General features: G+C 40.9%; 39 protein-coding genes and 1 tRNA gene (1 of these 40 cut by a window edge). 17 read left to right on the forward strand and 23 right to left on the reverse strand.

What is annotated here, in order from left to right; all coding sequences use genetic code 11:
• The 6 genes from B2W36_RS12730 to panB form a co-directional block, all read right to left on the reverse strand.
• On the reverse strand, positions 1–1084 hold the 5' portion of the coding sequence (locus B2W36_RS12730) for a TolC family protein (protein ID WP_293884506.1). The gene continues 218 nt to the left of window position 1, outside the view; 1084 of the gene's 1302 nt are visible here — the first part of the coding sequence; its start codon is at positions 1082–1084; the stop codon falls past the left edge of the window.
• A gap of 6 nt (positions 1085–1090) precedes the next feature.
• Positions 1091–4174 (reverse strand): efflux RND transporter permease subunit, encoded by a 3084-nt coding sequence (locus tag B2W36_RS12735; RefSeq protein WP_293888021.1) that lies wholly within the window; start codon positions 4172–4174, stop codon positions 1091–1093.
• A 6-nt stretch (positions 4175–4180) separates the two neighbouring features.
• A complete protein-coding gene (locus tag B2W36_RS12740; RefSeq protein ID WP_293888023.1) occupies positions 4181–5242 on the reverse strand; it encodes an efflux RND transporter periplasmic adaptor subunit in 1062 nt (353 codons plus the stop codon).
• Between the two features lie 185 nt (positions 5243–5427).
• Entirely contained in the window at positions 5428–5580 is a 153-nt protein-coding gene (locus tag B2W36_RS12745) for a 30S ribosomal protein THX (protein WP_209581011.1), read from the reverse strand.
• 80 nt (positions 5581–5660) lie between these two features.
• Entirely contained in the window at positions 5661–6218 is a 558-nt protein-coding gene (locus B2W36_RS12750; protein WP_293888025.1) for a hypothetical protein, read from the reverse strand.
• A gap of 54 nt (positions 6219–6272) precedes the next feature.
• Positions 6273–7088 carry a 3-methyl-2-oxobutanoate hydroxymethyltransferase gene (gene panB / locus B2W36_RS12755; protein ID WP_209581004.1) on the reverse strand — a complete coding sequence of 272 codons (816 nt, stop codon included), beginning with the start codon at positions 7086–7088 and terminating at the stop codon, positions 6273–6275.
• An 83-nt stretch (positions 7089–7171) separates the two neighbouring features.
• Here panB and B2W36_RS12760 point away from each other — a divergent pair, with 83 nt between their 5' ends.
• From B2W36_RS12760 to B2W36_RS12785, 6 genes are read left to right on the forward strand one after another with little or no spacing between them, the layout of a single operon-like run.
• The gene (locus tag B2W36_RS12760) at positions 7172–7915 is read left to right on the forward strand and encodes an RluA family pseudouridine synthase (RefSeq protein ID WP_293888027.1); all 744 of its coding nucleotides are present in this window, start codon (positions 7172–7174) and stop codon (positions 7913–7915) included.
• A 15-nt stretch (positions 7916–7930) separates the two neighbouring features.
• Positions 7931–8521 (forward strand): TlpA family protein disulfide reductase, encoded by a 591-nt coding sequence (locus tag B2W36_RS12765; RefSeq protein ID WP_293888029.1) that lies wholly within the window; start codon positions 7931–7933, stop codon positions 8519–8521.
• 24 nt (positions 8522–8545) lie between these two features.
• A complete protein-coding gene (pyrF, locus tag B2W36_RS12770; protein WP_293888031.1) occupies positions 8546–9382 on the forward strand; it encodes an orotidine-5'-phosphate decarboxylase in 837 nt (278 codons plus the stop codon).
• 42 nt (positions 9383–9424) lie between these two features.
• Complete coding sequence (gene guaA / locus B2W36_RS12775) at positions 9425–10975, forward strand: glutamine-hydrolyzing GMP synthase (protein ID WP_293888033.1); 1551 nt, start codon at positions 9425–9427, stop codon at positions 10973–10975.
• Entirely contained in the window at positions 10932–12215 is a 1284-nt protein-coding gene (locus B2W36_RS12780; protein WP_293888035.1) for an ABC transporter substrate-binding protein, read from the forward strand. The genes guaA and B2W36_RS12780 overlap by 44 nt, the downstream gene beginning before the upstream one ends.
• A gap of 7 nt (positions 12216–12222) precedes the next feature.
• On the forward strand, positions 12223–13398 hold the full coding sequence (locus B2W36_RS12785) for an RsmB/NOP family class I SAM-dependent RNA methyltransferase (RefSeq protein WP_293888036.1): 1176 nt from the start codon (positions 12223–12225) through the stop codon (positions 13396–13398).
• Positions 13399–13487: 89 nt separating this feature from the next.
• Here B2W36_RS12785 and B2W36_RS12790 read toward each other — a convergent pair whose 3' ends face one another.
• Entirely contained in the window at positions 13488–13961 is a 474-nt protein-coding gene (locus B2W36_RS12790) for a universal stress protein (RefSeq protein WP_293888038.1), read from the reverse strand.
• Between the two features lie 72 nt (positions 13962–14033).
• On the opposite strand from B2W36_RS12790, the gene B2W36_RS12795 reads away from it, so the two are divergent.
• Positions 14034–14807, forward strand: coding sequence for a C40 family peptidase (locus B2W36_RS12795; RefSeq protein ID WP_293884518.1), 774 nt, complete (start codon positions 14034–14036; stop codon positions 14805–14807).
• A gap of 60 nt (positions 14808–14867) precedes the next feature.
• On the opposite strand, the gene B2W36_RS12800 is transcribed toward B2W36_RS12795, so the two are convergent.
• The 6 genes from B2W36_RS12800 to B2W36_RS12825 all read right to left on the reverse strand — a co-directional run bounded on the left by B2W36_RS12800 (position 14868) and on the right by B2W36_RS12825 (position 19644).
• Positions 14868–15506, reverse strand: a complete 639-nt coding sequence (locus B2W36_RS12800; protein WP_293884519.1) for an outer membrane beta-barrel protein — start codon at positions 15504–15506, stop codon at positions 14868–14870.
• Between the two features lie 310 nt (positions 15507–15816).
• Positions 15817–16971, reverse strand: a complete 1155-nt coding sequence (dnaJ, locus tag B2W36_RS12805; RefSeq protein ID WP_209580978.1) for a molecular chaperone DnaJ — start codon at positions 16969–16971, stop codon at positions 15817–15819.
• A gap of 10 nt (positions 16972–16981) precedes the next feature.
• A complete protein-coding gene (locus B2W36_RS12810) occupies positions 16982–17533 on the reverse strand; it encodes a nucleotide exchange factor GrpE (protein WP_209580974.1) in 552 nt (183 codons plus the stop codon).
• A gap of 152 nt (positions 17534–17685) precedes the next feature.
• Positions 17686–18366 (reverse strand): cell division ATP-binding protein FtsE, encoded by a 681-nt coding sequence (locus tag B2W36_RS12815; protein ID WP_209580971.1) that lies wholly within the window; start codon positions 18364–18366, stop codon positions 17686–17688.
• Positions 18367–18371: 5 nt separating this feature from the next.
• Positions 18372–18575, reverse strand: a complete 204-nt coding sequence (locus B2W36_RS12820; protein WP_209580968.1) for a fructose-6-phosphate aldolase — start codon at positions 18573–18575, stop codon at positions 18372–18374.
• 55 nt (positions 18576–18630) lie between these two features.
• On the reverse strand, positions 18631–19644 hold the full coding sequence (locus B2W36_RS12825; protein WP_293884520.1) for an acyl-CoA reductase: 1014 nt from the start codon (positions 19642–19644) through the stop codon (positions 18631–18633).
• A gap of 156 nt (positions 19645–19800) precedes the next feature.
• Between B2W36_RS12825 and B2W36_RS12830 the strand changes: the two genes are divergently transcribed.
• On the forward strand, positions 19801–20151 hold the full coding sequence (locus B2W36_RS12830; RefSeq protein ID WP_209580961.1) for a 4Fe-4S dicluster domain-containing protein: 351 nt from the start codon (positions 19801–19803) through the stop codon (positions 20149–20151).
• Between the two features lie 176 nt (positions 20152–20327).
• A complete protein-coding gene (locus tag B2W36_RS12835; RefSeq protein ID WP_209580958.1) occupies positions 20328–21764 on the forward strand; it encodes a dicarboxylate/amino acid:cation symporter in 1437 nt (478 codons plus the stop codon).
• A 78-nt stretch (positions 21765–21842) separates the two neighbouring features.
• Here the strand turns inward: B2W36_RS12835 and B2W36_RS12840 are convergent, their stop codons facing one another.
• The 8 genes from B2W36_RS12840 to B2W36_RS12875 all read right to left on the reverse strand — a co-directional run bounded on the left by B2W36_RS12840 (position 21843) and on the right by B2W36_RS12875 (position 28574).
• Complete coding sequence (locus B2W36_RS12840) at positions 21843–22229, reverse strand: YchJ family protein (RefSeq protein ID WP_293888039.1); 387 nt, start codon at positions 22227–22229, stop codon at positions 21843–21845.
• 11 nt (positions 22230–22240) lie between these two features.
• Entirely contained in the window at positions 22241–23053 is an 813-nt protein-coding gene (gene metQ, locus B2W36_RS12845) for a methionine ABC transporter substrate-binding lipoprotein MetQ (RefSeq protein WP_209580954.1), read from the reverse strand.
• Between the two features lie 15 nt (positions 23054–23068).
• On the reverse strand, positions 23069–23722 hold the full coding sequence (gene metI, locus B2W36_RS12850; protein WP_293888040.1) for a methionine ABC transporter permease MetI: 654 nt from the start codon (positions 23720–23722) through the stop codon (positions 23069–23071).
• Positions 23715–24734 (reverse strand): methionine ABC transporter ATP-binding protein, encoded by a 1020-nt coding sequence (locus tag B2W36_RS12855; protein WP_293884522.1) that lies wholly within the window; start codon positions 24732–24734, stop codon positions 23715–23717. Before B2W36_RS12855 ends, metI begins: the two co-directional genes overlap by 8 nt.
• A gap of 102 nt (positions 24735–24836) precedes the next feature.
• Complete coding sequence (locus B2W36_RS12860) at positions 24837–25697, reverse strand: fumarylacetoacetate hydrolase family protein (RefSeq protein WP_293884523.1); 861 nt, start codon at positions 25695–25697, stop codon at positions 24837–24839.
• A 58-nt stretch (positions 25698–25755) separates the two neighbouring features.
• Complete coding sequence (locus B2W36_RS12865) at positions 25756–26688, reverse strand: TIGR01777 family oxidoreductase (RefSeq protein WP_293888041.1); 933 nt, start codon at positions 26686–26688, stop codon at positions 25756–25758.
• Between the two features lie 221 nt (positions 26689–26909).
• Entirely contained in the window at positions 26910–27776 is an 867-nt protein-coding gene (locus B2W36_RS12870) for a hypothetical protein (protein WP_293888042.1), read from the reverse strand.
• A gap of 138 nt (positions 27777–27914) precedes the next feature.
• The gene (locus B2W36_RS12875; protein WP_293888044.1) at positions 27915–28574 is read right to left on the reverse strand and encodes a DUF6266 family protein; all 660 of its coding nucleotides are present in this window, start codon (positions 28572–28574) and stop codon (positions 27915–27917) included.
• Between the two features lie 660 nt (positions 28575–29234).
• Between B2W36_RS12875 and B2W36_RS12880 the strand changes: the two genes are divergently transcribed.
• From B2W36_RS12880 to B2W36_RS12895, 4 genes are all read left to right on the forward strand, one after another.
• Positions 29235–32288, forward strand: coding sequence for a SusC/RagA family TonB-linked outer membrane protein (locus tag B2W36_RS12880; RefSeq protein WP_293888045.1), 3054 nt, complete (start codon positions 29235–29237; stop codon positions 32286–32288).
• Between the two features lie 69 nt (positions 32289–32357).
• Entirely contained in the window at positions 32358–33827 is a 1470-nt protein-coding gene (locus tag B2W36_RS12885; RefSeq protein WP_293888046.1) for a RagB/SusD family nutrient uptake outer membrane protein, read from the forward strand.
• Positions 33828–33850: 23 nt separating this feature from the next.
• Entirely contained in the window at positions 33851–35443 is a 1593-nt protein-coding gene (locus B2W36_RS12890; protein ID WP_293888048.1) for an arylsulfatase, read from the forward strand.
• Between the two features lie 17 nt (positions 35444–35460).
• Positions 35461–37077 carry an arylsulfatase gene (locus B2W36_RS12895; protein WP_293884530.1) on the forward strand — a complete coding sequence of 539 codons (1617 nt, stop codon included), beginning with the start codon at positions 35461–35463 and terminating at the stop codon, positions 37075–37077.
• Between the two features lie 55 nt (positions 37078–37132).
• Here B2W36_RS12895 and B2W36_RS12900 read toward each other — a convergent pair.
• Together B2W36_RS12900 and B2W36_RS12905 are read right to left on the reverse strand one after the other, a co-directional pair.
• Positions 37133–37219, reverse strand: a tRNA-Ser gene (locus tag B2W36_RS12900).
• A 127-nt stretch (positions 37220–37346) separates the two neighbouring features.
• The gene (locus tag B2W36_RS12905; protein WP_293884531.1) at positions 37347–39464 is read right to left on the reverse strand and encodes an HD family phosphohydrolase; all 2118 of its coding nucleotides are present in this window, start codon (positions 39462–39464) and stop codon (positions 37347–37349) included.
• A 150-nt stretch (positions 39465–39614) separates the two neighbouring features.
• On the opposite strand from B2W36_RS12905, the gene rpe reads away from it, so the two are divergent.
• From rpe to B2W36_RS12925, 4 genes are all read left to right on the forward strand, one after another.
• Complete coding sequence (rpe, locus tag B2W36_RS12910; protein ID WP_293888049.1) at positions 39615–40295, forward strand: ribulose-phosphate 3-epimerase; 681 nt, start codon at positions 39615–39617, stop codon at positions 40293–40295.
• 357 nt (positions 40296–40652) lie between these two features.
• Complete coding sequence (locus B2W36_RS12915) at positions 40653–43415, forward strand: bifunctional aconitate hydratase 2/2-methylisocitrate dehydratase (RefSeq protein WP_293888050.1); 2763 nt, start codon at positions 40653–40655, stop codon at positions 43413–43415.
• Between the two features lie 48 nt (positions 43416–43463).
• Entirely contained in the window at positions 43464–45731 is a 2268-nt protein-coding gene (locus tag B2W36_RS12920; protein ID WP_293888051.1) for an aconitate hydratase, read from the forward strand.
• Positions 45732–45896: 165 nt separating this feature from the next.
• Positions 45897–46769: a hypothetical protein gene (locus tag B2W36_RS12925; RefSeq protein WP_293884532.1), complete on the forward strand. Its 873-nt coding sequence runs from the start codon at positions 45897–45899 to the stop codon at positions 46767–46769.
• The last annotated feature ends 48 nt before the right edge of the window (positions 46770–46817 follow it).

Genomic DNA, 46817 nt, shown 5'->3' on the forward strand with positions numbered 1-46817 from the left:
TGGTAATGTAGGTTTGAAACAAAGTCCTTACCTGAGCCTGTATATCTTGTTTTTGCTGTTTTATCTGTATTTCAGAACTTTTGATCTGAAATTTGGCGATACGTTCGTTTCTGTTTTGCAAAAAGCCATTGAAGATGTTAAGGGATGCTGATACACCGTAGGTGAGACCTCTATTTTTGTTTTCTGTAGAGAAACCAAGTGAGGAGTGAGATTCGTTCCAATTATACCCACTATTTAAACCAATTTTAGGGTAACGTTCGGCTTTCACTGCCTTTAGGTTGAGTTCGGCGACACGATTGTTGATGATGGCAAGCTGAATTTGAGGATTTTGTTGATCAGCAATTTCGATGAGATTACCCAGTTTAAGATCCGTATCCAGTTTCATTTCATCTTCAACTTCAAAGTCTAGGCTCAAATCTCTAGTCATCAATTGGTTGAGGTAAGTTTTGGTGTTTTTAAAGCTTTCGAGTTGCCTGAGTAGGTTTGTCTGATCGGTATTCAGGTCGACTTTGGCATTCAGCAGATCGAGCTTTGAACCTTTTCCGATCTGTAGGCGATTTTCGGCCAGAGTAACCCGATATTGAGAAAGTGTAATGGTTGTATCTAAAGCGTCAATCAATCGTTTTTGCTGTACAAGATTATAATAGGTGGCCATGACTTCACTGAGTTGTGTAATGACCTCATATCTAATCTCCGCCTCACCCTGACGCTGTATCTCTTTAAATCGATCCCTACGCGCAAACATACCCAATCCGTCAAATATCGTCCAGTTTAAGTTAACGCCATACGACATATTGTCATTTTTAGCATTGGAAACCTGCTGTACTTGTCCATCGGCCCTAACCTGTCGTGAATTCTGAACCGAATTGCTTCTGTTAAATGTGCCGGTTACTGCGGGAAGCATACCAGCGCTTCCCAAACTGGTATTCTCGATATCAATGTTGTTGTCATTTTTAGCCAAAAGAATATTGAAGTTATTGCTCAACGTTGTTTTTAGCGCATCTTCCAAGGTCAATATCTCTTGGGCACGAGCTTGAAACATGATGGAGCAAAGCCATATTAGTAGGGTGAAATTTCTCTTCATGTTTAATTATTCGTAGCTTTTAATGTTATCAAATTCTGGTCTATGCTTTTTTTGTCGTGACCACATATAGTAGATGGCCGGGATGATGAATAAGGTCAGAATAAGCGAAAATATGGTACCCCCGACGATTACTACCCCCATTCCAATTCTGCTGGTCGAAGCAGCACCGAGCGACATCGCAATTGGCAATGCACCGAGTGCGATGGCCAAACTGGTCATTAAAATTGGTCTAAGGCGCGATTCGACTGCATGCATGATTGCCTCAAATTTTTCCATTCCTTCTTCTCGCATCTGGTTGGCAAATTCGACAATCAGAATACCATTTTTGGTGACGAGGCCGATTAGCATGATTGTCCCAATTTGACTGAATATATTCCAGGTTTGGTCAAATAACCACAAACTGATCAGGGCGCCGGCTACAGCCATCGGTACCGTAAGGATAATGATAAATGGGTCGAGAAAGCTTTCAAATTGAGCCGCTAGGATCAGGTAGATAAGCAACAAAGCAAGGCCGAAGGCAAATAGGGTATTGGAGCTACTCTCAACAAAATCACGCGATTCACCGCTAAGATCGGTCGTAAAGCTCTGATCGAGTACTTTTTCCTTTATACGGTCCATTGCAGCAATGCCGTCGCTCATACTCATACCAGGAGCCAAGCCGGCGGAAACGGTCGCGGACATATAACGGTTGTTATGATAGAGTTGGGGCGGACTGCTTTCTTCTTTCACACTTACAACGTTGTCCAATTGGATGAGCTGCCCCATGTTATTGCGAACATAGATGGAAGAAAGATCCGTTGGAGTCGCCCGACGGTCATTCTCAACCTGGCCAATTACTTGATATTGTTTACCATCGCGCATAAAATAGGCAAATCGTTGACCGCTTAGCAACAGTTGTAAGGATTGAGATACATCCAGTACAGATACGCCAAGGCTCAGCGCTTTTAGACGGTCAATTTCGACATGAAGTTCTGGTTTGTTGAACTTTAGGTTGATATCCGTTGTCGAGAATGTTGGATCACTGTTCACCTCAGTCATAAATTGAGGTATTTTTTCCTGCAGCTTTTCGAAATTCTGCGCCTGAATAATATACTGAACGGGTAATCCGCCTCTTCGGTTCATGGATATCGTTGGCGTCTGTGAAACATTGACGCGAACGGCATCGTATTGTTTGGTCCACTTGGTCAGTTCTTTAGCGATATCGTCCTGCGATTTCTGACGTTCACTTGGGTCAACCAACGTCATCCGGATACGTCCGGAGTTGACCGATGCGGCGCCAAATCCCGGCGAAGTGATGTTAAGACTGATCTTATTCTCCGGGATCGAATCATACACCAGTTTATCAAGTTCCTGCATATAGCGATCCATATATTCATAGGTGGCACCTTCTGGACCTGTTACATTGACAGAAATATTACTTCGGTCATCATAAGGTGCAGTTTCCTTTTTAATGGACGAAAAAAGGATTCCAATAATCACAAAGCAGATGATCAGGATCGGAAAGCTGATCCATTTAAATTTCATGAATTTGTCAAGGGCATTGGCATACCCCTTGTTCATCTTGACAAACATGGGTTCGGTCCAATTATAAAATTTCGTCTTCTTGTGTCCACCACCCTTGATCAAATAGGCATTGAGCATAGGGGTGAGGGTCAGGGAAACAAATGCAGAAACCAGTACGGCCGAAGCGATAACGACTCCAAATTCACGAAATAAACGCCCCACAAAGCCCTGAAGAAATATAACAGGTAAGAATACGGCTGCAAGTGTGATTGAAATCGAGATAACAGCAAAGAAGATTTCCTTCGAGCCCTTCAAAGCAGCCTCTATAGGAGACATACCTTCTTCCACTTTCTTAAATATATTTTCCGTCACTACAATCCCATCGTCGACGACAAGACCTGTCGCGAGTACAATGGCGAGCAACGTCAGTACATTAATCGAAAATCCAAAAATGTACATAATAAAAAAGGTTGCAATCAATGAGACGGGAATATCCAGAAGAGGCCGCAATGCGATACCCCAGTCGCGGAAGAAAAAGTAAATAATCAAGGTAACCAAGATAATTGAAATCAGCAGTGTCTCGGCGACTTCCTCAACAGATTTTTTAATAAATGTGGTGTTGTCAGAAGCAATGTTAAGGATAATATCTTGGGGTAGATCTTCCTTGATCTGATCGAGCATTTTATAAAAATTATTGGCAATATCGAGGTAGTTTGTACCGGGTTGAGGAATAATCGCTATACCAACCAATTGCTTCCCATTGCTGACCATTTTTGTTTCCAGGTTTTCGGCATCTATTTCTGCCCGGCCAATGTCGATGAATTTGACAATACGGCTGCTATCGGATTTCAGAATGATATCATTAAACTCTTCGGGTGTAGAAAGATTTCCTACTGTCTTTACGGTGAGCTCCGTGGTGTTTCCGACAATTTTTCCAGAGGGCAATTCAACGTTTTGGTTATTCAGAGCCGTGCGGATATCAGAAGCCGTAATGCCATACGCAGCCATACGGTCGGGGTTGAGCCATAATCGCATGGCGTAGCGTTTTTGACCATAAATTTGGGTACTGCTGACACCTGGAATCGTCTGTAGTCTTTCCGAGATCACATTTTCTGCGTAGTCGCTCAGCGAAAGTTTATCGCGCGTTTCACTTTGTAGCGTCAACGTGATGATAGGATCGGAATCAGCGTCAGCCTTGGAAACAACGGGTGGGGCATCAATATCCTGAGGTAAACTTCGGATGGCCTGAGAGACCTTATCACGGACATCATTTGCCGCCTCTTCAAGATTTTTTTGCAGACCAAATTCGATGGTAATATTACTGGACCCCTGGTTACTGGAGGAGGATATATTCCGGATACCATCGATCGAATTGATAGCCTTTTCTAAGGGCTCGGTAATCTGAGATTCAATGATATCTGGATTTGCACCCGCATAGTTTGTTCTAACAGAAACAATAGCGGGGTCAATGGAGGGGTATTCGCGGACGCCCAAAAAGCTAAAACCAATGTAGCCAAATAATATAATGGTGATATTGACGACAATAGTTAAAACCGGGCGTTTAATAAAAATAGCAGATAAATTCATGCACAGTTAGTTAGCTAATGATACCTTAACTTTTGATCCATCTTTTAACGACAGGACACCTGTGGTTAGAACGGTGTCACCGGCACTGATCCCAGATAAAATGACAATATCTTTGTCGGTACGTGCGCCTGTTTCAACCTTCACTTCTTTGGCTAGGCCATGCTGTAATACAAACACTTTTTTTCCGTCCTGAACAGGTACGATGGCTTCAGTTGGAATGGATATCGCATCGTTTTCTACCTCGATTGGAACGCTAACGTTAACAAATGATCCTACTTTCAACTTTCCCTGCTCATTATTTGCGCGGGCTCTGACCGTGAGCGTTCTGGTGTTAAGTGATACTTGAGGTTCTATAGCGTAGATGTTTGCTTTCATGACGGTTGGGTCATTAGCAACACTAAACTCGATCGGCATATTCACTTTGACGATACTGCTGTATTTTTCGGGAACTGCGAAGGTGATTTTTACCAAGTTGTCCTTGACCAGATTTGTGATCAGCGTGGTGGGCGAGACAATGGCTCCAACAGAAATATTACGTAATCCAATCATCCCACTAAATGGTGCCCTTATGGTGGTCTTTGATATTTGTGCCTGGATCAACTGGATCTGTGCGGCTGAAGTTTTTAAGGCCGCACTGGCAATATCAAACTCCTCCTGACTGATAGCGCCTCTTTGCAACAGCAATTTGGCCCGGCGTTCATTTTCTGCATTGAGCTGATTGGTCGTTTGTGATTGTCTTAATTGCGCCTGCAGTTCTATATCATCAATCTTGATCAAAGGTTCGCCCTGCCTGACCCGCTGTCCTTCTGCAAAATATATTTTGGTAATTCGACCACTGACTTCACTTCTGACTTCGACCTGCTCTTCTGCATCGATGCTTCCCGAAAGATTGATCGATCTATCGGCGACAGAAGATTTGGCAATGATTGCCTGTGCCGGCACTGGCACATCTTTTTTCTCCTTCGGCTTATCGGTTCCCTCTTTATCTTTTTTAGCAGTAAGCAGAAAGTATCCACCTCCAAAAACAGCGCAGGCCAAAAGAAGGTAAATGATCGATTTTTTATTCATATGGTATAGTATCTTATGTACTTTTTACATTTAACTGGTAAATATAGGTTTATTATAATGCGGATACGGGTTGTCAAAAGGATTTTACAATACACACAAAACTCAGGCAAGAAGCTGCACTGTGCGTTTACTGGGAGCGAAGGGAGATAAAAAAAGCTAGAAATGAATTTCTAGCTTTGTGTCTACTATTTTTTTGATTTTGTTTTTTGTTCAATTTCTTTTGGCTCCGCATTATCTACTTTTGGCTTGATTGCTGCTCTTGACAAATGTGGTCTTCTTTTTCCAAAAGAACCATTCGATATTTTTCCTCTTCTGGTTTTGATGTCACCTTTTCCCATAGTGTAAAATATTTTGGTTTTAAAAATTATATATAACCTAAATATAGGGATTTGTTTTTAAAGATTCAACTGTTTTGTCTTCAAATAATGGGAAAAATGCGTTTTTGAACATCAATTTTGAAATTTTGGGTAATGGTATCGAAAAATAAATTATTGACTGGTTTATTTTCAGCAACCAAATAGGGGATTTCCAATATGTTATCTTTTAATTTGATACGGTAATAGCCATATAATAATCCTTTGGTCGTCTGAATGGATTCGATTTTCTGCACGGCCTCGATATCCTTAAAAAGGTTAAAGCTATAATTTTCTCCTTTTAATTGTTCAATAAAAACTTCATCAGTTTTGGCATTATACCATATTTGCTGGCTTTTTACCTTACTAAAATGATTGTTGAATAAAAATAGATAACCCAAAAGAAAGATTGCAATTGGAAGTAAGAACAGTACAATTTTTATCTTTATGAAAAGCAATACGACAATCAGCACGAGGATAACCCCCATAATGACATTGGAAATGGTTTTTTTTAGATTCGCCTGAATGACTGCGGGTGAAGCCTCAATCAATTGAAAGCCTGTTTTTAAGTCCTTAGATACATCGGTGGCAAACCCAAAAAAATTAAATCTTTTGCGTATCATCAGATAAGCAATTAGAATGATAAGTCCAATGATCAGAAACCGCATATTGTATACCTAGTATTGTTCGTCTTCGTTTGGGTATTTTACTGCTTTCACCTCAGAGACGTAATTGCTTACTGCGGTGATAATTTGCTCATGCAAGTTAGCAAAATGACGCATAAATTTAGGTTTAAAATCTGCATTCATGCCCAGCATATCGTTAATGACAAGTACCTGCCCATCGCAATCCGGTCCAGCACCGATACCTACCGTAGGAATTGTCAATGTTTCGGTCACTGTCTTGGCCAATTTAGCAGGTATCTTTTCCAAAACAATGGCAAAACAGCCGGCGTCCTGTAAAGCAAGTGCATCTTCGATTAGTTTAGCTGCTTCTTGCTCTTCCTTTGCACGGACACCAAAATTGCCAAATTTGTTGATAGATTGGGGAGTGAGGCCCAGGTGACCACATACGGGAATGCCTCCGGCAATGATTTTTTTAATGTTTTCTATGATTTCAATACCACCTTCCAGCTTCAGTGCATGTGCACCAGATTCCTTCATCATACGGACGGCTGCGTTATAGGCCGCATTGGCAGATCCCTGATAGGATCCGAACGGTAAGTCTGCCAATACCATGGCGCGCTGCGTACCCCTTGCAACAGACGCCGCATGGTAAATCATATGATCAAGGGTAATAGGCAAGGTAGTTTCGTATCCAGCAAATACATTGGCGGCAGAATCTCCAATCAAAATAACATCAACACCAGCCTGATCGACCATTTTAGCCATGGAATAATCGTAGCTGGTCAGCATAGAAATCTTTTCCTGGCGGTCTTTCATGGCTTGTAGCATGGCGGTGCTAACGCGTTTCATTTCTTTGTTTACAGACATCTTAACTTTTATTTTGTGTCCAAAAGTAAGCTTTTTATCATACATTGACCAATATTCTGCCTGGTGTTTTGTATTTTTGCCAAATGATACAAAATGAGAATCGTCTATTTAAATTTCCCAAATTTTCAGAATTAATCATTCATGAGGATGAAAATTTGATTGTTATCAATAAACCACCGTTTGTAGCTTCTTTGGATGAACGTGAGGGCGGAGAGGTCAATATCCTTCGATTGGCGAAAAAATACCATCCGGATGCGCAGGTGTGCCACCGTTTGGACAAAGAGACTTCGGGTATTTTATTAATTGCCAAAAACCCCGAAACGTATCGTTCAATTTCTATTGCATTTGAAAAAAGAAGAGTGAATAAGACCTACCATGCGATCATAGGCGGTACGCATACTTTTCAGGATTTGCTGGTTGATTTACCGATCTTGAACCAGGGTAATAAAAATGTATCTATTGACCGTGCCAATGGCAAAGCAGCAGAAACCATTTTCAATTCGATCAAATATTACAAGAATTATACATTAGTAGAGTGTAAGCCCATTACGGGACGTATGCACCAAATCCGTATTCACCTGGCAACACAACATGCAGCTATTGTGGGCGACGATATGTATCGCGGCAAACCGGTTTATTTATCTCAAATCAAGAAAAGAGGCTATACGTTGTCGAAAGATGAGGAAGAACAACCTATCATGAAGCGTTTTGCCCTACATGCCAAAGATATCGAATTCGAACTGAATGGAGTTAAAATGGTTTTCGATGCGCCCTATCCAAAGGATTTTGCGACATTATTGAAACTGTTAGATAAGTTTGATTCGTAAATAGCCCGGTTACAGATGAGTCCGAAGACAAAAAAAATAGTCGGAAACGTTGTATTTGTACTGCTTATTGGCTTGTTGATTTGGCCTACAAGTAGAAGTTATTTTCAGCAAGCCCTAATGAAAATAGGCTTCTTTAAACTAAAGTTAGAAGTTACGCCGGACGCTAAAAAATCTTTTGCGACTTCGCCCAAGATAGGCAGTGAGGTATCTTTTATAAACCAGCAAGGCGAGCCTGTAAAGGTGGCTGATCTCAGAGGAAAGGTGATTTTTATCAATTTCTGGGCAACTTGGTGTGCCCCTTGCCGGGCCGAAATGCCGTCGATCAACAAACTTTATAATACGTATAAGGATAACGCCCATGTCGTGTTTTTGATTGTTGAGGTGGAGGGTGATCGAGCGAAGGCCGAAGCGTTTATTAAGGGAGAGGGTTTGAGCTTACCAGTAAGCTTTCCGAACAGTGATATTCCAAAGGAGTGGCTTTCTGGGCCTATTCCAACAACGCTCATATTGGATAAGGAAGGAAATCTTGCCGCAAGGCATGAAGGACTTGCTGACTATTTCACTCCAGAGGTGACCACATTTATTCAAGATTTAATCAATAAATAATTTTTTAAGATCTCTAAAATAAGCATGACAAGAGCAGAACTTATTCATCAAATAAAAGCGAAACGCTCATTTCTATGTGTCGGACTGGACACAGACCTTGCCAAAATCCCTGATCATCTTTTAGACGATGAGGATCCGATCTATAGCTTTAACAAAGCCATAATAGAAGCAACAGCTGATCTTTGTGTAGCCTACAAACCCAATATAGCATTTTATGAATGTTATGGAATAAAAGGTTGGCAATCGCTTCAAAAAACCTGGGCCGCTTTACCAAAGGATTGTTTCAGTATTGCTGACGCAAAAAGAGGGGATATCGGTAATACATCCGGACGTTATGCGATGGCATTTTTTGATGAAAAGGCTTCTGGTCTCGGATTTGATAGTATCACCATTGCACCTTATATGGGTAAGGATTCGGTAACGCCCTTTTTGGATTTTAAAGACAAATGGGCTATCGTGCTTGCTTTGACATCAAATGAGGGCAGCTTAGACTTTCAGAATTTTGAGAATATAGAAGGGCTGCAATTGTTCGAACAAGTGATTGACAAAGTCAACACCTGGGGCACGCCAGAAAATCTCATGTATGTGGTAGGAGCAACCCGAGGAGAAGGATTTATCAAAATTAGGGAACATGCGCCAGATCATTTTTTATTGGTTCCGGGAGTGGGGGCTCAGGGGGGCTCGCTCGAAGATGTTTGTAAATTTGGTATGAACAAAGATTGTGGACTTTTGGTAAACAGCACAAGGGGCATTATCTATGCTTCGAAAGGGACTGATTTCGCTGAAAGAGCACGGCAGGAAGCCTTAATTCTTCAAAAAGAAATGGAAGTAGAGCTGGTAAAAGCGGGTATTATTTCCTGATTTGACATTTAATAATTCATTCGTAATACTTACCTTTGCAGCATGCCAGAAAAAATTATAATTCTAGACTTCGGGTCTCAATACACACAGTTGATCGCAAGACGTGTCAGAGAGCTAAATGTGTATTGTGAGATACACCCGTTCAATAAATTGCCAGATTTTGACGACACCGTAAAAGGTGTTATCTTTTCGGGCAGCCCTTATTCTGTTAGACAAGAAGATGCGCCACAAATTGATTTTGTCGCTATTCAGGATCGTTTCCCACTCTTAGGCGTATGTTACGGAGCCCAATACATTGCTCAAAAATCAGGCGGTGAAGTGTTACCTTCTGAAATTCGTGAATATGGTCGTGCAAATCTGCAGTTTGTCAATAGTGAGAATGAATTATTGGCAGGCATACCCACGCAGTCACAGGTATGGATGTCTCATGGCGATACCATTAAAGAAGTACCTGCAAATTTTGAAATTATAGCGAGTACCGATAAAGTTCGCGTAGCAGCGTATCAAGTGAAAGGTACCCGTACTTACGGTATACAATTTCATCCAGAAGTAACCCATAGTACAGACGGTGCTATCGTATTAAAAAACTTTGTTGTCAATATCTGTGGTTGTGCACAGGAATGGACACCAGACGCTTTTGTAGAAACAACAGTATCTTCTTTGAAAGAGCAACTAGGTGATGATCATGTTATTATGGCTTTATCTGGCGGGGTAGATTCGACAGTTGCAGCGGTGTTATTGCATCAGGCAATCGGAAAGAAACTCCATTGTATCTTTGTGGATCATGGTTTGCTTCGTAAGGACGAATATGAGCAAGTATTGGATTCTTACAAAAATATGGGCTTAAATATCAAAGGAATCAATGCGAAAGATTTATTTTATGGTCGATTAGCTGGAGTTTCCGAGCCAGAAGAAAAACGCAAGATCATTGGTAATTCGTTTATTGATGTCTTCGATGAAGCAGCAAAAGATATTCAAAAGGAATTGCCTGAAGGCATTGAAGCGAAGTGGTTAGGGCAAGGGACAATTTATCCGGATATCATCGAATCAGTTTCAGTGAAAGGGCCTTCGGCGACTATCAAATCACACCATAACGTTGGAGGCTTACCTGATTTTATGAAGCTGAAAGTTGTGGAACCACTTAAAACGTTGTTTAAAGATGAAGTCAGAAGAGTAGGGAAAGCGCTGGAAGTTGATCAGTCAATTTTAGGCAGGCATCCATTTCCTGGTCCGGGTTTGGCAATTCGTATTTTGGGTGATATTACACCCGAGCGTGTACGTATTGTGCAAGAGGCTGATGCGATCTTCATCAATAATCTGAAAGAATCCGGTTGGTATGACAAAGTATGGCAGGCAGGCACAATTTTCTTACCCGTCCGTTCAGTAGGCGTAATGGGTGATGAGCGCACTTACGAGCACGTTGTTAGTTTGCGCGCGGTGGGTTCGCTAGATGGAATGACTGCGGATTGGATACATTTACCATATGATCTGTTGGCAAAGATTTCAAATGAAATTATCAACCATGTGAAAGGAATAAACAGAGTTGTGTATGATATCAGTTCAAAACCACCCGCTACAATTGAGTGGGAATAAAATATGGGTTGCGGCGCTTGTAGCGTTATGCCTTGCCAGCTGTACAACCAAAAAAAGCACAGTATTGCGTTCGCCGTCCTCTGGTCATGGCGAACAGCAAACTGCTGTTACTAAACCTCCTGTTGACAAAGAAAGTACCATTGCCAAGATGGGCGATACCCAACGTGTCAATGGCTATGCTGTGAAAAATAATCGCATCGCACTGCTGTTGCCGTTCGAGTTAAGTAATATTGCAGGTACAGTTAAGAAGGAAGACGTGGAGCGCTCTTCCTTGGCGCTGGATTTTTATCAGGGATTTCAGTTAGGCCTTGACAAAATTGCGAAGGAAGGTGCCTTGTTCGATTTGCAGGTGATTGATTCCCGAGACAATGTTGCGTATAATGCAACATTGGGTACAGCGGTCAATGTCAAAGATGCTGTGCTCGTGGTGGGACCCGTATATCCGCGTGAGATTAAGAGCTTTGGGCAGACCTTTGCAAACAAGAACGTTCTACAGGTTTCTCCATTAGCAGCAAGCATGGCTTCTGAATTTAGCCTCCCCAATTTGGTTTCGATAACACCATCTATTCGTACACACGCCGAAACATTGGCGAAGTATGTTGCAGAGCAATATTATAATGGGGATCAGATTGTTATTTATGATGCTGGGGATGATGACAGCAAACAGTTTTTGATCAATTTTGCAAACGAGATTACCAAAGCTAACCCGCAGGCTAAAGTAAAAACGGTCATGAGCATCAATGAGCTTAATAACAGTCTTTTGTTGGCAGGCACCAATCATATCATTTCAGGGACTGCCAATAAAAATTTAGTAAAGGGCCTTTTGGATGCTATGGATGAACGCTTTCTGAATCCAGGTAATCAGTTTAAATTATATGGACACCCCAACATGGCCAAGCTTTCGTTTGAGAATTTCGAAAACATGGATTTTTACGCATTGACCATTACTTCTTCCAACTTGGTCGATGAGACGGATGGAGATACCAAAAAGTTTATTGGAAATTACAAGGCTGCTTATAAAGTTGATCCGTCCGAGTTTTCTTACAAAGGGTATGACGCGGCATTGTATTTTGGTCGATTGATACATCAATATGGAGTGGATTATGTCAGCCGAATGACGCAGGAAAAGTTTTCGGGATTGAATAGCGATTACAGATTTGAATTTTACCCAAAATGGGGCTATGCAAACAGATCGTTGGGGATGTTGGTCTATCACGATAAAAAATTTGAAAGAAAATAATCTTTGAATGGCTGAATTCAGTGAAAAACGTGTTCATCAGCAAATACGTAATTTTGAGCGAGCAATGGATGGTTTTGAAGCTGATCAACCATTTTCACGTTATTTAACAACTTTTTTTAAGCTAAATAGACAAATGGGATCTTCAGACCGAAAGGCCGTCTCCCGTTTGTGCTATAATTATTTCCGTCTAGGGACTGCAGCTCCGCAGTTATCACAACAACGTAGGTTGGTAGTCGCCGAATTTCTATGCGAGCAGGAAAGCCCCTTGGTGGCGGTTCTTGAACCTTCCTACGCCGATAAACTTCATCTCTCAATCCGTGACAAGATTACATTTTTGGAGTCCGAAGGCTTTTTTAAATTGGAAGACCTATTTCCTTTTACGGAGCATATTTCTGAAAAAGTGAATTTAACTGCCTTTTTGGAAAGTCAGTGTATTCAGCCCTATTTATATATTCGGGTAAAACGAGGAAAGACAAATTTCGTGCGCGCCATTTTAGATGGTAGTCAGATTCCCTATACCACTATCGGCGAGCAGACCATTGCCTTAATTAATGGTACTTCCTTACAGCGATTTGATGCCTTAGATGGCATTATTGAAGTACAAGATCTTTCCTCGCAACGTACGTTAGCGTATATGGAGCCAGGAGAAAATGAATCCTGGTGGGATACATGTGCAGCTTCAGGTGGCAAATCTCTTTTATTGATGGATGCTTGTCCCACGGTAAATTTGTTGGTGTCGGATATTCGTATGAGCATTCTTCGGAATCTCGATGAGCGTTTTGACCGTGCCGGAATAAAGCATTACCGAAAGAAAATACTCGATCTTACCAAGGATACCTTTTCAATTCTTGGGAGCGAACGATTTGATGGAGTATTATTGGACGCACCGTGTAGTGGATCGGGGACTTGGGGGCGTACACCAGAAATGATTCGGCATTTTAGGGCTGATAAGATTGGCGAATTCAATGCACTACAAAAAAATATTGCAAGTAATGTAGTAGGACATGTTAAAGTGGGAAAGCCTTTGATTTATATAACCTGCTCCATTTTTAAAGCGGAAAATGAAGATGTTGTCAATTACATTGTGGATAATTTTGGTTTTGAAATAGCACGCATGGATTATCTGGAAGGGTATACCGAAAAGGCCGATAGCATGTTTGTGGCGCGTTTGATAAAAACGTAATTTCTGATCGTAGAAAGCGTATAGGCTATTTTTTCCGTTTGGAAAAAATAGCCTTTTTCATTACTATAAATGTTTTTTTGTTGTATTCGTCAGTCACATTTACTGGGGATCACCAGCACCGGGCAGGTGGATTTACGAATAACCGATTCAGAGACAGAACCAGATATAAAATGATCAAAACCGGTCCGCCCGTTAGACCCCATGATAATCAGATCGGCAGACCATTCGTGCGATGCAGCCAGAATTTCTTCTTTAATAGATCCTATTCGATTAAACAAATAGACCTCACCAGCACCAGTAAACTCGCGGCTTATCTTCTCAAGATACTTTTGCGCATTGTCCTGTTCCATTTCCGAAACCTCCGGAACGATGATAGGCTGCTGCCCCAATAAGGGATCTGCGCCAAAATTGGCAGGAGAAGTAGGGGGGATAACGGTGACAAGTGCTACGGAGGCTCCAAATACTTGGGCCATTTCTTTCGCATAATGTATTGCCTTTTCAGCGCATGGCTCGTCGTCAACAGCGACTAATATCCTTTTGAATTTTGAATTTGTATTCTCCATATCTGCTATTATTAATTTATCTTCGTCATATAATATATAATCATAGATTGGACGATTTTGTTTTATTAGCATATGAAATATGGTATTTGTATACTTGCTCTCGTACCGTTACGTCTAGAACAGGCACATCGTAGCGAGATGGTTTCTCAGGTTTTGTTTGGAGAGCTTTTTGAAATTGTGGACGAGCAGGCGGATTGGACATCCATACGCTTATTGGAAACGGATTATTTGGGTTGGATTCAAAACGGGCAGTTTCAAAAATTAGAGGACTCAGATAAGGAGCAATATTTTTTAGGAAGACGAACTGTGGTTGGAAGAGAGGGAGGGGTACTTTTGGGCGAGGCAACCCAACTGCAGCTCTGTCATGGGACCACGCTGTATCTAAATGAAGAGAACCGGACTAATCTGCCACTATTGGACTTGACTTATCAGGGAAGCATAAGTTTATTTTCGAAGGAATTAGTCGAAAGTGAGCTCCAGCAACTCGCCTTGAGTTACAAAGATGTACCGTATTTGTGGGGCGGCCGTTCGGAGTGGGGGATTGACTGTTCGGGTTTCTCGCAATTGATCTACAGCTGCTTTGGACTTTATTTGCCCCGCGATGCTTATCAGCAAGCGGAAAAAGGGGAGACCGTCGACTTTATTTCAGAAATAAAGGTAGGTGATTTGGCGTTTTTTGACAATGCGCAAGGCCGGATTACTCACGTTGGTATTATGCTGGATCGCGATACCATTATCCATGCTTCTGCAAAAGTCCGTGTGGACCGCATGGATTCAGAGGGTATTTTTAATGCGGAACTGAATCGCTATACACACAAACTCCGAATTGTTAAACGGTATAACTAACATAGCAAAGGGCGATAAAATATTTTATCGCCCTCCCTTTTTCTATTTTTTTCGTTGAGACTAGAATTTGAATGTCAAACCAAATTTAGCAGTATCGAAGAAGTTGTTAAAGCTATTGATGTTTGCATTAAATTCATTAGATGATTTAGCACCATCAACATCAACTTTTGATGTTCTGAATGACAATAAGTCAGTTAAACCAAAATTGATTGCAATTTTAGGCGTTACAAAGTAGTTGATACCCAAACCTGCGTTCGCACCGAAACCTTTTGTTTTAGCGATATCACTTGTGGTAGTTCCATTATTGATTTTTCCATCTTCTTGCGCATAACCAGCACCAAGTTGTGCATATGTTTTGAATCGTGAACCTAACTCAAGAAAGTAGTAACGTCCAAATGCACCTATACCGAATTGGTTGTTTTTTACATAGGATTCATTCGACTGATCTACGTTTTTTGTAGCTTTTTCATTACCAACGTTTACATCTAAACCAACAGCAATCTTGTCAGAAACAAAGTAACCAACAGAAGGGTTGAAATTAAATGAATTTGTTTTTGTTTGATTAGTTTTGTCGTTTGAAGTATTAGCGGATAAGTTACCTTCAACAATAACATCGCTCTTTTTGAAACCGAATTCTTGTGCTTGTGAAGCCAATGTCAAACCAGCTACAGCTGCTAATGTAAGTAAAATTTTTTTCATGTCTTTTTTATTTAAAAGTTGTTTAAATGTGCCAGTAATTACTTCCTGACTTTTTAAATTTGTTAGTCAAATATCGAAATCATATTTTATTTTTTTGTCATTGGATTGTCTAGATATTTGATATAATCGTAAATTATAGTGGATCAACACCTTAAAATTTAATATAATTTTATTTTTACAGATTCTATTTAACGATAATGATATTGGGCTGACTTTTTGTTCTTTAATGTCAATTTTAAGTAAGAATAGAAAAAAAAAGCCATTTGTCAATATTTGACAAATGGCTTTTTTATGATTATCTAACTGGATGTTACTCGAAATATTCTTTGATTCGCTCGAAGAATGACTTTTCACTTTTGCCAGGTTGAGGCTTAAAGTTCGGTGATTCTTTCAATTTATTCAACAGTTCTTTTTCTTCGATAGATACAGCTTTTGGTGTCCATATATTAACATATACAAGCTGGTCTCCCTTGTGGTAAGAATTAACCTCAGGAATACCTTTTCCTTTTAACCGTAAAATTTTGCCGCCTTGTGTGCCGGGTTCAATTTTGATTTTCGCTTTTCCGTCTATTGTCGGAACTTCCACGCTGGTACCTAATGTAGCATCTACAAAATTAATATAAAGATCATAGATGACATTTAGTCCGTCGCGTTTTAAACTTTCGTGTGCAACTTCTTCGATCAATATAATTAAATCTCCTGGTACACCACCACGCGGAGCCGCATTTCCCTTTCCGCTCATGGATAGTTGCATGCCTTCACTCACCCCTGCCGGAATATTGATGGAGATTGTTTCCTCGCCACGTTCAAGTCCTTCACCTCTACACGTTGTACATTTTGCTGTGATTTCTACGCCTTCACCATTACACGTAGGGCAAGTGCTTGTTGTTTGCATTTGTCCTAAGATCGTATTGGTAACTCTTCTGACTGAGCCCGATCCACCACAGGTTTTACAGGTATGGAAAGAAGATTTATCTTTAGCACCCGATCCGTCACAGGTATGACAGACGACTTGCTTGTTGACTTTTACCTTTTTCTCAACGCCTTTGGCAATTTCTTCAAGCGTTAACTTAACTTTTATGCGTAAGTTGCTTCCTCTTGCTACGCGGCGTCCGCCACGCTGGCCACCGCCACCGCCAAAGAAACTTTCAAAGGGATGTCCTCCACCAAAGATATCACCAAATTGACTGAATATGTCTTCCATATTCATGCCGCCGCCACCGCCGAAACCACCGCTGGCAGAATTACCAGCATGTCCAAATTGGTCATAACGTTGACGTTTCTGTGGATTGCTCAAGATATCGTATGCCTCAGCAGCTTCCTTAAACTTTTCCTCAGCCTCATGGTCACCAGGATTTTTGTCCGGATGGTACTTTATCGCTAGTTTGCGATACGCTGATTTAATCTCCTTCTCGTCCGCTGATCGCGAGACACCAAGTATATCGTAATAATCTCTTTTTGACATCGTCTTAATATTATTGACCTATAACTACTTTTGCGTGACGGATAACTTTGTCACCTAAGTAGTAACCTTTTTCGATCACGTCCACCACTTTATTTTTTAATTCTTCTGTAGCGGCAGGTATTGCTGTAATAGCTTCTTGTAATTCAGGATCGAAATCTTGGTTTTTAACGTCCATTTCCTTTAATCCTAATTGCGATAATGTTTGTCTGAATTTATTGTTAACAATATCCATTCCTGTTTTTACCGATTCAACATCAGTTGCAGTTTCCATGGCTGTTAATGCTCTGTCAAAATCATCCAATGTAGGCAACAACTTGCTGATGACATCTTTTCCAGCTGATTGAATCAATTCAACACGTTCTTTACTTGTACGTTTTCTATAATTGTCAAATTCGGCAGATAGACGAATGTACTTATCCTTTGCCTCTGCCAATTCTGCAGCCAGTTTATCTTCAGTAGACAGTTCTTCTGCTAGATTATCAGCAGGTAGTTCTTGTTGTTCAGAAGAATTTGTTTCTACTGGATCTTGGCTTTCATCGTAATAATTATCTTGCTCATTCATATCTTCAATGCTAAAATTAGATTCAAAAATTTACTCTATGCTTCGTTTGTCAAAGTTTTTGCCAAACAATAAAATTCCGACAGCTTGTCAGATTTTATTAAAAAAGCCTAACAATTTGTCGGAATCGGTATTTTTATATGTCAGTTTTCCGTCTAGATACTGACATTGTCCTGTAATATACCATCGCCGGTTTTGATGATACGAGAAGGCATATTGCGGATAATGGTATAATCGTGTGTGGCCATCAATATGGCTGTTCCTGAGCTGGCAATGTCTCTTAGCAACAAGACAATTTCCTCTGATGTAGCAGGGTCCAGGTTACCTGTAGGCTCATCTGCCAAAATAATTTCTGGATTATTTAATAAGGCACGGGCAATCACAATACGTTGCTGTTCACCGCCAGAAAGTTCATGTGGCATCTTCTTTAATTTGGAGCGAAGTCCAACTTTTTCCAATACGTCCAATATACGGCTATCGATCATTTTCTTGTCTTTCCAACCTGTTGCTTTAAGGGCAAATTCGAGGTTTTTCTCGATACTTCTATCCGATAAAAGGTGGAAGTCCTGAAAAACGATTCCCAGTTTTCTACGCAGGTAAGGAACATCATTTTCATGCAGTTTTTTTAAATCAAAACCAGCAATCATGCCCTCTCCATTACCAATGTATAAGTCGCCGTAAATTATCTTTAACAAACTACTCTTTCCACTGCCGGACTGACCTATAAGGTAGATAAACTCGCCTTTGCCGATATTTAAATTTACATTGGACAATACCAAATGTTTCTGTTGGAAGATGTCAACGTTCTTTAATGTAATAACTTTATTTTCAATCATGGAAGCTAAAATTCTAATTTTTTAATTTGTCCAAAAGGCATTTCTCTGACCAGTTGCATGATATACGCTGCCTTTTCTCCTAATCCGATCTTATCAAGTGATTTGTCCGGGCGGTCGACTCTAAAATATGCAAGCAAGGTGAAGGCATCATCTCTTAGTTGTACATAATCAGGGATTTTGGCGACACCTTTTACTTTAATGATATACATAGATTCAAAGTTAGTATTTTTAATGCAATTTCTTTACTACGAATTTAAAGGAAGCTTAACGGTTGGCAAATAGAAAATCAAGCGTATTCACACCGTCAGCGTAATCATCCAGCGATGGACTTTGGCTTTCGCCAAAATGAAAAACGGGAGACGGCACTTCTAATGGCAGTTTGGATACAATACATTGGATGTTTTCTTGCGCTAATATCAGTTTATTTTCGACTTCAGCAACTGTTTCGTAAGTTTCATAATAAACCACAGCAAGGGGAGAAGCTGTTTTCTCGTCTTCTTTGAGCAATAAAAATCCGTTATCAAAATGCTTATCGCCATTGATCAGATAGATGGATTTGTTGTAGTCGTAATTGTTGGTATATTTAAAATGCGCTGTCACATTGTTGAATATCGCTATACCCTCAAAAAACTGCGCTATTGGATAATTTTTTGGTATAAATATTTTGGATATAGAGCGGCAACCCAGTCCAAAGTAATCGAAAATATCATGCCCAAGAGCTTCCAGCTGGCTAGGAGATTCCGCGCCCCCCAGTACAGCAACGCTATTTCGATTGCGGCGGATGATATGCGGCTTGGTACCAAAGTAGTAATCGAAATAGCGGGCACTATTGTTAGATCCCGTTGCGATGACCAGGTCGAAATCTTTTAATCGGTCAACAATTTCAAAAGCATCGCCAAAATACGGGTCAATTTTATCCAGCAGACCCAGTACATAGGCCGTCAGTCCCGCGTCGTCAGAGGATACTTTTATCTTGGCTTTAAAGCCACTGATCAGAACAGCGAGGATATCATGGAATCCGACTAAAGGTATATTGCCAGCAAGAATTAATCCTACAGTTTTTGTCGAATGCGTATCTGGGTATGGCGCCAACCAATGCGTAAGTTTCTCTATGGTAAGATTTTCTGCAATTGCCTGTAGCGCGCGTTCAACATTTTGTGGGGTATACCAGGGGTTTTTATGTTGGGCAGATTGGATGATCTGACTGGATTCTTCAGATGGCAGTTGAAGCTGTTCGCCTAATTTTACAAATGCATTTATTCGTTGTTCCTTTGTCAAAATATTAAAATTTTAAAAGATGAATACACAAATTTGTGTTATATTTGTGCTGTTAACATTAATCAACGTGAATCAACTAGCCTTATTGTACAATTCGACTTTGTTTCATATTGATAATGCAAAAATAGTTTATTTATCATAATTGTGAGGTTATAAATGGCGATTAAAATTACAGACGAATGCATTAACTGTGGTGCTTGCGAACCGGAATGCCCAAATAATGCAATATACGATGCTGGTGTAACTTGGAAATTCTCAGATGGGACGGCTTTGGACGGGATTATTGATTTTGGCGACGGCGTTACACTCGATGCCAATGAGTCTCAGGAAGCAATCTCAAATGAAGTCTATTATATTGTTTCGGATAAATGTACAGAATGTGTAGGTTTCCATGATGAGCCTCAATGTGCAGCGGTTTGCCCTGTAGATTGTTGTGTGGACGACGAAGATGTGCGTGAGTCTAACGACGAGCTTTTAGCGAAAAAATCTTGGTTACACGCGGAATAAGTTTATTGCTCCGTAAAAAATATTGGGCAGGAGAAGAAATTTTCCTGCCTTTTTTTGTGGCCTCGAATTTAGAGAAATCGATATTTTGTTGCGAAACATGGCTATTTGGAATAATAATATTTGCAAAAGCATAGTATTTTTTTATTTTTGTTCTTTTGACCATTAAAATCTTTTAAATGTTAAAAACCAAAATAGGGTTGATGACCCTAATCACAGTTACATTAGCTTGTATCATTGCTGTATTATACGAATTTGATGTTGTAGGCTTTTCGCATGAATTTCTAATGGCTGTCCGTTGGATAGTTGCTACCGTTCTGGTTGTCAATGCGCTTTTTAAGAAAAATTTGACCACCTGGATTTTGACCTGTATGATTATCGGGATCTTCGTTGGGTTGGATTTTCCAAATCTGGCAATTTCCCTGCAACCTTTAAGTAAAGGATTTATCAAATTGGTCAAGACAATTGTTGGACCGATTCTCTTTGCTACCCTTGTTTATGGAATTGCAGGGCATTCCGATTTGAAGCAAGTGGGACGTATGGCATGGAAATCTATGCTGTATTTCTTCTGTGCTACAACATGCGCTATTTTTATCGGTTTAGGCGCTATTAATCTGACTCGGGCAGGCGTGGGGGTTGATGTTGCCCATATGCCGCATGAAGAACTTCCTGCTCCCAAAGAAAGCATGGATGAGCATATCCTTAAAACACTTCCTGACCATGTGCATCCCGTTTATAAATTTACTTCTTTTATACGTGACCTATTTCCGGAAAACATTGTAAAATCTGTTGCTGATAATCAGGTTTTGCAGATTGTAGTCTTTTCGGTTTTATTCGGTATCGGATTGGCGATGGTGGATGAAAAGAAGCGTAAACCTTTGGTAGATTTTACCGAGAGCATGTCTGAAGCGATGTTTAAATTTACAAACATCATTATGTATTTTGCCCCAATAGGGGTTGGTGCAGCTATGGCTTATACCGTAGGGCATCTTGGTGTCGACATCTTGAAGAATCTCTTCATGTTATTGGCTACGCTGTATTTCGCTTTGCTCTGCTTTTTATGTCTCGTACTTCTCCCTGTCGCACTTTACCTGAAAATCCCTGTCAAAAGGTTTATCAATGCAATTAAGGAACCTGTTTCGATTGCATTTGCGACAACGAGTTCAGATGCAGCGTTACCGAAAGCAATGAGTGCGATGGAAAAATTTGGTGTCCCACGTAAAATTGTGTCATTTGTCATTCCTACTGGATATAGCTTTAATCTGGATGGTACATCTCTTTACCTCTCATTAGCAGCAATTTTTGTGGCCCAGGCTGCAGGTATACATTTGTCATTTGGCCATCAACTGATGATTGCCTTTACATTGATGATCACATCAAAAGGCGTTGCCGCTGTTCCAAGAGCTTCATTAATTATTTTGATTGCTACAGCTGATCAGTTTGGATTGCCTACATTTGTTATAGCTGCAATTTTGGGTATTGATGAATTGATGGACATGGCCCGCACATCGGTAAATGTTGTGGGAAACTGTCTTGCAACGGTTGTTGTCGCTAAATGGGAAGGAGAGTTTGATGAAGAAGCTCCTTATCGTGAAGATACAGAAGAACTGGTCTAGAAAAGTATAGGGACTGGTAAAATAATTAGTCTACCACTAAAAAGGCAGTTTTAACCGAGGTTAAAACTGCCTTTTTTATTATTTTACTGTTCCCTCTACATAGTACCAGAGGTCACCTTGTTTTTTGAAGGTAGACTTTTCATGGTGAATCTGCACGTGCATCTGTGCATCCAGATAATGCGCTTCGAACTCGACGGTATGGAGCGTAGATTTAAGAATATTAAGCTGCATCCATTTGTTCTCCATTGCCCATTGTCCGATGGCCTGTTTATTTTGAAACCTCCTTGTCGAGGGATCAAATGTATGGTATAAAAAATCGATTTCCTTTTTTACAAAGGCACTATAACGTGCGCGCATTAACGCCTCTGCTGTACTGGCTTTGGCATGGAAACGATGTACTTGTCGGCAGCATTCACCATAGGTAATACCCGTGCCACAGGGGCATAAATCGGCTGATTCTATCACTTTTCTAAATTTTACCAGCCTTTAATCGCACCATTTTTGAAGACTTTTTTAGCAGTTGCTTCTACTTCCGGCGATTGATACGCCTGAATAAACTGTTGCACCTTCTCATCGTTTTTATTGTCTGCGCGGGCAACAATCAGATTCACATAAGGAGATTCTTTGTCTTCTGTAAACAAACCTTGTTTTTCTGGATCCAGTCCAGCTTGAGCGGCAAAACTATTGTTGATGATGGCAATGGTCACTTGCGGATCATCAAGAACGCGAGGCAGCTGCGGAGCTTCCATTTCGATGATTTTAATCTGTTTGGGGTTGCTCACGATATCGGTTACTTTAGGCTGTATACCTACATTTTCTTTTAGACCGATAATGCCTTCTCGTTGGAGAAGCAACAGTGAGCGTCCGCCATTGGTAGGATCATTAGGGATAGCTATAACGGCACCAGGCTGTAAAGCAGTGATCGTTTTTATTTTGTTTGAATAGGCAACAATGGGAAATACAAAGGTGTTTCCAACGATGGTTAATTTAGTGAAACCGCGTTGTTTCGATTGCTCCTGTAAGTAGGGCTGATGCTGGAATACGTTCACATCGATATCGCCCTGATTTAATGCCTCATTCGGTACCACATAGTCATTGAAAGCCACCAACTCAACATCCAGATTGAACTTTTCTTTCGCAACCTTCTTAGCCGTTTCTGCAAGCTCCTTTTCTGGTCCTGACACTACACCTACTTTAAGGATATTCTCTTTCTTTTCTTTGTTATTGCATGCCACAACCGTTAGGAGACTGAGGGCTAAGATTACAAATGCATAGTTCAATTTTTTCATATCATCCAATTTATGTTATCGATGGTTTACTTTTTTTGAGATGTAATCTCCTGTGTATTGCAACAGGAATACGATTAAAATTAATAAAATTAAAACAGAATTCATGATAAAAGTATCGTATCCGACATAACCATACTGATAACCAATCTGTCCCAGTCCACCAGCACCCACGGCGCCACCCATTGCGGAGTAGCCAACAAGTGTGATTAGCGTTATTGTTGCATTGTTTACCAGCGAGGGGAGAGCCTCAGGAAGCAAAACTTTAAAAATTACCTGTTTTGCGTTTGCGCCCATTGCTCTTGCGGCCTCAATCAGGCCGTTGGGAATTTCAAGTAGGCTATTTTCCACAAGTCGTGCAATAAAAGGCGCTGCGCCTATACTCAATGGAACCAATGCTGCGGACATCCCGATTGATGTTCCTACGATATGACGTGTAAACGGAATCATCCATACAATGAGTATGATAAATGGGATAGACCTAAAAATATTCACGAGCAAGGATACAAGCTGGTGCATACCTTTGTTTTCGAGCAACTGATGTTTTCGGGTTAAGAAAAGATATATTCCAAGGGGTAGCCCTAGCAAAAAACCAAAGAAGCCCGACAGAAAAGTCATGGCTAAGGTCTCTAAAGTACCTGATAACAGCAGTGTAAATACCTGATCAGACATAGCCTAAGATTTTTGTTTGTGCATGTTTTTCTTTTAAGAAAGATAGACTGTTTGTTATATTTTCTTGTTCTCCGGATAGTTCAGCCAATATAACCCCGAATTTCAGTTCACCAATATAGTCGATTTGTGCCGAAATAATATTTGTTTTGACGTCAAATTTTTGTTCCAAGTATGCTATAAAAGAGATGGACTCTTCATTTGAAGTGAGGTAGATTTCTACCAGTGGATTCCCCGTAGTTTTCAATCGTTCCTGGAAACTCAGCGGAATTTCAACTTCAAGTGAAGATTGAATAAAATTCTTGGTGGTTATTTCTTTTGGATTGGCAAATACTGCCTCTACCGGGCCCGTTTCGATCAGTCTTCCCTGGTCTAATACTGCAACCTGATCACAGACACTTTTTATAACATCCATTTCGTGTGTGATCAGCAATATTGTCAGGTCAAGTTGCTTATTGATTTTTTTTAGCAGCTTGAGGATGGATTTTGTTGTCGCTGGATCTAGCGCACTTGTGGCTTCGTCGCAAAGAAGGATATAAGGGTCGTTGGCTAAAGCTCTTGCAATGGCAACGCGCTGCTTTTGACCGCCTGAAAGATTTGCAGGATAGCCTTCGGCCTTGTCTTCCAATCCTACCAAGCGCAATAGTTCCAGCACTTTTTGACGGATAAATTCTTTTGATTTTCCCTCCAGTTCAAGTGGAAAAGATATGTTTTCGTATACCGTTCTTGAGGATAAGAGATTGAAATGCTGAAAAATCATTCCAATTTTTCTCCTTTTCAGCATAAGACTACTGGCCGACAGCGACATCAAGTCTTCGTTTTCTATCATTACTTGACCACAATCTGGTCTTTCCAGCAGGTTGACGCAGCGGATTAATGTACTTTTTCCTGCCCCAGAGGCACCTATAACGCCGAAAATTTCCCCTTTGCCAATAGACAGGGAGACATCTTTTAAGGCATCAATACGCGCGGCTTTTACTTCAAACGATTTGGATATGTTGTTTAGTTGAATCATTGACTCTGTCAGGAGTTAAATGTTTTATTTGGACAAATGTATGATGATGCCATAAATGTACACAAATGCCACGGATAAAAAAGAACTCATTACATCCTTTTCTTATGCCGTTTTGTAGGCCGAAATCACCTGCTTTGCCGAGCCGAGTCCATCAATGCCGTATTCGATAATATCACCATCTTGAAGGAATCTTTGCGGCGATTTTCCCATTCCAGATCCTGCAGGCGATCCCGTAGAAATAATATCACCTGGAAGTAAGCTCATAAATTGACTTAAATAGGAAATCAACTTGGGAATGCGATAGATAAAATCGCTTGTATTGCCATCTTGCATAAGCTCACCATTGAGCTTAAGCCATATTCTTAAATGATCAACATCTTTTATTTCGTCTTTGGTCGCTATAAACGGACCAATAGGTGCGAAGGTGTCACATCCTTTACCTTTATCCCAGGTTCCGCCGCGTTCGATTTGAAACTCACGCTCTGTAACATCGTTGTGCAGCACGTAGCCAAATACATGATCCAGTGCCTCTTCTTCCGTCACATAGGAAGCCTTTTTTCCTATAACAATGGCAAGTTCAGTTTCCCAATCTGATTTCACAGAGGACTTCGGAAGGGTAATTCCATCAAAAGGTCCGTTGAAAGCAGATACGGATTTCATAAAGACAATAGGTTCTGAAGCTTGCTCCAATTTCGTTTCTTTCACGTGATCATCAAAATTAAGTCCCACGCACAGAATTTTGGAAGGGGCTTCTAATGGTGTTCCGATACGCTCGTCATCAGCTATCTCCTTAAGCTTGTCGCTATTCTCAATGACATAGGTTTGTAGTCTTTCCAAATTCGAGACATCCGCAAAGAAATCGCGGTTATATTGGAAATTTCCTACTGAAACATCATATCTCTTTTCGTTTAAAATGACTCCCGCCTTTTCGGAGCCCTTTGCGCCATATCTAAAAATCTTCATAAGCCGCAAATATACGGATTTTGTCCCAAAAAGGGCCCAAAGTAACAACGATTAACCATTAATCGATATGTAAATTGTCTATACAATTATTATCCAAAAGCGGATATTTAAACGGAAATTTCTCCTGAACAATCTTTTTGTTACTTACCCATGTGCCATCGAGTACCATTTCCTGTCCTTTTTTTCCCAGCATCCACCTGATCAAAAATGACGGTATAGGAAGCTTTAGGTACAAAGGGCCATAAGTACGCCGGGCGATTCTTTTGGTAAATTCGGCAAGGGGAAGCGGTTCAGATGAGCAGGCATTGTAAATGCCTGCGAGGTTATTATTTTGTATGCCAAATAACAACATACGACAGAGATCATCCATATGGATCCAACTGAGCATCTGCTTGCCCGAACCCAATATTGGAATTGAACGAAAGGGTAGGAAGCGGCCGATCTCCTTTAACAATCCCTGGTCCTTGCTGATCACAACTCCAAAGCGGAATACAACAAGCCTTTTTCCCAACGTTTCAATAGGCTTAACACTGCCTTCCCAAAGGTTGCAAACCCAGGATAGAAAATTGCCCCCTTGGGGGTCTCCTTCTATAAAAGGCCTTTTCTGGTAAGGGTCGTCCGTTCCATACCAACCAATAGCGGAAGCTGATAGGACAGCTTTAACACGATTTGGTAGCTTTTTTAAACTTTGGTAAAGCAACTGCCCACTTTCTACACGGCTGGCAATAATTTCTTGCTGATACGCTTTTGTCCAGCGCTTGGCGTTAAGGTTTGCGCCTGCCAGATTGATGATATAGTCAGCTTCTTGAATTGATTTGACATCTACCTCCTGTTTTTTGGGATCCCAATGTACATACTTAACCTTGGCTTGCGCAGGATACGACTTGGGATTTCTGGTAAAAATAATCACATCATAGTGATTGGCAACCAATAGCTTTGTCAAATGGAGACCAATAGCTCCAGTACCACCCGTAATAACCACTTTCTCCATGAATCGAACGTTGATTTTAATAAATTAATTTGATCATTTCACTCCTCCCTTTACTACTGATACTAAATATACTGTTTTGGTTTATAAAAATCATGAATTGACGTGTAATCATCAAAAAAAGGTTTATTTCTTTACGAGATAAACCTTTATAAAACAGTTGTAAGTGTTACTAAAACGATGCAATATGTTAAGGAGTCTGAATCGTGCTGCCGCATAAAATACTAGTTGGATGTCAGAACCTTTTGAAAACTTGTACCACCCCATTGGAACTCTTCCTGCTTTTTTGTGATTTTAAAATTTGGATTTTTTGCATTTTCGTCCAAAGCTTCCCCTTCTTCGATGTACTTATAGATAATCTGATTGTTTTTGCCATGTTCGGAAGGAAATAGCATCTTTTCATCGTAATAATAAATACCCGCATCAGCGACCGAATACCGACTCGGTAGATCGATAAGTTGCTTTCCTGTCCAGGCCATATAGTAATATTCCGATGGTATGCCGCAGGCTTCACCCAAGAACTCCATACGCAGAATTTGCTTGACGTTTTGCAGACCCATTGCCGGAAGCAATTTACTTTGAGCGAAGGTTTGCCCAGAGTAAGTGAAAGGATAGGTATGTTCTGCTAGAAAGTCTCCATTTGCATCGAGAATTTTGACACCTGTTGAGAAATGATTCTGTTCGTCGCTAATTTCGGTTAAACGTTCAAAACCGTATATGTATTGCGAGCCATCTGAGGCACTTTGTTTTCCAAGCGCCAAGAGCCCCAGCCAAATAAAGCCAGTTTTTTTGATGCCATCTTTAGTATAGGTTATTTCATGCCAAGGGGCATAAAAATTTTTTATGGTATTTCCTTTAAATGGTGGGCTAGTGATCGTAACGACATTTCCTACAGATAGCGAATCTACCATGGCAGCTTTAAGATTAGGTTGCTTGCGTACGTAAGCTTTTGCCACAAAGACGGTGGCCTGCTGACCAGCCCGAACATTCCATAAGTTGAAGTTATCGTCGAATTTTAAATTTTCCTGCGCTTCTGTGTAAAGTGGCTCTACAAATAGTATAACTAAACAGTATCCAATTAATTTTCTCATATTTCACCGTTCTTTATTGCAAAAATAGACCAATTGGTCCTAAACTTGATCACTGGTTTCAGGTATTTTTTAGCAGTCGTAGGACCAATTTTTATCTATTCCACAACTTCAGCTATGCTATCGTTCTATTAACTCTTCTCAAACTTTTATACTACCCAAGTGCAAACTATCTGTATTACCTTCGCCATAGCTTTCTAAAAAGAAGATAAACATTTCATAGGTCACTTCGTTTTTATTTTTCTTGATCTTAATGTTTTGTTTTCCAGAAGATAAGGTGCTCTCTAAGTCATTGGTTAACATCTGAAAGGGCACTCCTTCATCTGCCGCACTATACAAAACTAAGAAGGAGTTGTAGTGCTGGGTTTTAAATTTTTCTTCCAGATAAGTGTCATATTCCCAAGTAACTTCAAGCACTTGATTTTCCAGATCATATTCGATGCTATAAGAACTGATGGGATTTGGACTTCCTTTCGCGATCATAAACTTCTGCCAGTCAATCGCAAAGCCATCATCTTGGCGAATAAGAGCTTCTTTCAAATTATACGACATCGCGGCGTCGTATGGCCTTTTAGGAGCGCTATATGTCTTATACCCCAATTTGATGATCGGATTGAGCATAATGATATGTGATCTCACCATTTTGAAACGTGTTCTATAAAGCAACTGACCAGCACTGGGCTTTCGCTTTTTTACGCGAGGAAGAGAGCGTACATAATTTCCTGCTTTAGTCAAAACAAATACAACAGAACCTGCCTTTCCGGAGACCGTTCCATTAACGCCATTTTTAATGATTGCCATAATTGCTTATAAGGTTATAAACATTTAAGATAAGCATTAAAGCTGGAATAACCTAATCCCAATCTATCCCAATAGACACTATTAATTCATTTTTTAGCCAATGATCAGTCACTACTTAGTCACTGCTGGCTGAATAATGACTGAGTAATCACTGGACGAGCACTGAACAAGCACTGTCTAAACGGCAAATTTGGCTACAAGTTGATGATGTTTTGCTGGCGTTAGATATTAACGGATTAAAAGTTCGGATGAACTATATCTTTGTAACAAAAATCTTGTCAAGTCATAGCTGATAGTTGTGTAGCTGCTTTGTTGATAAAAATGAATTCACTTTTTTATAAATAAACTACTAAGTATATAGATATTATTGTAAATAGTTTTATATTTGGGTAGTCGTTAACGATTGGCGTTGGCAACGATTACAAAATTATCTCATTAAATATTTTACAAGTATGAAAAACGACTACTTTTTCTATCGAGAGAGCAACCAAAAATGCTTCATTGCATCTAATTTTTATCTATTTATTTGTCGAATGCGCATGTGCTGAAAAGCACGACCTTCCTGCTGCTTATTGTCCAATAAGCATTCCATCTTATTTATAACAAGAGTACCAATGGCGTTGGCACTTGTTTGCATTTTCACATTAAATAGAATTTACGATGAAAAAACACAGAGTACTTTGGTATTCTCTTTTAGTTGTGCTTTTTCTGTACGCATTTGGAAGTGTACAGGCACAAGAACCCAAACCAATTATTAATGCATCGTTAATCGGTAAAGTTATCGATGCGAAAACCCATGAACCTCTTACGGGCGTTACGGTACAATTGGAAGCTGTAACACATCGTGTACAAACGGATAACCGAGGTAATTTCCAGTTTGTGACAGGACAGAAGCTCCCTTTTACGTTAATCGTCAGTTTTGTAGGCTATGAGAAAAAACAGGTAGTTGTCAATTCTTCACCGACTGTAATAGCGCTATCGCCCGTCTCAACAGACTTAGATGAGGTTGTGGTTGTAGGGTACGGAACCCAGAAACGTCGTGATCTCACCGGGGCTGTGGCGACCTTGCCTGAGAAGCTTCTCAGACAGCCCGTATCCTCGCTTGATCAGGCATTGAAGGGAGGAATTTCGGGCGTTCAGGTTACACAAACTTCGGGACAACCCGGCGGAGGTGTGAGTGTTCGCATTCGTGGCGGAGCATCCATCCAGGGGGGAAATGAACCCCTCTATGTTATTGACGGATTTCCAATATACAATCAAACAGAAAGTACAGGAATAGGGAGCGGCACACCAGTAAACCCATTAGCAAGCCTCAGCCCAACAGATATTGAAAGTATTGAAGTGTTAAAAGATGCTGCTGCAACTGCAATCTATGGATCCAGAGGTGCCAATGGGGTGATTTTGGTAACAACAAAAAAAGGTAGAGCAGGACAGGTACAATTAAACTATGAGGGGAGTTTTGGAGCACAAAACGTATTAAAACAAATCGAGGTACTGAATGCTCACGATTTTGCAATCTTAAGAAATGAGGCCTTGTACGATGCAAATCCCAACCTCGGAGCTTTTCAATACAGCAGTCAAACTGAAATCGATCAGCTAGGTGCTGGTACAAATTGGCAAAAAGAGGCTTTTCAAACTGGAAAGATTTATAATCAGCAGTTTTCTTTATTGGGTGGAGCTGAAAAGGTGAAATACTATTTAGGCGCAAATTATTTTGATCAGCAGGGTGTCATTGTCAACACGAATTTCAAGCGTGTAGGATTTAGATCAAATATCGACGCAAATCCTTTCGACCGGTTACAGGTTGGTGCAAATTTATCCATCAACAAAACTTATGCGCAAATAGCGCCGACAGGAATTGTCAATGCTTTGCTTATGATGCCTTCGACGGCAACTGTGTATGATGCCAACGGTGCCTATACATTACGAAATCCTTTTGAAAACATCTTTGCCAACCCAATAGCTACCTTGAAAGAAACGACAAATTCATCCAATGGACTACGGATACTGGGAACTTCTTTTGGACAATATCGTATTTTAAATGGTCTACAAGCGAAGGTATTGGTTGGCGTTGACCTAAATGGCCGAAATGATAAGTTTTATTTGCCATCCTATATCTATGAGGGGGCAGGTTCAAAGGGGAAAGCAAGCTTAGGGAATTGGGATGGAACCTCATGGCTGAATGAAAACACATTAAACTATTCGGCGAACACAGGAAAACATACGTTCAATGCTTTACTTGGATTTACTCAGCAAGAATCCAAAAATGCGATCTTCAACGCTGGAGCGGAAAATTTTGTGACCGACGACTTACTGTTCAATAACCTGCAGAGTGGATCCACCATTGTACGTCCTTCTTCTGACAACTACGCATGGGTATTGCACTCTTATCTTGCCAGGGTAAATTACAATTACGCAAATAAATATTATGTTTCGGCAAGTCTCCGTCGTGATGGTAGTTCCCGCTTTGGGGCAGACAACAAATGGGGAAATTTTCCGTCGATAGCACTTTCTTGGCGCGCTGGCAATGAGTCTTTTTTTAAGGAAGCATTTCCTGGAGTAGATGATTTTAAGATTCGTACGAGTTTTGGAACCACGGGTAATCAGGAAATCGGGCAATATCAATCATTATCTACCTTATATAGCCTAAATTATCTGTTTGGAAACAACGTGGTCACTGGTTTTGCCCCGCAACGTATTCCCAACAAAAACCTCGGTTGGGAAAGCACTGTACAATATGATGGCGGGTTTGATATCAGTTTACTTAACAACCGTCTTCAATTTACAGTTGATTATTATTATAAAAAGACAAAGGATCTCCTGCTTAATGTGGAAATACCTTGGACCTCCGGTTATGCCTCTTCCCTTCAGAATTTTGGGTCTGTATCAAATAAAGGATTTGAATGGGGGTTGAAATCGAGGAACATCGAGGGATTGTTCAGCTGGAGCACAGATGTAAACTTTTCCCTAAATCGCAACACCGTACTGAAGATTGGTGACGGCGCCAGTTCTTATATTTCTGGAAATTATAGCATTAAAGCTGGAGAGCCTTTAGGCACCTTCTATGGCAATGTTACCGATGGTATTCTGCAGTCGGGAGAGGAGGGTACTAAAGGTAAGTTTACAGGGAATGCGAGTCCTAAAGCGGGTGACCGTCTTTACAAAGATATCGATGGTGACGGACAATTTACGACTGCAAATGATAGAACGATTCTAGGTAATGCACAGCCGGATTTTATTTTCGGATTGACCAATAGTATGTCCTATAAGGGTTTTGATCTTTCGTTTCTCATCCAAGGCACTGTCGGGAATGATCTTCTGAATATTAATAGGCAGAATTTGGAGATGTTTACCGGTCAACAGAATGCATCAATTGATGCATTGGAGCGCTGGACTCCCTCAAACCCGAGTCATTCTTATCCCCGGGCGAAGTTAGATCCAGCTCCTGTATTTTCGGACCAGTTTGTAGAAAGCGGTTCTTTTGTTCGGCTAAAATCATTGCATTTTGGGTACAGTTTTCCTAAAGAGTGGCTTCAGGACGCTAAAATAAAGGGACTCAATCTCTATCTAACAGCTCAAAATCTTTTAACCTGGACCAAATATAAAGGTTTTGATCCGGAGGTTACCTCAGGGAGCAATGTACAGATAGGTACCGATCTGGGCATTTACCCTGCATCTAGGTCTTTTTCTGCTGGAGTTTCATTGACCTTTTAATAGATCTCTAAATAGAAATAGTGAGAAGTCCTGAGTTTAGCTCATTATCAATAAAAAGCAATTTATCAAATGAAAAAAATACATGTTTTACCCACTGTCATTCTGATTCTTCTAACGGCAATTTCCTGCTCGAAATTGGAGGAGGATCCCGCAAGTGCTTTGGTTTCGGAGCAATATTATCTTAATCAGGATCAAGCCATAGCTGCAGTGACAGGAACTTACAGAAAGTTATATGAAACTGGACAGTCTTTGTACAACAGCTTGCTCCAGATTGGTGTTGAAATGGCCACAGATGATTATGAAGCAGGGCCGAGGGCTAGAAATGCACATGTTAGAGCGCTGAGCAATCTAACCCATGATGCATCCAATGACCGTATGGAACAGCTCTGGAAGCAGAGCTACGATGCGATCAATGCTTCAAATGTCAATATTGCTAAAATAAGTGTGCTGTCTGCAAGTCAGATCGATCCAACTCTCCAACAGCGTCTGATCAACGAAGCGAAATTTTTGAGGGCACTCCACTACTTTAATTTAGTGCGTTGGTTTGGACCAGTTCCACTGGTAACGAGCCCAGTAGAGTCTTTATCTCCTCAAGAACTCTATGTGGCCAAAGCGACGGAGGATGCGGTGTATGGATTGATAATAGCAGATTTAAAATCTGCTTCGGCGCTGCCTAACTATAAGTCTTATTCGGAATCAGATAAAGGACGCGCCACTGCTGGAGCAGCCAAAAGTCTTTTGGCTAAAGTCTATCTGACGCGAGGGGATTGGGCCAATGCAAAATTATTAGCGAAGGAAGTTATCGATAAAGAAGGTTATGCGCTTTTCCAAGATTTTGCCGATGTCTTTAATACTGGGGAGAAAAATGGCATTGAACATATATTTTCAGCTCAATTTAAAGGCAATAGTGGCTATCAGGGGAATTCATTGGCCAGTAGATCTGCGCCAGCCGATATTCCTGGCATAAATGGGGATTATGCAGATGCGCTTCATAGCGAAGGAGGATTATATAAAAGCTTTGCTACACGTGACAAACGTCTTTCTGTGACCTTTACAACGGGAATGGTGTCACCAATAGATGGTAAATACTATGCCTTAAACAAACCGCAATTCAGTAAATATTATGATGAAACGGTTGTAGGAAATCAGGGGCAGTCTTCCAAAAATACGCCGATCATCCGTTATGCGGAGGTATTGTTAACTTTTGCAGAGGCCGAAAACGAGTTGAACGGGCCGACTTTAGAAGCGCGTAATGCGATTAATGCGGTACATCGTCGTGCAGGAATAGACGAAGTATCCGTTACGGAAACGAAGGATGCTTTTAGAGAATTGGTTTTTGAGGAGCGCAGAAAGGAGCTTGTTTACGAATATCAACGGTGGTTTGATCTGGTTCGCAGGGGAGCTACCTATTATGTTGCTAAGCTGAAAGCTGCAGGCAAGAAGAATGCATCGGCTCGCCATATTCATTTTCCGACGCCACAACGGGAACTGAATCTCAATCCTAATCTCTCGCAGCACCCCGATTGGATCAATCGATAAGGTATTAATCAAATTTTAAGTAGATGAAAACGACATATTTATTAGTAGCACTTTGCCTAACCATTTTACCAAGGATAAGCTGGGGACAGGACAATCGACCGAATATTGTATTGATTTTGGTAGATGATCTGGGTTTTTCGGATATAGAGCCCTATGGAGGAACGGACCTGCAGACCCCCAATTTGACTGCCTTGGCTAAAGAAGGAACGAGATTTCAGGAATTTTATAACAATTCCATTTGTGCCCCTACGCGTGCTTCTTTATTGACGGGACAGTATGCGCATCGCGCAGGTGTAGGTTATTTTAATGTGAATCTTGGGCTGCCTGCCTATCAGGGTTTTTTAAATCGGGAGTCACGGACGCTGGCTGAGGTTTTGAAACAGGCCGGCTACTCCACTATTATATCGGGAAAATGGCATTTGGGTGATGATTACGATCAGTGGCCGGCACAGCGCGGGTTTGAGCGGTCTTTCAATTTTGTTGGCGGGGCGTCCAATTTTTATGAAGTAAATGGACCGGAGCAGGCAACAGTACCGCTCATCCGGAATAATAAACCCTTTTATTTGCCAAAGGGACGTTATTTGACAGATGAGATCACGGATCAAGCCATTGGTTTTCTGAAAGAACAGCAGAAAGATAAAAAGCCTTTTTTCCTGTATTTGGCATTCAATGCCCCACATTGGCCCCTGCAGGCACCGGAAGAAGAAACTCAAAAGTATAAAGGAGTCTATCGTGGGGGATGGGATAGCCTGCGTACGCAACGTTATGAAAATGCGCAGCAGAAAGGTGTGTTTCCTATCGGGCAGGCCATTGCCAAAAAAGACACTGCGCTACAGCGCTGGGATAAATTGACCTATGATGAGCAGCAGTATTGGCAACGTCGCCAACAGGTCTTTGCCGGTATGATCGATCGAATGGATCAGAGCATCGGCCGCATAAGAAAAACGTTAAAAGAGCTAAAAAAAGATAAGAATACACTAATCATTTTTTTGTCGGATAACGGTGCCCAGGGCGGGGATCGTACACGCGTGTATACGGCAAGGAATACAGAGACTGTCGGATTACCAGGTTCCTATGATGTGCAAAACAGCAATTGGTCCCAAACCGGAAACTCACCTTTGAGAAGTTACAAAGATAATCCGTATGAAGGTGGCATTGGTGCCCCCTTCATTGTGTGGTACCCAAAAGAGGTGCGGAAAAACGTGATTAAGAAGGGTGGAGGCCATCTTATTGATATCGCTCCCACCTTGTATGACTTTGCAGGTGCGACCTATCCCGAACATGTCGGCGACACGGCGATAAATACACTTCCGGGGTTGAGTTTGAGACCGCTATTGCGTTCAGATAGCAATCAGGTCGATCGGCATGTTCCGCTATTTTGGGAACGTGCAGGCAATCGTGCCGTGCGATATGGTAAATGGAAATTAGTTTCTTTATTTAAGGATGGTAACAAACCCGAATTATACAATATCGATGAAGACCGAAGCGAAAACAACAATCTTGCTAGCCGTTATCCAGCTATCGTGAAAGATCTCGAAGCAAGGTATAAAGCCTGGGCTGAAGAGAATTCCGTTGTGGATTACAAGCGTTTAAAAACAAACAATCAATTTCGATAGGACTATAAATGAAGAACATGAAAAAGATAATTTTGACATTATACCTTGTGGTTGCTACACTGTTAGGTTATGCACAACAAAGAAAGCCAAATATCATTTTGATTTTGGCCGATGATTTAGGCTATTCCGATATTGGAGCATACGGTTCGGAAATTTCTACACCCAATTTGGATCGTTTAGCCAATGAAGGGCTAAAGCTGACGCAATTTTATAACAATTCGATATGTGCGCCGACAAGGGCCTCCCTAATCACAGGGCAATATCAACACAAAGCTGGCGTTGGGTATTTTTCCAACGATCTCGGACTGCCTGCCTATCAGGGTTATATTAATTCGGAATCACTGACCATTGCCGAAGTCCTCCGGTTGAATGGTTATATCACGGCAACCTCGGGTAAATGGCACGTGTCTGGAAAAGGGAAAAGTTTGCCCTGGGAGCGCGGTTTTGATTTGGTATTTCCAAGAGTGGAAAAAAATGCAGATTCAGGCGCGCCGACTTTTCATGAACAAACCGATTCTGAAGGCTATCCCTTGGAAGGTTCATTTTCGACAGAGGTAATCAATCGTCAAGCTGAGGCGTTTTTGGATCAAATCAAAACGCAGGATAAACCTTTTTTTCTCTATTTGGCACATACAGCCCCACATTGGCCATTAGTAGCGTTGCCGCAAGATATCGCCAAATATAAAGGCCGGTATGACAGTGGGTGGGAGGTGATACGTCAAGAGCGCTTTGAACGCCAGAAACAATTAGGACTGGTATCCCAAGCGACCCAACCATCGCTTGTTGATGCGGATATTTACGATTGGTCACGATTATCATTTGATCAAAAAAAGCTGTGGGCAAAAAAAATGGAAGTGTTTGCGGCTATGGTCGACAGATTGGATCAGACTATAGGAAAATTGTTAGATAAGCTAAAAGACAACGGACAATTGGACAATACACTGATTGTTTTCTTGTCAGACAACGGTGCGCCGGCCGAAGATCTTGTTCGCTGGTATCATGGCGCCCGGATAAATAAAGGACCGGTTGGGACACTGGGTTCTTATGAATCGCAGAGTAAAAATTGGTCATATGCCTCCAATACACCTTTTAAAGCATTTAAAGATTATACCTATGAAGGTGGGATTAATACCCCATTTATAGCTTGGTTTCCTGGTAAAATCGCGAAAGGCGTCAAGCAGGGCACTGGTCACGTCATTGATCTGGCACCAACTTTTTACGATTTGGTTGGTGCGGTATATCCAAAAGAATACGAGGGGCATAAGGCGAATGCTTTACCAGGAAAGAGTTTGCTTCAGGTTTTGTTCCAAAATCAAGATACCGTTCGGCGACAAGAAGGTTTATTTTGGGAGCGCGCTGGTAATCGAGCTGCACGTATTGGAAAATGGAAACTTGTATCGAGCTGGCCGTCCTATAAATGGGAACTTTATGATCTTGCGCAGGATCCTACTGAACGGAACGATGTTGCCGGACAGCATCACGACGTCGTGTCTCATTTGTCTACTGCTTATTTCCAGTGGGCGAAAGAAAACGGTGTTGTGGATTTTGCAGAATTGGAAGCTAAGGAACCCAAAAGTATGAAGGATTTTAGGGAAAGTAAAGTGCAGGAAATCCCGGTGCCGCGCAATTTCTAACTGCTTAAATGTAAAAAAGCTTTCTGATTTATCAGAAAGCTTTTTTTGTCTTTTGCGGAGAGGGCGGGATTCGAACCCGCGGTACCGTTTCCAGTACGACAGTTTAGCAAACTGTTCCTTTCGGCCACTCAGGCACCTCTCCTCGTTTTGACATTGCAAACATAAAGCAATTATTTGATTCTGCAAAGTCTAAATAATAAAAAAAATGCAAAAAAAATGTAACGTTGCAATAAGCGTTTGACAGTCAATTTGTTGTTTGGCAATTAAAATTATATTGTTTTTTTGCTTAAATCGTAATCCACCCGAACATGATAGATACTTTTGAGCATCGCCTTAAAAATAACCGCAGATTCGGTGATATCTTTTAAGGTAATGTTACTATTGTTGAACTGTCCACGCATCAATTTGTGTTCAATAATCTTATCCACAAGATTATTGATGGACTCTTCGGATGGCTCTTTTAATGCGCGGGACGCAGCTTCAACGGAGTCTGCCATCATGAGCACTGCTGTTTCCTTTGAAAAAGGAATGGGGCCTGGATAGGTAAATAACGACTCGTCCACCAATTTATCCGGATTGTTCTTCACGAAAAGGTTATAGAAATAATCTACACGGGTAGTGCCATGGTGCGTGCGGATAAAATCAAGGATAACGTCTGGCAATTGATGTTTTTTAGCAATATCGACACCCTTTATGACGTGCGAAATAATAATCTGTGCGCTTTGTTCAGGGGATAGCTCGTCGTGAGGATTCTTTTCTGTCTTTTGATTCTCGATGAAAAATTGAGGGTTAGTCAATTTGCCGATATCATGATAGAGTGCTCCGGCACGTACCAGTAGTGGATTTCCACCAATTTTATAAATTGCCGCTTCCGCAAGATTAGCTACCTGTAAGGAATGCTGAAAGGTCCCCGGGGCTTTGAAAGAAAGTTCTCTTAGCAATTTGGAATTACTGTTAGTAAGCTCCATGAGGGTAAGGTCAGACACGATACCAAACAATTTTTCAAAGGCATAAATCATGGGGTAGGCAAGGAGCGTAATCAATACGCTGACGAAGAATGGAAGGAGGTCGGACCAATAGATCGTGTCAATGGAACCATTTCTGGTCACCACCAATCCAATATAGGCAATCCAGTAGGTTCCCAGAATGATTGCCGATGAAATAAACAATTGCTCTCTTTTAACCAATGTTTTGATACTGTAGATCGCAACTATACCCGCCATAAATTGTAGAAAAACAAATTCAAAGCTATTTGGGACGAATAATCCTGCTAATAGCACCATCAATAGATGGATATTGAGCGCCACACGTGTGTCAAATAAAATACGAATGATAATGGGGACCGCACAAAACGGTATATAGTAAAGGTTGGGTATTTTGATTTTAATGGCCCAGGATAAAACGGCAAGCATACCGATGATGACGATCATGATAATGACGAGCAATCTGTTGTTAAAATAGATGTCTTTTCGAAACAGAAAAAGGAACACCATCAAAATAGAAAGCGCCAGTGAAATGATCAAAAATTGACCTAAAGTCACATAATTTTGGTTGCCACTGATCTTGCCTTCGTCTTCGTATACCTTACGTAACGATTCAAGCTTTTGGTAGGTTTCATTGGAAATTATTTTATCTTTTTCGGCTATCAGTTCCCCTTTTTGGACAACGCCACGCGTAGCTGAAATGTTGGCAATCGCGTTTTGTTCCAAGGCCTCTGTCTGCTGATCATTATAAATGTAGTTAATGGTAATATAGTTTTTTAGTGTCTCCACCAGCCAGCTCTTTTGTTTTATTTTGGTCAGTTTGGGCATAATGTCGTCCATATAACTGTAGGAGCTCTCGATCGTATAGCAGTCGGCCGTATTTTTTTGGCTGGCGACTTTGTCTTGAATGAGCGTAAAATTATAATGCTTAGAGGCTGGGGATTTGTCGTTACTACGGTTTTGAAATCTATTGTTCAACGATAGGATACCTTTGCTATAGAGATGATTGAGGATGGCGTTTCCGGCATTTCTATAATCCGCTATATTTTCATGTGTCGTATCTAATTTGCTGCTCTGCCACTTTTCGGCCAGATCGGTGTTGAATTGATCAATTTGCTCTTTGCTGGTGGTTGTATTGGCATTGTAGATAGGCTGAATGGTATTTAAGATACTTTTCTTGTCCGCATTCAATTCTTCTTGCGTTTTTAATATGGCAAAATTGTAGGGCGATATTAGATTTTCGTGATTCCATACTTTACCTTTTTGAAATTCATAGCGGAAACGGGGTTGTTTGGGAAGAAATATACAGATCAAAAAGATGGTAATAAGTATTAATCCAATTTTGCGGACAAGGTTTTCCGTTGTATTTAATTCTCTTCTGTATTTTATTTTTAGTCTTCCCACTGCGAGCTTTATTTTTATATGCTGTAAATATACAAATGTAGTTATAATTTATTTTCTGCAGCTTCTGCCAATTTTCGTTTATGGGCATTAAATAGGGTAAAGGCTGTGATGAACAAAAAATACTTGTTATCTTTGCAGAAAAAATACAACATGTCAACAAAATCACATCTCATTGCACCATCCGTTCTTGCTGCAGACTTTGCAAAATTATACGATGATATCATCACGGTAAACAACAGCGACGCAGATTGGTTTCATATTGATATTATGGACGGCGTTTTCGTTCCTAATATCTCTTTTGGATTTCCAGTTATGCAGGCTATTGCAAAACATGCAACTAAACCGTTGGATGTACATTTGATGATTGTTGATCCAGATCGTTATTTGCAAGTATGTAAAGATTCAGGCGCAGCAATTATTACTGTGCATTACGAGGCCTGTACGCATTTGCATCGTACACTGGCTGCTATTAAAGAGTTGGGGTGTAAAGCTGGGGTTGCATTGAATCCACACACTCCGGTGGCTCTTCTGAAAGATGTGCTAGCGGATTTAGACTTGGTTTGCATCATGTCGGTCAATCCGGGATTTGGTGGTCAAAAATTCATTAATAACACCTATGCCAAGGTTCAGGAGTTACGAGCGATGGCTGCGGGTGTGAACGATGGCCTGTTGATTGAAATCGACGGGGGAGTAACGACTGCGAATGCAGCACAGCTATTGAAAGCTGGGGCAGATGTGCTGGTGGCCGGTTCATTTGTGTTTAATGCCACAGATCCTTTGGAAACTGTCAAAGCGCTGAAAGATATTGATATACATGTAGAAACGATATAAAAAGAATAGGTGGTTTAGTCAAATAAATCACCTATTTTTTTTGAACGTCAGGCAGTAGAAATAGCGGATAGGAAAAAAACGGGCATGATTGCGCAAATGCTGTTTAGAACAATTCCAAATTGATTTAAATAGATGTAACGCATGCGTTTAAAGCTGTATTTTCACTATTTTTGTATTTAGTCATAGGAGTTGATTTACGACAAATAAGTTAACTTCAAACATGAAGTGGAAGGGCTAAATTGTGATTTGTTCGGGAAACCGATAGATGGCTTATTAGCTTAATTATATTACAGTCAAGGTGGTTTAGCAAGACATCGTGTCTTTTTGGCTACCCTTAAAATAGAAAGATAGATATCTATGAGTATTTACAACGATTACGTACAAGAGGTTGTAGAACGAGAAGGCCAGGGTTTACATCCTAAGCCAATTGATGGAGCAGAATTACTAAGTGAAGTAATTGCTCAGATTAAGGATTTAAACAACGATAATAGAGCAGATTCTTTACGATTGTTTATTTATAATACACTGCCGGGCACTACCCCTGCTGCTGGCGTTAAAGCTCAATTTTTGAAGGAAATTATTTTAGGCGAATCTGTTGTTGCTGAAATTACACCTGACTTTGCTTTTGAGCTATTGTCTCATATGAAGGGTGGGCCTTCTATTGCGGTGTTATTAGATTTAGCTTTGGGTGACGATGTAGTGATTGCAAAGCAAGCTGCAGAAGTGCTTAAAACACAAGTTTTCTTATATGATGCTGATACAGCTCGTTTGAAAGATGCTTATCAGCAAGGTAACGAAGTCGCTAAAGATATTTTGGAAAGCTATGCAAAAGCGGAGTTTTTCACGAAGCTACCTGAGGTGCCGGAAGAAATTGAAGTGGTTACTTTTATTGCGGGTGAGGGTGATATTTCAACAGATTTATTATCCCCGGGAAATCAGGCGCACTCACGTTCGGATCGTGAATTACATGGTAAATGTATGATCACACCTGAAGCGCAGCAGCACATTCGTGAATTGCAGGCGCAACATCCAGGTAAAAGTGTTATGCTGATTGCTGAGAAAGGAACAATGGGTGTAGGTTCCTCTCGTATGTCGGGAGTAAATAATGTGGCACTTTGGACCGGTAAACAAGCAAGTCCTTATGTTCCTTTTGTCAATATTGCGCCGATTGTAGGTGGTACGAATGGTATTTCGCCAATTTTCTTGACAACGGTAGATGTGACCGGTGGTATTGGTATCGACTTGAAAAACTGGGTGAAGAAAGTGGATGAGCAGGGTAATGTTGTGCGTAACGAGAAAAACGAACCCATTCTTGAAGAAGCTTACTCTGTTGCGACAGGCACTGTTTTAACCATTAATACAAAGACGAAGAAATTATATCATGGCGAGCGTGAGCTGATCGATATTTCGAAAGCTTTGACTCCACAGAAAATGGAATTTATTAAAGCCGGTGGCTCTTATGCGATTGTTTTTGGTAAAAAGATCCAAACATTTGCTGCAGAGACCTTGGGCATTCAAGCGCCTACCGTATTTGCTCCTTCAAAAGAGATTACTATTGAAGGGCAAGGCTTGACAGCAGTAGAGAAAATCTTCAACAAAAATGCGGTCGGTGTTACACCTGGTAAGGTCTTACACGCAGGTTCTGATGTTCGTGTTAAAGTAAACATTGTTGGTTCTCAAGATACAACTGGTTTGATGACCGCACAGGAATTGGAAGCTATGGCTGCTACGGTCATTTCGCCAACAGTGGATGGTGCTTATCAATCGGGTTGTCATACCGCATCTGTATGGGATAAAAAAGCGCAAGCAAATATTCCAAAACTGATGAAATTTATGAATGACTTTGGATTAATCACTGCGCGTGACCCACAGGGCGTATATCATTCCATGACTGATGTTATTCATAAAGTTTTAAACGATATCACTATCGACGAATGGGCCATCATTATTGGTGGGGACTCCCATACGCGGATGTCCAAAGGTGTAGCTTTTGGTGCTGACTCTGGCACGGTTGCATTAGCGCTGGCTACAGGGGAGGCTTCGATGCCAATTCCTGAGTCGGTAAAAGTTACCTTTAAAGGAAGTATGAAAGAACATATGGATTTCCGTGATGTTGTTCACGCTACCCAAGCGCAGATGCTGCAGCAATTTGCTGGAGAAAACGTCTTCCAAGGTAGGATTATAGAGGTTCACATTGGTACGCTTTTGGCTGATCAGGCGTTTACATTTACAGACTGGACAGCAGAAATGAAAGCGAAAGCTTCCATTTGTATCTCGCAAGATGATACCTTAATCGAATCGTTGGAGATCGCAAAAAAACGTATTCAGATTATGATCGATAAAGGCATGGAAAACAAAAACAATGTTTTGCAGGGCTTAATTGACAAGGCTAACAAACGTATTGAGGAAATTAAATCTGGCGCTAAGCCTGCTTTAACTCCGGATACAAATGCGAAATATTATGCTGAAGTTGTTATTGATCTGGATATCATTGAAGAACCGATGATCGCTGACCCAGATGTGAATAATGCAGACGTTTCCAAACGTTATACACACGATACGATTCGCGACCTTTCTTACTACGGTGGAAACAAAAAAGTAGATTTAGGTTTCGTCGGTTCGTGTATGGTTCACAAAGACGATTTGAAGATCGTTTCTAAAATGTTGAAGAACATTGAAAAACAAAAAGGCGCAGTTACTTTTGAGGCTCCTTTGGTCGTCGCAGCCCCCACTTATAATATTATTGATGAGTTGAAAGCAGAGGGCGACTGGGAATTCCTGCAAAAATACTCTGGATTTGAATTTAGCGATGCACTACCTAAAAGTACTGCACGTACAGAATATGAGAATATTATGTATCTAGAGCGCCCGGGTTGTAACCTCTGTATGGGTAATCAGGAGAAAGCCGCAAAAGGGGATACGGTCATGGCGACTTCAACACGTTTATTCCAAGGTCGTGTCGTGGAGGACAGAGACGGTAAGAAAGGAGAGTCTTTGCTGGCATCGACTCCTGTAGTTGTGTTATCAGCTATCTTGGGTCGTATTCCGAACATTGACGAATATAAAGCTGCTGTCGAAGGAATTAACTTGACAAAATTTGCACCTATTCCGACAAAATAGTAATAATTAGTGTTTAGTAACTTAATTAAACAAATAAATTAGAGAGATATGGCTTTTGATATTGATATGATTAAAAAGGTCTATAGCCGTTATGACGAGCGCATTGCTGCTGCTCGTCAGGTGGTTAATAAACCTTTGACTTTATCTGAGAAAATATTGTATGCACACCTTTGGGATGGCAATGCTACTGAAGATTATAAGCGTGGCGTTTCTTATGTTGACTTCGCTCCTGATCGCGTCGCTATGCAGGACGCTACGGCTCAGATGGCGTTATTGCAATTTATGCAAGCTGGACGTCCCAAAGTTGCAGTTCCTTCTACCGTTCACTGTGATCACTTGATTCAGGCAAAGGAAGGGGCAGATAAGGATTTGGCCCGTGCTAAAAATGAAAGCTCTGAAGTATTTAACTTTTTGAGTTCTGTTTCTAATAAGTATGGTATCGGTTTTTGGAAACCCGGAGCAGGTATTATTCATCAGGTTGTTTTGGAAAACTATGCTTTTCCGGGCGGAATGATGATCGGTACAGACTCACATACGGTTAATGCCGGTGGTTTGGGTATGGTTGCTATTGGTGTAGGCGGTGCTGATGCCTGTGATGTGATGGCTGGACTACCTTGGGAGCTGAAATTCCCGAAATTAATCGGTGTTAAATTGACTGGTAAGTTAAGCGGATGGGCTGCTGCCAAAGATGTTATCCTTAAAGTTGCTGGTATCTTGACCGTAAAAGGTGGAACTGGAGCGATTGTGGAATATTTTGGCGAGGGAGCAGAGTCGCTATCTTGTACAGGTAAGGGAACCATTTGTAACATGGGTGCTGAAATTGGTGCGACAACTTCGACTTTCGGTTATGACGAATCCATGGAGCGCTACCTACGTGCTACGGGACGTGCCGAAGTCGCTGACGCGGCAAATGCGATTAAACAACATTTGACAGCGGATGCTGAAGTTTATGCTAATCCAGAACAGTATTTTGATCAGCTCATCGAAATTAATCTATCCGAATTAGAGCCATCGCTCAACGGTCCTTTTACACCAGACTTGTATACGCCAGTGTCTCGGATGCGTGAAGAGGCTGAAAGAAATGGCTGGCCTTTAAAAGTGGAATGGGGATTGATCGGTTCATGTACAAACTCATCCTATGAAGATTTGTCACGTGCCGCCTCTATAGCAAAACAAGCGGTTGATAAAGGTTTGATTACTAAAGCTGAATTTGGTATAAATCCGGGGTCAGAACAAGTTCGTTTTACAGCTGATCGTGATGGTTTGCTGAAAACATTTGAAGACCTGAATGCAACGATATTTACGAATGCTTGTGGTCCATGTATTGGTATGTGGGATCGTGTAGGGGCTGATAAACAAGAGAAAAATACCATCGTTCACTCATTCAATCGTAACTTTGCGAAACGTGCAGATGGTAATCCTAATACCTATGCATTTGTGGCTTCTCCTGAACTGGTAGCGGCAATTGCAATTTCTGGCGATCTGGGCTTCAACCCAGTGACGGATACGTTGACGAATAATAAAGGTGAGCAGGTGAAATTGGATCCACCGGTAGGGGACGAATTACCTACCAGAGGATTCGCCGTAGATGATCCAGGTTACCAAGCACCGGCTGCTGACGGTAGTTCCGTTGTCGTTGATGTGGCGCCTACGTCCGACCGCCTCCAATTATTGCAGCCTTTTGCGGCATGGGAAGGCACTGATTTGAAGGGTTTGAAATTATTGATTAAAGCGAAGGGGAAATGTACGACAGACCATATTTCGATGGCTGGCCCTTGGTTGAAATACCGTGGACATTTGGATAACATTTCAAATAATATGTTGATCGGTGCGGTGAATTTCTTCAATGAGAAAACAGATAATGTTAAAAATCAATTGACAGGCGAGTATGGCCCTGTGCCAGCAACACAACGTGACTATAAAGCACATGGTATTGGTTCAGTTGTCGTTGGCGACGAAAACTATGGGGAAGGTTCATCCCGTGAGCATGCTGCAATGGAGCCTCGTCATTTGGGTGTTCGTGCGGTATTGGTTAAGTCTTTCGCCCGTATTCATGAGACAAATTTGAAAAAGCAAGGAATGTTGGGATTGACTTTTGCAAATAAGGACGATTATGATAAAATTCAGGAAAACGATACCATCGATATTATCGGTTTAACTGAATTTGCTCCAGGTAAGCCCTTAACGCTGGTATTGCACCACGATGATGGAACACAAGAGAAGATCTTGGCAAACCATACGTATAATGCACAACAGATTGAGTGGTTTAAAGCTGGTGGCGCCTTAAATATAATTCGCAAAAATCAAGCACAATAGTGTTGATTAGCATACAAAAAAAGCCGCTTTCGTGTAAAGCGGCTTTTTTATTTTGTTTTGGAATGACATTTCTGTGATCTTCGTCATATTTTACTAATTCTCATTGAATTTATTTGCTTATAAAATAGAATGCCGGTACTTTTGCCCAACGTTTTTAGCACTGATATGAGAAAAATATTTTTAACAATTGGAGCGCTTGCATTGAGCGTTTCGGCTTTATTTGCACAAGAAAATCCCGAAATAGGAAAGAGTATTTTCAAACCAAAAAATTTGAGAACCGAAAGTAATAAAGGGAAATTCTTTTTCTTTTGGGGGTATAACTTCTCTTCCTATGCAAAATCTGATATTCATTTCACAGGTCCCAATTATGATTTTATTCTTCACGATGTAAAAGCTGCCGATCGCCCAACTAAATTTGGTTCGACTTATTTTGATCCAAGTCGGTTGACGATCCCGCAATTCAACCTTCATTTTGGTTATTATATCAAAGATAATTATTCCATTTCATTGGGCTGGGACCACATGAAATATGTCGTCGATATACCTCAACAGGTAAAAATTTCAGGTTTTATTGGTGAAGAGATTTCTAATCCAGGTATCCCGACTGGAAACCGTGCCGGTCAATATAATGGTGAATTGATTACGGTAGATTCCGCTATGCTAACATTTGAACACACCGACGGTTATAATTTTGCTTCGGTGGGCTTGGAGCGTTACGATGATATCATCAACAATCGAAAGGGCCAACAGGTGCTGACAATGGAATCTGGTGTAGATGTAGGCTTACTAATCCCGCGTTCGGATGTTCATCTTTTTGGTGAGGGAGCAAACCACTTTTGGAACATTGCTGGTTATGGCGCTTCGGCAAAAGTTGGTCTGCACTATCGTTTTTACAAAGGGCTGTATCTTCAAGGAAATTTTAAAACTGGATGGACTGATCTAACCAACATTCGTACAACTGGAAGAAGAGGGGTAGACAAGGCGTCGCAACAGATCTGGTTTTTTGAAAACTACTGGGCTTTAGGCTTTAGGTTTTAAAACCATGTAAAAAAACAGGCTACTTTAAAGGAGGGCACTGAAAAAGTC

Origin of the sequence: Sphingobacterium sp. UBA3549, from assembly GCF_002376635.1 — a bacterium.
Classification (GTDB): domain Bacteria; phylum Bacteroidota; class Bacteroidia; order Sphingobacteriales; family Sphingobacteriaceae; genus Sphingobacterium.

Bases quoted from the DNA above. Each gene is read 5' to 3' on its own strand.
- B2W36_RS12735 (WP_293888021.1), bottom strand. From the start codon at position 4,174: ATGAATTTATCTGCTATTTTTATTAAACGCCCGGTTTTAACTATTGTC.
- B2W36_RS12740 (WP_293888023.1), bottom strand. From the start codon at position 5,242: ATGAATAAAAAATCGATCATTTACCTTCTTTTGGCCTGCGCTGTTTTT.
- B2W36_RS12745 (WP_209581011.1), bottom strand. From the start codon at position 5,580: ATGGGAAAAGGTGACATCAAAACCAGAAGAGGAAAAATATCGAATGGT.
- B2W36_RS12750 (WP_293888025.1), bottom strand. From the start codon at position 6,218: ATGATACGCAAAAGATTTAATTTTTTTGGGTTTGCCACCGATGTATCT.
- panB (WP_209581004.1), bottom strand. From the start codon at position 7,088: ATGTCTGTAAACAAAGAAATGAAACGCGTTAGCACCGCCATGCTACAA.
- B2W36_RS12760 (WP_293888027.1), top strand. From the start codon at position 7,172: ATGATACAAAATGAGAATCGTCTATTTAAATTTCCCAAATTTTCAGAA.
- B2W36_RS12765 (WP_293888029.1), top strand. From the start codon at position 7,931: ATGAGTCCGAAGACAAAAAAAATAGTCGGAAACGTTGTATTTGTACTG.
- pyrF (WP_293888031.1), top strand. From the start codon at position 8,546: ATGACAAGAGCAGAACTTATTCATCAAATAAAAGCGAAACGCTCATTT.
- guaA (WP_293888033.1), top strand. From the start codon at position 9,425: ATGCCAGAAAAAATTATAATTCTAGACTTCGGGTCTCAATACACACAG.
- B2W36_RS12780 (WP_293888035.1), top strand. From the start codon at position 10,932: ATGATATCAGTTCAAAACCACCCGCTACAATTGAGTGGGAATAAAATA.
- B2W36_RS12785 (WP_293888036.1), top strand. From the start codon at position 12,223: ATGGCTGAATTCAGTGAAAAACGTGTTCATCAGCAAATACGTAATTTT.
- B2W36_RS12790 (WP_293888038.1), bottom strand. From the start codon at position 13,961: ATGGAGAATACAAATTCAAAATTCAAAAGGATATTAGTCGCTGTTGAC.
- B2W36_RS12795 (WP_293884518.1), top strand. From the start codon at position 14,034: ATGAAATATGGTATTTGTATACTTGCTCTCGTACCGTTACGTCTAGAA.
- B2W36_RS12800 (WP_293884519.1), bottom strand. From the start codon at position 15,506: ATGAAAAAAATTTTACTTACATTAGCAGCTGTAGCTGGTTTGACATTG.
- dnaJ (WP_209580978.1), bottom strand. From the start codon at position 16,971: ATGTCAAAAAGAGATTATTACGATATACTTGGTGTCTCGCGATCAGCG.
- B2W36_RS12810 (WP_209580974.1), bottom strand. From the start codon at position 17,533: ATGAATGAGCAAGATAATTATTACGATGAAAGCCAAGATCCAGTAGAA.
- B2W36_RS12815 (WP_209580971.1), bottom strand. From the start codon at position 18,366: ATGATTGAAAATAAAGTTATTACATTAAAGAACGTTGACATCTTCCAA.
- B2W36_RS12820 (WP_209580968.1), bottom strand. From the start codon at position 18,575: ATGTATATCATTAAAGTAAAAGGTGTCGCCAAAATCCCTGATTATGTA.
- B2W36_RS12830 (WP_209580961.1), top strand. From the start codon at position 19,801: ATGGCGATTAAAATTACAGACGAATGCATTAACTGTGGTGCTTGCGAA.
- B2W36_RS12835 (WP_209580958.1), top strand. From the start codon at position 20,328: ATGTTAAAAACCAAAATAGGGTTGATGACCCTAATCACAGTTACATTA.
- metQ (WP_209580954.1), bottom strand. From the start codon at position 23,053: ATGAAAAAATTGAACTATGCATTTGTAATCTTAGCCCTCAGTCTCCTA.
- metI (WP_293888040.1), bottom strand. From the start codon at position 23,722: ATGTCTGATCAGGTATTTACACTGCTGTTATCAGGTACTTTAGAGACC.
- B2W36_RS12855 (WP_293884522.1), bottom strand. From the start codon at position 24,734: ATGATTCAACTAAACAACATATCCAAATCGTTTGAAGTAAAAGCCGCG.
- B2W36_RS12860 (WP_293884523.1), bottom strand. From the start codon at position 25,697: ATGAAGATTTTTAGATATGGCGCAAAGGGCTCCGAAAAGGCGGGAGTC.
- B2W36_RS12865 (WP_293888041.1), bottom strand. From the start codon at position 26,688: ATGGAGAAAGTGGTTATTACGGGTGGTACTGGAGCTATTGGTCTCCAT.
- B2W36_RS12870 (WP_293888042.1), bottom strand. From the start codon at position 27,776: ATGAGAAAATTAATTGGATACTGTTTAGTTATACTATTTGTAGAGCCA.
- B2W36_RS12875 (WP_293888044.1), bottom strand. From the start codon at position 28,574: ATGGCAATCATTAAAAATGGCGTTAATGGAACGGTCTCCGGAAAGGCA.
- B2W36_RS12880 (WP_293888045.1), top strand. From the start codon at position 29,235: ATGAAAAAACACAGAGTACTTTGGTATTCTCTTTTAGTTGTGCTTTTT.
- B2W36_RS12885 (WP_293888046.1), top strand. From the start codon at position 32,358: ATGAAAAAAATACATGTTTTACCCACTGTCATTCTGATTCTTCTAACG.
- B2W36_RS12890 (WP_293888048.1), top strand. From the start codon at position 33,851: ATGAAAACGACATATTTATTAGTAGCACTTTGCCTAACCATTTTACCA.
- B2W36_RS12895 (WP_293884530.1), top strand. From the start codon at position 35,461: ATGAAAAAGATAATTTTGACATTATACCTTGTGGTTGCTACACTGTTA.
- rpe (WP_293888049.1), top strand. From the start codon at position 39,615: ATGTCAACAAAATCACATCTCATTGCACCATCCGTTCTTGCTGCAGAC.
- B2W36_RS12915 (WP_293888050.1), top strand. From the start codon at position 40,653: ATGAGTATTTACAACGATTACGTACAAGAGGTTGTAGAACGAGAAGGC.
- B2W36_RS12920 (WP_293888051.1), top strand. From the start codon at position 43,464: ATGGCTTTTGATATTGATATGATTAAAAAGGTCTATAGCCGTTATGAC.
- B2W36_RS12925 (WP_293884532.1), top strand. From the start codon at position 45,897: ATGAGAAAAATATTTTTAACAATTGGAGCGCTTGCATTGAGCGTTTCG.